Origin of the sequence: Cellulomonas sp. 73-92 (assembly GCF_001898175.1) — a bacterium.
Taxonomy (GTDB): domain Bacteria; phylum Actinomycetota; class Actinomycetes; order Actinomycetales; family Cellulomonadaceae; genus Cellulomonas.
The window spans coordinates 57,524-114,599 of the sequence record NZ_MKTH01000012.1 but is presented as its reverse complement, the minus strand read 5'-3'; the positions used below and the strand labels follow the sequence as shown (position 1 = coordinate 114,599).

The following is a 57,076-nucleotide window of genomic DNA, read 5'->3' as shown; positions in this document are numbered from 1 at the left end:
GCGTCCCGCGCCGAGGAGCGGCGGTAGCACGGCCAGCACGAGCCAGAAGTACTTCGCGCCGTCCGTGCTCCAGAACGCCAGGGGGATCGAGAGCAGGAACACCGCGGCGACCGCGAGGCTGCCGAGACCGAGCCGTCCCGTCGTCGTGTCGCTCGCCGTCACCAGCCCGTGCCGGTCGCACACCCGCACCAGGAGGGCGAACGTCGCCCCGACGAGCGCGACCACCACCGCGTACAGGATCGTGCCGAACGCGTAGCGGCCGTCCGCACCGAGCACCCGGGTGGCGAACGGTAGGACCACGATCCAGAGCAGGTAGACCAGGTCGAGCTGGACCACCCGGCGGTCGACGGCGGACACCCGGCGGAAGAAGCGGTGATGGAGCATCCAGAACCGCGAGATCACGAGGAAGCTGATGAGGAACGTCAGGTACTCGTCGTTGAGGTGGCCGGCGAAGGACCGCCAGAGCGCCGCGTTCGAGTCGCCCGACGGCACCGGCAGGTCCAACGCCAGCAGCGTGAGGGCGATGGCGAAGACGGCGTCGGAGAAGTAGACGAGGCGTTCCAGCGACAGGTCGGACTCACGCTCCGCGGTCGGCATGGACCCATCGTCGCTCACGGCCCGGCGGGCCACGGGCCGGCGCGGACGGGCAGCCTCCCAGCCGTCCGGGGTACCATCTGGCACTCGGGAATGCCGAGTGCCAGTCAGGCGCTGTACGGCGTGAATCCGTTTGCGACCCGGGAGGCCATCCAGTGCCCACCTACGCCTACACGTGCACGGTCTGCGACCACTCCTTCGACGTGCACCAGTCCTTCGCCGACGCCCCCCTGACGGTGTGCCCGGAATGCTCGGGCAGGCTCCGCAAGGTGTTCTCGCCCGTCGGCGTGGTCTTCAAGGGCTCCGGGTTCTACCGCACCGACGCCCGCTCGTCGACGAAGTCGACCGTCTCGGCGGGGACGTCCTCCTCGTCGGGCTCGTCGGGCTCGTCGGGCTCGTCCTCCTCGTCGTCCTCGGGCACGACGAGCCCGGCCGCCTCGTCGTCGAGCCCGACCGCGAGCTCTGGCAGCGCCGCCAAGGCCGCCAGCGCCTGAGGCCTCGCCGGCTCGCCGTACGCCGATCAGGCGTCCTTGCCGAGGTCGGACCCGCTCGGTTCGCCGGGCACCGGTCGATCTCGACCGCCGATGCCCGCCCGCCCGGAGCAAACCCGGACCCGCCTCCGCTCACCCCGGGGCGTGAGCCGCCCACAGCCCCGACCGCGCGGGTCCCGCGCGTCGGCGGCGCGTCACCGAGATCGCACTCGCGGTCGTCACTTCTAGCGTGCGGGCGGTGAGTCGCCGCGCCGCACCCGCCCTGCCACCGCCGCTCCCCTGCGCGCGGCCCGCCCTCCGGCGACGACTGCGCGTGCTGGCCTGGCGGTGGCGGTTCCTCGTCGCGGCCCTGTGCCTCGGTGCGGCGACCGGTGCAGCGGTGGACGCGCTGCGCCCCACGCCGCCCGCCGGTGTGGACGTGCTGGTCGCGGCGCGCGACCTGCCCGCCGGGCTCGAGCTGACCGCCGCCGACGTGAAGGTCGCCACCGTGCCGGAGAGGACGGTCGTCGGCGCGGCGCGCGCCTCGGACGAGGCCCGTGCCGGGCTCGTCGGGCACACCACGGCGGTCGCCGTCCCCGCGGGGATGCCACTGGTGCCGCAGCTGCTCGCCGGCACCCAGCTGGTCGGGCCGCCGGGGACGGTGGTGGCCGCCGTCCGGCTGGCCGACGACGCGCTCGCGACGCTCCTGGCCCCGGGCGACCACGTCGACCTCCTGGCCGCACCCGCCGAGGGCGGTGCCGGCGTCACGCTCGCCCGGCGCGCCCTGGTCCTCCCGTCGCCACCGCTCTCCGAGGGCGGCGGGCTGCTGGGGCCGTCGACGGCGAACCGGGTGCCGCTGCTCGTCGCGGTCCAGCCGGGCGAGGCGACCGCGCTGGCGGGCGCGGGGACGGCGGACGCCCTGTTCGCGGTGGTCGTGTCATGATCGGGACCGCCCCCCACACCCACCGCCGAGAGGATCGCTCATGGCTGCCCAGAACCCGGAACCACGTCCGTCGGATCGGTTCGTCGGGCAGGCGCGGGCCGGCCTGACCGGGACGGCCAAGGTGCTGGCGGGCTTCAAGGAGTTCATCTCCCGCGGCAACGCGGTCGAGCTGGCGGTCGGCGTCGTCATCGGCGCCGCGTTCGGGGCGATCGTGACGTCGATCCAGAACAACCTGATCAGCCCGCTCGTCGGCTGGATCTTCGGCCAGCCCAACCTCACCGACCTGTGGGCCATCGGTCCGTACAGCTGGCAGCGCAGCACGCCCGAGCACCCGATCTCGCCGATCAAGGTCGGCGCGATGCTCAACGCGGTCCTGCAGTTCCTCATCACCGCCGCGGCGGTGTACTTCCTCATCGTGCTGCCGCTCAACGCCCTCGCGCGGCGGCGGGCACGCGGGCAGGAGCCCGAGCCGGCCGCACCCGCCGAGGACGTCGCGGTGCTGCGCGAGATCCGTGACCTGCTCGCGGCGCGTGCCCCCGGCGGCCCCGCCGACGGCACGACGACAACGCCCGGACCGCGCGAGTAGGTCCTCCCGACGCGGGGGTGACGACACCAACCACCGGAGCAGGGCGCCCCGGCGCGGGCACGACGAGACCACCGGACGGCCGCGCGAGCAGGGCGGCGCTGTGCCACGCGGGGGTCACCAGTGCGGGGGGCGGTCCCGGGTGAGGCGGTCGTCGTTCGAGTCGGAGACCGGGGCGCCCCAGCCGACGTCCTCGTCGTCCGGCGCGCGGCGGGCGCGGCCGGGCGTCCCGGGCGCCTCCCCGCCGCCGACGGGTCGGCCCCACGTCACGGCGTCGTCCGACGACGGGGCGGGGAACGACGAGCGCAGGTTCGCCTCGTCGCCGCCGACCGTGCCGGCCGGCCGCACCACGCGGCGCCGTCGCGGTCGCTGCTCGTCGGTCACGTCTTGATCATCGCACCGGCCGTTCGGCGGTCCGCGCGCCGCCGTTGGCGGACAACTCGGCCGTGAGGCTCACCGATCCGGCGTCGCCCGCACCGGCAAGCCCGGCCGTCGCGTCGCGGGATCCCCGTGCGTCGGTGAGGCGCTCGGGGCCGTTCAGGACATCGCGCGGCTGACGGCGGCGCGGACGGCGCTGTCGACGCGGTGCGTCCGCCGCGTCAGGCCCAGCTCGGCGCGCAGGGCGTCGGCCAGCTCGTCGCGGGTGCGCTCCTGCCCGTCGGACATCAGCCACTCCGCCATCTCGTCGAGCTGGTCGTCGCTGTAGGCGCCGATCGGCAGGCCCTTGCGGATGTCCGGGCGGGGGCGCGCCGGCACGGCGAGCGAGAGCTGGACCTCGCCCGTGCGGGGCGGCTTCGGCGCCTTGCGGACCATGCCCGTCGGGACCCGCACGGGCGCGCTCATCGGCGCGCGCGGCCCGCCGTCGGGCCCGTCCTGCTGACGCGGCAGCAGGAGGTCGCCGGTCGGGACGATCGCCGAGACGTCGAGCACGCCCGAGCCCAGCGTGACGCCATCGGCGTCGCGGCGGCCGGCGTCGGCGCCGGCCTCACCAGCGCGGTCACCGTCGGCCTCGCTGGCGCGTCGGTCGGCGTCCCCGTTCACGGTGCGGGCGTCGTCTCGGTCGGCGTCGGCCTTGCGCGCGCGGCCACCGTCGGCACCGGTTCCGCGCGCGCGGCCACCGTGGGCGGCGGTCCCGCGGGCGTGCTGGCGGTCGCCGTCGGCCCTCGCGCCGACCCCGTCGGGCGCGTGCGACGAGTCGGCCACCGGCTTCGCCTCGGCGTCGGTCGACGGGACCTCGGCCAGTGGCGCCGGCTCGACGTCGTACTCGACCTCGTCGAGCATGCCGGTCATCGGGACGCGCGCGGACGCCTCGGTCACCACGCCGGTCGACGAGGCCGCCACGACGGGGACCGCGCCGGTCGACGCGGCCGCCACCACCGGGACGGCACCGGACGCGGCCCACCCGTCGGAGTCGTCGTCCACCACCGGGACGGTGCGCGGTGAGACCGGCAGCACCACCCGCTCCGGGACGGCCGCGTGCACTGCCCGCCGGATCCGGTCGACCTCCGCCTGCGGGTCGAGGAACGCGGCGGCCGACCACACGCGCAGCACCACCCAGCCGAGCCGCTCCAGGCGTTCGGGCACGAGCCGGTCGCGCACGCGGACGCTCGGCTCGTCGACGTACGCCTGGTCGTCGGTCAGCACGGCGACGAGGTACCGGTCCGGCACGTCCGGGTGCCCGACCGCGAGCGGGATGCGCGCCCCGCCCGGGATGCCGTGGTCGACCTCGACGGTCAGGCCGTGACGCCAGAGACGCTCCGCCAGGTCGAGCACGAGCCGGTCGGGCTCCGGCGCCGGGGGCGTGGCATCGGTCGTCGGCCCGGGCTCGTCGGTGTCGGCACCGAGCGACCGGGTCGCCTCGTCCGACGAGGCCCGCTCGGCCGCCCGGGTTCCGCCGGCGTCGGGCGGGACCACGGCCGTGGCGTCTCCCGACGTCTCGTCGGCACGGACCGGCGTGGCGGCCACCGGGAACGTCTCGCCCGAGGTGCCGGCGGTGCCGTCCGCCTCGTCGGCCGTCGCGCCGACGGTGCTGTCGGTGGCTGGCGCCCCCGCCTCGTCGCTCGGTCCCGCGGCCTGCCTCTCCGCTTCGTCGGCCGCTGACGGTCCCGCGCCAGGCTCGCCCGCCTCGTCGGCCGCGGACAGCCCAGCGGTCTGCTTCTCCGCCTCGTCGGCCGCCGACGGTCCGGTGACAGGGGCCGCGCTCGCGACGGTCGCGCCTACGGCCTCGTCGTCCAGCCGGACCACCGGCGCCAGCGGGTCCGCGTCGCCGCGGCCGCGTCGCTCGGCGAACGCCAGCAGGTCGACGAGGAGGCGCGGGCCCGGTCCACGCAGCCGGGCCTGGTCGACGTCGGCGGCGCCGAAGCACGCGACGACGGTGAGCCGGTGCTGCGCGCTGCCGAGGGCGTCGAGCAGGAGCGCGTCGCCGGAGGGCGCGCTGATCGGCCCGAACGAGTGGAGCACGCGCCGGTGCGGCGTGCGGCCCAGGCCGAGCGACAGGATCAGCGCGTCGCGCCGCAGGCCCGCCACCGAGGCGAGGTCGACGACGACGAACGGGTCGGCCCGCCCCTCGTCGAACAGCGTCTCGAGCGCCGGGTTGCCGCGCGCCTCGCCGAGCACCTGGTCGCGCACGGCATCGGCGTGCCGCGGGGTCGCGGTCACCACGGCGAGCGACTCGTCGGGGTGCGTCATCGCGTGGTCGAGGACGAGCTCGACGACCCGGTCGACCTCCTCGCGCGTCGAGTCGACGACGCCGGACTCGACGCCCGGCAGGCCGGTGCCGTCGACGAGCTCGAGCCGGACCAGCGGCGAGCTCGACGGCAGAGGCGTCGGGCGCAGGGCGCCGTCGTAGCCGTGCGCGACGAGGAAGGCGGTCAGCCACGGGTCCCGCCGGCTGGCGTCGGCGTGCAGCTCGAGGTTCGGCAGCACGTCGGCGAGCTCGCGCACGGCGCTGCCGGACGCGCAGCGCGCGTCGCCGACGACGACGATCTGGCGCCCGCGCGCGATGGCGGGCACGACGACCTCGACCGGCGTCCGGGTCGCCGCGTCGAGCACGACGAGGTCCACGGTCCGCGACGGCGGCAGCACCTGCGGCACGAGCATCGGGCTGGCGGTGATGACCGGGCGCAGCCGGCGCGCGACGTCGGGGTAGCGCGCCATGACGTCGCGCAGCGAGGTGACGCGCTCCTCGATCAGCTCGCTGAACAGGCCCTCGGCCTGTTCCCGCTGCTGCCGCATCGCCGAGCCCATCGCCTTGATCGCGGCCCCGCGCACCGGGCCGACGAGGCCCGCGACGTGCGCGCGGTCGAGCTGCGCGTACCGGGTCGAGAGGGCGTCGAGCGTGGTGCCGTCGTAGCCCGCGAGCGCCGGGTCGAGCGCGAGGATCTGCTCGAACACGGTGCTCCACCACGCGAGGTCGAGCTCGGCGGCGGCCGTCGTGGCGGCCACCCGCCGTTCCGCCAGGTCGTCGACCAGCGCGCCCAGGCCGGCACCGCGCAGGTGGCGCACCAGCGCCGTCCGCCTCGGCAGGGTGTCGAGCGCACCGGCGCCGGCCTTGAGGCGGGCCAGGCGGTCGAGGAGGTCGGGCATCGGCAGCGCCGCCAGGCCCCGTCCCTCCGGGGTGGTCGTCAGCACCTCGTCGAGCGCGTCGAGGTCGGCGCGCACCGCCTCGAAGTCCGCCTCCATCGCCTCGAGCCCGTCGGGCAGCCGCGGCCAGCCGCCGCCCGGGCAGTGCTGCTGCCACAGCTCGCGGCGCCGCTGGACGTCGAGGAGCGCGGTGTGAAGGTCCGCGACCGGCCGGCCGGGGCGCACCATGTCGCGCGCCTGCCGGCGCAGGCGCCGGCGGACGAAGCGGCCCATCTCGACGCCGTGCTGCGCGCGCCACGCCTTGCTCGCCGTCGCGGCGACGAGGTCAGCCGCGGTGCGTTCGAAGACGAGCGGCTGGAACAGGTCGAGCGACGCCCGCACCTCGTCGATGAGGCGCATCTGCTCGGCCCAGCCGGTGATCGTCGCGGGCGCGGTCAGGCCGATGTCGGCGGCCGCGGCCTCGGCGCGCGCCATGACGTCGGGCAGCAGGCCGAGCAGCCGGTCGATGCGTCCCAGCGCGGTCGTCGCGTCGGCGGCCGTGCGCAGGTCGGCGCCGTACCAGGGCGTGTCGCTCGGGCGCAGCGAGTACGCACCAAGCTCACCCGCCCGCAGGAGGTCCGCCGCGGCCTTCTCGCGGCCCGGTCCGTCCAGCACCCGTGCCACGTCCGGGTCGAGCCGCACCATGGTGCGGGGCGTCGGCCGGGTCGACGTCAGCCGGGCCAGCTCCTGGAGCGCGTCGTAGGCGGACACGTTCCACGGCTGACGCGGGGTGTGCAGCCCGCGCACGTAGCCGCGCAGGGCCTCGCGGTGCGCGACGAGCGCGCGCTGCAGCTCCCCGACCGAGCGGTCGTCGACCACCGGCGGCTCGAGGGTCATCGCCGCGAGCAGACGGCGCGTGGCGGCCGAACGCCACCCGGCCTCGGGGGCGACGTCGAGCAGCAGGTCGCCGGCGCCGAGGCGCTCGAGGCGGTCGGCGAGCGCGACCGCGGCGCGCCGGTGACCCGGGACGTAGAGGACCGTGCGGCCGGCGGCGGCGGCATCCGCCACCAGGGCGGCGAGCGTCCCGGTGACGTCCGCGCCGGCGGGTGCGTCGACGAAGACGTGGGCGCCCGTCGCCACCACGTCGAGCAGGTGCTGCTGCGCGGGGTCGAGGTCGCCCAGGCCCCGGTCGAGCTGCGGGTCGCGGTCGCCGCCGCGCACCGTCGGCAGCGGCCGGCTCAGGCGGTCACGCGCCGCGTCGACCCCGGCGAGCGCGGCCAGCACCTCGTGGCGCCCGACGGCTCCCGCGAGGGCGTCGAGGTCGTCGACGATCACCTGCCCGGGGTGGACGAACGTGCCGACGACGACCTTCTCGGTCAGCTGGAAGTCCTCCAGCACGGCCCACCCGAGGGAGGCGAGCCGCGCGAGGGCGCCGTGCGGGTCGAACCCGGTGTCCGTGAACGTGGCGCGCGCCACCGCGCCCGGGTCGAGCAGCGCGCCGCGCGCGCGCAGCGCGCGTGCCAGCACGGGGTTGATCTCGATCGTCGGCTCGAGGGCGAGCTCGTAGTCCGCCTCGGCCGCCCCCCGCGCGCGGAGCGTCACCGGGCGCAGCAGCACGGGCGCGTGGACGCGGCGCGGCTCGGGCAGCTCGCTCGTCGGGCTCGTGGCCTTCGGGCCCTTCGCGGCGCCACCCTTCGTCGCGCTCGCCAGGGCGGCGACGTCGTCGGTCGCGACGTCCGGGACGGTGCGCTCCACCCACGTCGCGACGCCGATCGCCAGCGAGGTCGGCGCGATGCCGTACTGCTGCGTGTAGACGGTGGCCCGCGCGGCGACCTGGCGGGCGCGGCGCCGTGCGGTGCCGAGGGCGGCGACCTCGCGGACGAGGCTCGACAGCCTCGTCGGACGCCCGGCGAAGAGCTGCGCGAGGCCGGACGGGTGCGCCGCGGACAGGTCGAGGACGGCGTCCCCGAGCTCGTCGACGTCGACGAGGGTCGAGGTGCCGGCGGCCTCGACGAGCGAGGCCCGCCAGGTGGCGACCATCCCCTCGACGAGCTCGGCCGGGCTGGGCGGGTCGACGAGCGCGACCTGGGCGGTCAGGTTCTCGGGAGGAGTGGCGGGGACCGGCGTCTCGGCCCCCGCACCCGCGGCGGAGGCAGGAGCGGTCACGCCTGGCACGGTAGCCCGGGGTCCGCGCCGCCCCGTGGTGGCACGCCGACGCCCCGCGAACCGATGGCGCAGCACGACGAGCGGCGCCGGGTGAGGCACCGACGGGAACCCGGTGCCCACGCGCGGAGGCCGGCCGACGCCCGGGACAGGGCGCGTGCCCGGGGACGCAGAAGGGGCGGGCACCGGGCCCGCCCCTTCCGGACGTAGAAACGGTGCGCACCGCGCAGGGGGCAGGCGATGCGCACCGTCGGGTGAGAGTTTGCGCCTCACGACCCCTGTTGGTCAAACGTCCAGCAATACGGCCTGCCGGCGCTCGCGGAGGGGGATCGCGGGGCTCGGCACCGGCCGTGAGCGCAGGTGAGCACGCCCGCGTGCGGCGCCCCGCCGGCGGCCCCGCGCCGCTGCAAGGCCGCCGTGGACGGATGCCCGGCCGGAGTTCACCCGACCGGGTCACACCCGCCGGGACGGGTAACCGTCGGCCCGACACCGGCTTGCGCGGGCCTCCCCGCTACGCCGCGCGGACCCAGCGGGCCAGGCGGCCGGCCGGCACCACGCGCCGACGCGCCACGGCGGCGGTGGTCAGCGCGAGACCGACGACGGTCCACACGACGAGGAGCGCCACCGGCCCGCCGACCCCGGAACCGGTCACGACCGCCTGCAGCGCGGCACGCGCCGGTGCGATCGGCAGCATGCCGGCCACGTCGTCGAGCAGGCGCGGCACGGTCGAGACCACGGCGGTCGCCAGCCCGACCACCGCCACGATGACCGACACGAACCGTCCGGTGCCCCGGAACGCCGCGACGAGCCCCTGGTTGACGGCCGCGAACGCCACCCCGACGAGCGCGGCGAGGGCGGTGAACGCCACCCACCCGCCCGGCGACAGGTTCAGCGCGCCGGCCATGGCGGCGGTCAGTGCGGCCCCCTGCACCGCACCGATCACGGCCCCCGGCACGAACGAGGTCACCGCCAGCCGCAGCGACGACCGCGTGGAGCCGACGACCCGCGGCGCCGTCGCGCCGAGGACCACGAACGTCGCGAGGCCGCCCAGCCAGAGCGCCACGACCAGGAAGAACGGCACGCTCGCCCCGCCGAACAGGGTGGCCGTGGACCCGGCCGTGACGACCGGGTCGGCCACCACCTGCGCGAGCTTGTCCGCCTGGCCCTTGGAGTACGACGGCACCTTGTCCACCGCGCCGCCCAGCCCGCCGGCGAGCGACGTGGCGCCGCCGCCGAGGTCGCTCGCACCGGAGGCCAGCTTGGTCGCGCCGTCCGCGAGCGAGGTCGCGCCGTCCGACGACTGCCGCGCGCCCGAGGCGAGCGACGAGACGCCCGACGCCAGCGACGACGCCCCGGCGGCGGACTGCTGCGCGCCGGAGGCGATCTGGTGCGCGCCGGCGGCCGACTGCTGGGCCGCCGCGGCGAGCTGCCCCAGGCCCGTGGCCGAGGCGGACGCCCCGGCCGCGAGCTGCTGCCCGGCCGCGGCGAGCGACGTCGCCCCGGAGGCCAGCGACGGCTGGCCGTTCACACCCTGGTTCACCGCCTGGTCCAGGCCGGCCGCGCCCGCGGTCACCTGGCCCGCGGCCTGCGTGAGGTAGGCGAGGTTCGGCGGGTCGGAGACGCCGGGGGTGTTCGGGGTGCCGGCGGCATCGAGGTACGCCTCGAGGCTCGCGCACGCGCCCGAGACGGCCGCCGCGCACTGCTGCGCGAGCACCGAGGCCTTCTGGGAGAAGCCGGCCAGGCCCTGCTGCAGGCCCGTCGCGCCCGTCGCCAGCTGCGCCGTGCCCTGCGCGAGGCCGCCGGTGTGCGTCGCGCCGCCGGTGATCCCGTCGGCGAACGTGCCGAGGGACGTGGCGAACTGCTGGGCGCCCGGCACACCGGCCTGGGCCTGCTGCGCCGACGACGACGCCCCGGCCGCCAGCTGGTCCAGCCCCCCGGCGAGCGACGTGGCGCCCGTGGCCAGGCGCCCGACGCCCGAGGAGAGCGACGAGGCGCCGGACGAGGCGGACGACGCGCCCGTGGCGAGCTGCCCGAGCCCGGACGCCAGCTGCGACGCCCCGCCGGACAGCGAGGTCGCGCCGCTGGAGACCCCGGAGGCGCCGCTGGCCAGCTGCGCCGCGCCGTCGGAGGCCTGCTGGAGGCTGCTGTGGAGCGTGTCGAAGCCCACGAAGACGTTCTGCAGGTAGGTCGTCGTCAGCTGCGACGACAGCACGCGCACCGCGGTCGAGGTCACGGCCTGCGCCACGGCGCCGTCGACGGGGCGCGAGCGGTCGGACGTCGCGATGTCGATGGTCGCCTGCTGCGCCTTCGCCGGGTCCGTGCCCACCGAGGTGGCGGCGGCGGAGAACCCGGCCGGGATCGTCACCACGGTCGCGTACCGGCCGTCGGCCAGGCCCGCGGCGGCGTCGGAGGCGCTCGTCACCACCCACGTGAAGTTGGTCGTCGAGTCGTGGCCGGAGACGCTCGCCGCGGTGCCCCCGGACGCCGGGCTCGCGGTGGCGGACGGGCTCGCCGACGAGCCGGCGGCGGTCGCGGAGCCGGACGACTCGGCCGAGCCGGAGGACGCGGCTGACCCGGACGGCGTGGCGCCGGTGGCCGAGGCGCCCGACGTGCCCAGCGTGCCCGGCGACGTGACGAGCCCCGCGGCGAGCTGCCGCCCGAGCGGGACGGTCTGCCCGTTCACCGTCACCGGTTGGTCGAGGTTGACGACGGCCGCCTGGATCCGCGAGAGCCGCTGGTCCGGCTGCCACAGCGCCCACACGAGCAGGCCGCCGACGAGCAGCGGGACGAGGACGAGGCCGACGACGGTCACCCAGCCGGGGCGCCCGGAGGACCGCGCCCGCTCGGGATGCAGGGCGGCGGAGAGGAAGCCGGACATCACACCACCTCCAGGGGGGCGAGGTCGAGGGTCGTCACGGGCGAGCCGGGCGGCAGCAGCGCGTCGAGCGCCGCGGGATCCAGGCAGGAGGCGACGAGGGTCAGGTCGCGTCCCTCGTCGTGCGCGCGCCGCCGCGCCCACCGCAGCTCGTCGCGGACCTCCTCGCGCAGCACCGGGTCGCTCACCGCGTCGAGGTCGTCGACGACGACGATCGGCGCCCGGGCGGCGAACGCCTCCCGCAGCTCGCCGGCCGGGTCGGTCTTGTGCGTGAGGGTGGCCACCGCCGTGCGGCGGCGGATGTCGGGGTCGCGCACCGGCGCGACGAGCCCGGCGACCTTGAGCACCCCCGCGTCGGCGTGCGCGCGCCCGGACAGCGTCAGCAGGAGCGCGGTGCGCCCGCTGCGGTGCGGGCCGGCGACGACGAGCACGCCGCCCGCCGGCACCCGCACGTCGACGTCGCGGAACAGCGGCGTGCCGTCCGGGGCGTCGAGCCGCAGTCCCGCGCCGACGATGGCGTCCGTGCAGCCCGGCTCGGGCCAGTCGGCGAGCCGCAGCTCGGCGGCCAGCCCCTCCCCCTCGACGTCGAACCGCGGCAGCACCCGCTCGAGGAACCGCGGGAAGTGCCACGCGCGGTCGCCCAGCAGCTGCAGCACGGCGGGCACCAGCGTCATGCGCACGACGAAGGCGTCGATGAACACGCCCGACGCCAGCCCGAGCGCGATCGGCTTGATGTAGATCGACCCCTCGGGGATGAACGAGGCGAAGACCGCGACCATGATGACGGCGGCCGCGGTGACGACCTTCCCCGAGGCGAGGAAGCCGGTGCGCACCGCCTGCCGCGCGTCGCCGCGGTGCACGTAGTCCTCGCGCATCCGCGAGACGAGGAACACCTCGTAGTCCATCGCCAGGCCGAACACGACGCCCATGAGGATGATCGGCAGGAAGCTGATCACCGGCCCGGTGCGGTCCACGCCCAGAGCGCTCGCGCCCCAGCCCCGCTCGAAGACGAGCGCGACGATGCCGAAGGCAGCCAGCACCGAGAAGACGTAGCCGAGCGTCGCCTTGAGCGGCACCCACAGCGAGCGGAACACCATGGTCAGCAGGAGGAACGAGAGGCCGACGACGAGCAGCCCGAACGGGATCAGCGCTCCGCCGAGCCGGCTGGACACGTCGATCTGCGCCGCCGTCACGCCCGTGACCGCGAGGTCGACGCCGTAGGCGGCCTTGAAGTGCGGCTCCATCGACCGCAGCTCGCGGACGAGGTCGGCGGTCTGCTGCGAGTCCGGGCCGCCCTGCGGGATCACCTGGATGATGCCGACGGTCGCGTCCTGGTTCGGGGTGGCGAGCGGCACCGAGGCCACGCCGGGCAGCTTGGCGATCTCGGCCTTGAGGTCGGCCATGAGGCCGAGCGGGTCGGTCGAGCCGACGATCGTCCCGGTGACCAGGAGCGGGCCGTTGTGGCCGGGCCCGAAGTGCTCGGCGACCAGGTCGTACGTCACGCGGGCGCGGGAGCCTTCGGGCTGGCTGCCGGCATCCGGCAGGGCGAGCCGCAGCCCGGTCGCCGGCCAGGCGAGGAGCGCGACGAGCCCGACGACGGCCACGATCGTCACCGCCGGGACCTTCGTGACCGCGGTGATCCACGCGCGGAAGAACCGGTTGCCGGTGACGACACCGCCGTCCAGCCCGATCTCCGGCTCAGCCTGCGCGGCGCGCCCGTGCGCGCCGGCCGCGGCGTCGCCGCCGTCGCCCGCACGGACCGCAACCCCGCGACCGGGGCCCGCCGCGCCGGCGACGTCGCCACCGGTGGCCCCCCGGCCGCGCGAGCCGTCGGCGTCTCCCACCCCGCCGCGCCTGGCGCGAGCGCCACGGCGACCCGGCCGCAGCCGCTCCCCCGCGAAGCCGAGCAGGGCCGGCGTCAGGGTCAGGGCGATGAGCACGGCGAGGCCCACCGCGAAGGCGGCCGCGATACCCATGGTCGTGAGGAACGGGATGTTCGCGACGAAGAGGCCGGCCAGCGCGATCATCACGGTCAGCCCGGCGAAGACCACCGCCGAGCCGGCCGTCGCCAGGGCGCGCGCCGCCGACTCCTCGGCGGCCATGCCGGTCGACATCTGCGCGCGGTGCCGGTTGACGACGAAGAGCGTGTAGTCGAGCCCGACCGCCAGGCCGAGCATGATCGCCAGCATCGGGGTCGTCGAGTTGACCGAGACGACCGCGGTCGAGGCGTAGATGAGGGCCGTCGAGACCCCGACGCCGAGCAGGGCCGTCACCAGGGGCATGCCGGCGGCCACGAACGAGCCGAACGTCACGAGGAGCACGACGATGGCGACGACCAGGCCGACCGCCTCGGTGGCGCCCATGCCCGGCACCTGGATCGTGTAGAGATCGCCGCCGAGCGCGGCCGTCGCACCGGTGGGGAGGGCGCCCTTGAGGGTGGTCTCGACGCCGATCAGGGCGCTCTTCAGCTCGGGGGACGCGTCGGTCGCCTGGCTGTTGACCTGGATCGTCACGAGGGCGGCCGTGCCGTCGTCGGACACCGCACCGGAGACCTGGCCGCCGAACGGGTCCGTGACCGCCGAGACGCCCGGCACCGCGGCCGCCGCCTTGACCGCCGCCTCGAGGGGGCCCTCGATCGCGGGGTCGCTGACCTTGGCACCCGCCGGCGCGACGACGACGAGCTGCGCACTCGCGCCGCTGACCTGCGGGAACGTCTGGTACAGCCGCTCCAGGGCGGCGCCCGACTCGGTGCCGGGGAGCTTGAAGCTGTCGTCGGTCCCCTGGTAGAAGAGGGCGGCCGCGCCGCCCGCGAGCGCGAGGACGACGATCCAGGCGGCGAGCACCAGGCGCCGGGCCCGGAACGCCCAGCGCCCGAGCCGGTAGAGGGACGAGGACACGAGGGCTCCAGACGGCAGACGATCGGGCGGGCCGATACACCGATGTATCCGATACACCAACGTATTCGATAGGCTGGGGCATCGCCAACTCAGGCGGCTCCCAGGGAAGGAGCACCACGTGCCCGAGGCCCTCGCACCGGCGACCGCGCGCCGTCAGGCCACGCGCGAGCGGCTCCTCGACGCGGCGTTCGAGGTCTTCGCCGAGCAGGGTGTCCACTCCTCGACCGTCGAGCAGATCGCCGAGCGCGCCGGCTTCACGCGGGGCGCCTTCTACTCGAACTTCACGACGAAGGAGGAGCTCTTCGTCGCGCTCATGGAGCGGGAGGACGCGGCGCGCCTGGCGGCCCTCGAGGACAAGTTCGCCACGCTGCGGCCCCGGCTCGAGGGCCTCGAGCTGGACGCGGACGCCATCGCCGACATCGTCCTCGACTTCCTCGTCGGGCCGTTCGACGACCACCCGTGGAGCGTCATCTACACGGAGTTCCAGCTCCTGGCCCTGCGTGACCCGGGGTTCGCGACGATGTACCTCGAGCACCGGGACGAGTACGACGCCGCGCTCGTGCCGATCCTCGCGGGCACCCTCCAGCACGCGGGCCGCGAATGGGCGGCGGACCCGGCGATCGCGATCCGCCTCCTCGGCGCGGTGTACGACGAGGCGGTGCGGGCCGCCATCCTCCACGGGACGCGCACCTACGACCGGCTGGTGGTCCGCGACACCATCGTGCGGGTGGTCCTGGCCCTCACGCGGCGGATCCCCCGCCGGTAGGTCGCCGCCGCACCCCGCGGTGGACGAGCCCGGGGCCGGGGCTGCCGGCATGGACGCGGCCGGGGTCGGCGGAGGCGGTCTCGTAAGATCCCGGGGGCCGGCCGCACGGGCGGGCCGCGCGACCGGAGGCGGACGTGGGTGAGGCGGGTGCGCTGACGCGCCGGTCGGCCACACCCTGGATCGTCTGGGGCGCGGGCCTCGTGGCCTACATCGCGGCCGTGGTGCACCGCTCGTCGTTCGGCGTCGCGGGCCTGGTGGCGGCCGACCGGTTCCGGGTCGACGCGACGGTCCTCTCCCTGTTCGTCGTCATCCAGCTCGCCACGTACGCGCTGATGCAGCTGCCCGTCGGCGTCGGCGTCGACCGCTGGGGCCCGCGCCGCATGCTGACGATCGGCTCGGTGACGATGGCGGCCGGGCAGCTCGTCATGACCTTCGCGCCGACGGTCGGGATCGCGCTGGCCGCGCGCGTGCTCATCGGCAGCGGCGACGCCGCGATCTTCGTCTCGGCGCTGCGCCTGGTCGCGGCGTGGTTCGACCGGCGGCGCGTGCCGCTGCTGAGCCAGCTCACGGGCATCGCGGGCCAGCTCGGCCAGATCATCACCGCCGTGCCGTTCACGTTCGTGCTGCACCGCTACGGCTGGACGCCAGCGTTCGGGTCGCTCGTCGTGCTCGGGGCGGTCGCGGCGCTCGTCGTGCGCCTCGGGGTCAGGGACACCCCGCCCGGCGCCGCTCCCGCCGCCGGGCCGAGCCGGTTCGCGGGCCTGGCCGACACGGTGCGGCACCCCGGCACCTGGCTCGGCTTCTGGACCCACATGATCGGCGGGGTCAGCGGCAACGTCGTCGTGCTCATGTGGGGCGTCCCGTTCCTCGTCCAGGGCCAGGGGCTCACGCCGGGCCAGGCCGGCGGGATGCTGACCATCAACGTGGTCGTCGGCATCGTCATGGGGCCGGTCATCGGGGAGTACACGGCGCGGCACCCCGTCCGGCGCTCCTGGGCGGTGCTGGCGGTCGCCGCCGGGACCACCCTCGGATGGCTGCTGGTGCTGCTGCCGACCACGCCGCGCGCCGTGTGGCAGCTCGCGCTGTTCCTCGCCCTGGTGTCCATCGGCGGGCCGGCGTCGCTCATCGGCCTCGACTTCGCCGCGACCTCCAACCCGCCGCACCGCACCGGCTCGGCGCAGGGCATCGCCAACATGGGCGGGTTCGTCTCCGGCGTGCTCGTCATGCTCGCGGTCGGCGTGGTGCTCGACCACCGCTCACCCGGCACGACGCCCACCCTCGCCGACTATCGCGCGGCACTCGCGCTCGTGTTCGTCCCGCTCGTGGTGGCCCTGGTCGGCGTGCTCGTGACGCGCTCGCGGACCCGCGCGGCGACCGGGATGGTCGTGCCGCCGCTCGCGGAGGCCTGGGCGCGCTACCGCGCCGAACGGGCGTCGCGGCGGCGCTGACCCCGGTCGACCTCGGTGTCCGATCGGCCGCCAGCGCCGGCCGTCACATGGCGCCTCCTCCGTCGGTGCCGCGCGTCGAACCCTTGCCCGCCGCCGGGCCCGGCCCGGCCGCGCGGGTCCGTTCCCGCGGTCAGCCGACGACGGCGCCCGCCACCGCGCTCGGGCGGCGGACCCAGCCGTGCTGCCGGCGCCGGCGGCCCAGCCACCGGCACACGAGGTAGATGACGAACGAGATCGTGGTGATATACGGGCTGATCGGCACGCTCGCGCCCAGCGCGAGCAGGATCCCGCCGATCGCCGACACCTCGGCGAAGATCACCGCCAGCACCGGCACCCACACGGGCGAGGCCGAGATGCGGGTCGCCGCCGCGGCGGGCGTGATGAGCAGCGACAGCACCAGCAGCGCGCCGACCACCTGCACCGCCATCGCGACCGCGAGGCCCAGCAGCAGCATGAAGGCGAACGACAGCGCACGCGTCGGCACGCCGCGTGCCGCCGCGACCTCGGGATCGACCGAGGCGAAGGTCAGCGGTCGCCAGACGAAGAGCAGGCCGCCGACGACCACCACGGTGATCGCCGCCATGGCGCCGACCCGCGCGTCGTCGACGGCGACGATCTGCCCGGTGAGCAGGCCGAACTTGTTCGCGGCGCGGCCGGGGTAGAGCGCGAGGGCCAGCACGCCGAGCCCGAGGCCGAACGGCATCAGCACGCCGATGATCGAGTTGCGGTCGCGTGCCCGGGAGCCGAGGAAGCCGATCGCCATCGCCGCCACGAGCGACCCGATGATCGCGCCGAGGGTGACGTCGATCGAGAGGAGCAGCGCGGCGGACGCCCCGGCGAAGGAGAGCTCGCTCACGCCGTGCACGGCGAAGGCCAGGTCCCGCTGCATGACGAAGACGCCGACGAGACCGCCCACCAGCGCGAGCAGCACGCCCGCGATCAGCGAGTTGCGCACCAGCGGCAGCAGCTCTCCGTAGCTGCTGAAGTCGACGATCCGCTGCCACCAGGGCACGTCCGTCGCCAGGGCGAGCATCACTCGTCCTCCTCCTCGACGTGGTGGACGTGCCCGTCGTCGCCGACGATGAGGAGGCGTCCCTGGGTCCTGACGACCTCGACGGCCGTCCCGTACAGCTTGCTCAGCCGCTCGGACGTGAGCACCACGTCCGGGGCGCCGACCGCATGGCCCGCCGGCCCGAGGTACAGCACGCAGTCGGTGTACGGCAGCACCGGGTTGACCTCGTGGGTGACGAACAGCACGGCCGTCCCGGTCGCGTGGCGGGTGGTGTCGATGAGCGCCGTCACCTCCTGCTGGCGCCGGATGTCGAGCGACAGCAGCGGCTCGTCGCACAGCAGCACGGCCGGGTCCGAGGCGAGCGCCTGGGCGATGCGGACCCGCTGCTGCTCGCCGCCGGAGAGCATGCCCACGGGCACGTCCGCGTACTCGGTCGCCCCGACCGCCGCGAGGAGCTCGTCGACCCGCGCCCGCCGGTCGTGGTGCCCTGGCCCCCAGCGGTCGCCGTCGACGCCGAGGCGGACGATGTCCCGTGCGCGCACCGGCGTCGCCGGGTCGACGATCCGCTGCTGCGGCACGTAGCCGACGCTGCGGCTGCCACGGTGCGGCGGCCGGCCCATGACCGCGATCCGACCGCTCGTCAGGTGGAGCTGTCCGAGCACCGCCCGCAGGAGGCTCGTCTTGCCCGAGCCGTTGGGCCCGAGCACCGTAACGAACTCGCCCGCCTGGACGGCGAGGTCGACCCCGGACCAGACGACGCGCTCGCCGAAGGCGAGCGAGGCGCCCGCCAGCTCGAGGACCGGGCTCATCGGGTGACGGCCTCGTGCAGCGCCGTGATGGTGCGCTGCATCCACTCGACGTAGCCGATGCCGGCCGGCAGCGTCTCGGAGACGGTCACCACAGGAATGCCGGCGGCCTTCGCGGCGGCCTGGACCGCCTGCGTCTGCGGCCCGGTCGTCTGCTCGTTGTAGACGAGGGCCCGCACCGAGTGGGACGAGAAGAGCGCCAGCGTCGAGGCGAGCACCGCGGGCGGGACGTCCGTCTCGTTCTCGATCGCCGCGGAGAACTCCGGCGGCGTGAGGTTCTTCAGGCCGGCCAGGTCGAGCAGGTACTGCGGCACGGACTCGGTGACCGCGACGGCGCTGCCGCCGGCCAGCTGCTTGATGTCGGCCACCTGCCGCTCGAGGTCGGTGACCTGCCCGTCGAACGTCTTGGCGTTGGCGGTGAACGTCGCGGCGTTGCCCGGGTCGATAGTGCCCAGCTTGATGGCGATCTGGTCGGCCACGGCCCGCACGGCCGGCAGGTCGTACCAGACGTGCTCGTTGTCCTTGCCCGTGTTGGCGATCGCGAAGGCGTGCAGCACCGGGGGCGGCGAGCCGAGGCCGGCCAGCATGGTGTCGACGAAGTCGTCGTACCCGCCCCCGTTCGCCACCACCAGCACCGCCTTCTTCAGCGCGAGCTGGTTGCGGGCGTTGGCCTCGTAGGAGTGCGGGTCGGCCGAGGGGCTGTCGATGAACGACGTCACCGAGACCAGGCTGCCGCCGACCTGGTTGACGATGTTCCCCCAGACGTTCGTGGAGGCGACGACGGCGAGGCCGCCGGTCTCGCCCGGGGTCGGAGCCGGCGAGCAGGCCGCGGCGAGGGGCACGACGAGCCCGACGAGCGCCGCGACCACGCCCACCCGACCCCGGCGGCGTCCGATCCGGAAGCGGGTCGGACGCGGGGCGTGAGCGGTGCTGACAGGGCGCGGCGGCACGGATCTTCCCTCTGACGAGCGGTGTTGTCGCTATAGAGAGTAGTTCTCATTTGCAACAGCGGCAAACTGCACTACGGTTCTCATCAAGGGGTTCGCAACTGAGAACCGGCCACGCGCCGCGGGGAGGTGTCGAAGATGATCGGTCAGCGGGTGACGCGTCAGCGCACGGCGATCGGCGCCCTCCTCGACGGCCTCGGCGACTTCCGCAGCGCCCAGCAGATCCACACGCTGCTGGCCGAGCGCGGCGAGGACATCGGGCTCGCCACCGTCTACCGCACGCTGGGCGCGATGGCGACCGCCGGCGAGGTCGACAGCCTGCGCACCGGCACGGGCGAGTCCCTCTTCCGCCGCTGCGCCCGCCCGTCGACCCACCACCACCACCTCGTCTGCCGCAGCTGCGGCCGCACGGTCGAGGTCCAGGGCCCGAACCTCGAGTCCCTCGTCCGCTCGATCGCCGCCGAGCACGGCTTCACCGACGTCGAGCACACGCTCGAGTTCTTCGGCACCTGCCAGTCCTGCGCCTCCGCGCGCTGACCCCCACCGCCGCGGCGCAGCTCACGATCCGATGACGGCGCGCCGGAGCCCACACCGACAGCAGGGCGAGCCGGTCCGAGGGTAGGTCGCGGCCCGTCGCCGCTGCGGCGCCGAGCGATCACGGCGCCCTCAAGCTCACGCCGACAGCAGGGCGAACGCTCACGCCGACAGCAGGGCGAGCAGGTCCGGCGGCGGGTCGCCCCGAGCGCCCCCGCCAGGGTCATCGCCGCCCGCCGATGGCAGCGCGTCGCCGCCGCTGCGCCTTGCCGGGCCGTCGAGCCCGCCGCTACGAACGGCCATGACCAGCGACGCCTCTCGCCCCGGCTCTCCACCGGTCGGGAGTCCGTATCGACGGCCGTCCGGGCGACGGTGCTCGAGGGTGCCGTCCGACAGGCGCGTGATACGGATGTCGAGGCGGTGGATCTCGTGATGGTGGTAGCTGCAGTAGGGGGCGCAGTTGGCGATGTCGGTGCGTCCGTCGTGCTCGAACCACCACCGCAGGTGGTGCAGCTCCGTGTAGCGCAGCGGCACGCCGCAGCCGGGGAAGGCGCAGGTGCGGACCCCGGCCCCGTACAGCGCGAGCCAGTGCTGACGCTGGAACAGTCGTTCGCCGCGGCCGAGGTCCAAGGGCTCGCCGAGGGCGCCCACAACGGCGCGGGTCAGCGCGCAGTCGCACAACGCCCGGCCGATCTCCGACGCGGGCCACGGCCGGTCGGTCTCGTCGACGACGGGCGGCACGCCACGCAACCGCGCGATGAGGTCCGCCGCCGAGCCGACGGAGCCGGTCGAACCCGGTCCTTCCCCGTCCATGACACTGTGCTCCGCGTCGAACGCGGGCCGACGCGGAGCGCGCAGCGCCGCCCACGTCTCCTGCGTCAGGGTGACGACGGCCTGCACCGGGGCGATGGCGCCGGGGGTGGTGGCCCGGTCGACGGCGACGCGGTCGACCATGCTCACCAGGGCGTCCGCTTGCCGCTGTTCCCGGGTCCGTTCGTCGTCGAGCGCGGGGCGCGGGCACAACGCATCGATCACCTTGGCCAGCTTGTGCCCCGCCACCGAGTCCAGCCGACCCTTGAGCAGGGTGCCGCCCGACGTGTGGGTCCACGCGAACGACCGCTCCGCCCGCTGCTCGTCGTGCGAGCGCTGACGCGCGGCCGGGTCGAGGGATGCCGACATCGCGGCGAGCTGCCGCCCGAACTCCGACCCGTCCCACCGCCGCACCATCTCGACGACCTGCGCCTGCCCGTCTGAGGTGGCCAGCTCGGCAGCGAGCCGCGGTGAGGCGGCCGTCGCCCGGGCGATCGCCTGCAGGTGCCAGGGCGTCACCGACCCACCGACGAGAGCGTCGGCCACCGCCGGCATGGCCGAGAGCGTCTCGGCCTGGCCGACCGCCGCGGACCCCGCCCCGCGTCCCTGCCGCGACTCGCGCCCGATGAACCCGGCGAGGTCACGGTCGCCGTGCAGCGACCACGTACCGGCCGCACGCTCCGCCGTCACCACCCGCGCGCGCAGCGCCGTCGCCAGTCGCTCCACCTGGTCGATGTCCGCCAGCACGGCCCGGCGGGTGCCGGCGTCCCACTCCTCGGCGTGCACCCCGACGCCCAGCGCCGCTCGACCGGCGACGACCCAGGCGGCCACCTCGGTCGGCACGGCAGGGCACGACGAGCCGCCGATCATCGCCAGCACCCCCGATAGGTCTCGAACTGATGTTCGAAGACTATCGCACAGAGCGCCGACATGCCACCGGAAGGCGCCGTTGACCTGCGGAATCACCCGTTCGAGGACGACCTCAGGACGCGTTGACCGCCGACCCCTGCACCGCGAGCGCGGCCTGCCTGATCACCAGGTCCCGGTACACCCCGTAGAGCCACTCGACGCGATCGGGCGACGACCCGTCGACGCACGCCTCGAGCCACTCGCGCTTCGCGTCGGCGATCGCGGCGGAGGGCGCCTGTCCCCAGACCGGGGCGACGTAGCTGACGGGACGACGGGCGGGCGAGCGCCGTGCCGACCGCACGACACCCTGCACCACCACCGACGAACGCCCCGACGTCATGTGACGAGTCTCCCCTGCCGCCCCACCCCTTGTGCCCGTTTGTCCTAGTTTTCGCCCCTCGTGACAGCCGTGACGACCCCCTCCACCGCGAGGAGCACCCGGGGCCCGCCCGACGAACGACGACCCGCCTGCGGCGCCGCGCGGCCCCGCGGCCGTACGGTGCTGCCCTGTGAGCGCCCTCGCCGTCAACCTCTGGATCGCCGCCGCCGTCACCGCCGCCTGCTGGTTCGCGTCGCTCGCGACCCGCGAGTACTCCTGGGTGGACCGCGTCTGGTCGATCGTGCCCGTGGTCTACCTCTGGGTGTTCGCGGCGAACGCCCATGACGCCCGCGTCACCCTCATGGCGGTGCTCGTGACGGCGTGGGGCGCCCGCCTGACCTTCAACTTCGCCCGACGCGGCGGCTACGCCCCCGGCGGCGAGGACTACCGCTGGCAGGTGCTGCGCGCCCGCATGCCGGGTTGGCAGTTCCAGCTGCTCAACCTCGTCTTCATCGCCACGATCCAGAACGCGATCCTCCTGGCGATCACGCTCCCCGCCTGGACCGCGAGCCGGCACCCCCGCCCGCTGGGTGCGGGCGACGTGATCGCGGCCGCCGTCTTCGTCGTGCTCCTGGTCGGGGAGACGGTCGCCGACCAGCAGCGCTGGGCCTTCCATCGCGACGGCCGCGCGGCCGAGGGGACGATGCTGCGCACCGGGCTGTTCCGGATCAGCCGGCACCCCAACTACGTGTGCGAGATCGGCCAGTGGTGGGTCGTGTTCGCCTTCGGCGCGATCGCCGCGGGCACCGTGGTCCTGCCGACCGTCGCCGGCGCCGTGCTCCTGACGCTGCTGTTCGTCCCCTCGACGATGTTCACCGAGCAGATCTCGGCGTCGCGCCGCCCGGACTTCGAGGACTACCGCCGCAGCACCCCGATGTTCCTCGGCCTGCCGAGGCATGCCCGGGCAGGTAACGTGACGAGGGCGTGACCTGGAGGGTCCCGGGAGGGAGGCGACGGTGACCTCCCCCGCACCGACCCCGCGCCGGTCCCACCTCTTCCGCCGCTCCGGCGGCGCACCGGCCCGGCTCGCGCACGACGAATCCGGCGCCGCGGGCCTGGCGCACGACGAACCCCGCGCCGCCCGCCTGGCGCACGACGAACCCCGCGCCGCCCGCCTGGCACGCACCGGCCCCGCCCACGCCCCGCGATCCGACGACGACGCCCGCACGCTCACCTTCGGGACCGTCGCATGGCTCGTGGTGCTCGCCGCGGTCACCGGGGTCCAGCTCAGCCGCCGCGCGTGGCCCGACGCGCTGACGCTGCTGGCCGTCCTCGGGGTGCTCGTCGTCGACCTCACCGGCAGCCTCCGGCACGGGACGGTCACCGTCTCGCACACCGGCCCCGCGATCATCGGCGCGGCCGTGCTCGTGGGGCTCGTGCTGTTCGTCGCCCCGCGGCACGGCACCGTCGCGGGCCTCGCGGTCGTCGCGTCCGGCGCCGCCGCGCTCGCCTACGCGTGGCCGGACCGGGCCGACGACGACCACGTGGCCGCCGACCGCCCGGTCTGGGACCGCCCGACGAGCCGCACCGCCCTCGCCTGGTCCGCCGCGTGGATCGCGGCGTGCCTGTGGGAGCTGGCGATGTTCGTGCTCGGCAGCCACGAGACCGACGGACGCAACCTCTACCCGGCGGCGTCCGACCTTCTCGACCCGGTGCTGGACAACCCGCTGGCCAAGGCCCTGTTCGTCGTCGTCTGGCTCGCGGCCGGCGTCGGCCTCCTCGCGCGGACGGACCGGCGATGATCCGCTCGACCGTCGTCTTCCTCATGTGCGGCGTCGCGCTCTTCGTCGTGCTGCGCTCGGGGGTGCGCCGCGGCGCCATGGTGACGTCGGCACGGATGTTCGAGCGGGCGATGGCCAACCGGACCATCCGCATCGCGATGGTGCTGGTGTGGTGGTGGCTCGGCTGGCACTTCCTCGTCGGGCAGACCGTCGACCCGGGCGGCGGGCTCTGAGCCTCGGAGCGCGGTGAGCCTCACACGGTGGTGAGGCTCATCGCCCCCTCGTCCTCCTGCGCGTTGTGCAGGCGCAGGATCGCGTACAGCCCGTAGAGCAGCCGGCGCAGCTCGACGACGTCCTCGGGCGCCACCGGGTCGCCGCCGCGCGCCTCGTCGTCGATCCCGGACAGCAGCCGGTGCAGCCGCGCGACCTGGTGCTCGATCTCCGCATGGGTGCGCGACAGCGCCGCGACGGCGTCCGTGCTGCCGAGCGCGCGGGCGACGAGCGGCAGCAGCACCCGCTCGTCCTCGCGCTCGTGGGGCAGCAGGTCGTCGTCGAGCGACCTCATGAGGTCGTGCACCTCGGCGAGGTCCGGCTCGTGGGTCGTCAGCGCGTCCGCCACCTGACCCACCCGCTCGACGAGCGGACCGAGGGCGTCGTGCTCCTCCCGCAGGCCGGCGAGCGTCTCGCGGTCCTGCGCCGCGAGCGTCACCGAGTGCAGCTGGCCGGGCAGCACCGCGCGCAGCGCGACGCCGATCGCCAGCACGTCGATGACCTCCTGCAGCGCCGCGCCGACCGCGGGCGCGAGCAGCCCGGCCGCGGCCGCGACCATCGCGACCAGCGACAGCCCCATCCCGACCGCGACCGACTGGCGGGCGATCCCGCGCGACCGGCGCGCGACGAGGATCGCGTCCGCGAGGGCGTCGACCCGGTCCACCGTGAGCACCACGTCCGCCGCCTCCGACGAGGCGGTGGCCCCCCGGGCGGCCAGCGCCACCCCGACGCTCGCCGCGGCGAGTGCCGGCGCGTCGTTGATGCCGTCGCCCACCATGATCGTCGGGGCGGTCTTCGCCTCGGCCGTCAGCGCCCGCAGCTTGTCGGCCGGGTCGCAGTCGGCCAGCACCGTGTCCACGCCGACCACCCGGCCGACCATGTCCGCGACGTCTGCCCGGTCGCCGGTGGCCAGCACCACGCGCCTGATGCCGGCGCCGCGCAGCGCGCGCACCATGCGGGGGGCGTCCGGCCGGATCGGGTCGTGCAGCAGCAGCGCGGCGGCGATGGCGCCGTCGACCTCGACCAGCACCGCCAGCGAGCCGTCGAGGTCCGCGCGGCGGCGCACCTGGCGCGCCCACTGGTCGGGGTGCGGGCCGATGATCCAGTCGAGCCGGCCGACGCGGACGGCGTGCCCGTCCACCGTGCCGGAGACCCCCTGACCGTGCGTCTCGGCGACGTCGGTCGGCATCGTCAGCGCGAGGCCGCGCGCGGTGGCCGCCTGGACGATCGGCCCGGCGAGCACGTGCGCCGACGCCTGGTCGAGCGAGGCCCCCAGCCGCAGCGCCTCGTCGGCGTCCGCACCGGCCGCCGCCACCACGTCGGTGAGCGTCGGGCGCCCGCGGGTGAGCGTGCCCGTCTTGTCGAAGACGATCACCTTGCCGTCGGCGAGGCGCTCGAGGGCGCCGCCGCCCTTGATGACGACGCCGAGCCGCGCGGCGCGCGACAGGCCCGAGACCAGGGCGATCGGCGCGGCGAGGAGCAGCGGGCACGGCGTGGCGACGACGAGCACGGCCACCGCACGCACCGGGTCGCCGGACACGATCCAGCCGATCGCGGCGAGCACCAGCGTCAGGGGGACGAAGAGGATGGCCATCCGGTCCGCGGCCCGGACGAACGGCGCCGAGGCCGCCTGCGCCTGCTCGACGAGCCGGACGAGGCCCGCGTAGGTGGAGGTCTCGGCGGTCGTCGTGGTGACGATCTCCACCGGGCCACCGGCGCTGACGACGCCGGAGCGCACGTCGTCGCCGGCCGGCCGGTCCACCGGCGCGGACTCCCCCGTCAGGGCAGACTCGTCGAACGTCCCCGGCACCAGCAGCCGGCCGTCGACCGGCACGACCTCTCCGGTGCGGACCATGAGGTGGTCACCCAGGGCGACCTCGTCGATGGAGATCTCGACGAGCCCGTCCGCGACGACCTTGCGGGCGCGGCGCGGGGCGCGCGCCACCAGCAGGCTGAGCTCGCGGCGGGCACGGGCCTCGGCCCGCTCGTCGAGCACCTGGCCGGTGGCCAGCATGAGCGTGATGATCGCGCCGGCGAGCGGCTCGCCCACCCACAGGGCGCCACCCAGCGCCAGCACGGCGATGATGTCGACCGTCGGCCGCTTGTGGCGCGCCGCCTCGATCGTCGCGGTCAGCGCGAACGCCAGCCCCAGCAGGGTGCCGGCGATCCACATCCAGTCGGCCGTGGGGTGCGCGCCGGCCCACCAGGCGGCACCGCCGCCGCCGAGCAGCAGCACGGACAGGACGAGGACAAGGGCCTCGTGATGGCGGCGCACCCACGTGATCATGGATCCATTGTGCGGAACGCATTCCGCACATCGGCCGGTCGATGGGCCCAGGAATTCGTTTCTGTCGGCGCCCGCAATCCGGTTTTCGGTCGTCCGAAAAGCCGCGCTCAGCCGCGGCCGGGGCGCGGCCGCACCGGACGGCCGTCGAGCCCGACGAGCTCGTCACCGGAGACGCGCAGCGGGTACAGCGGAGACCGGGAGCCGGCCGCCGGCCCCCACACGAGCTCGCCCTCCCCGGGCGGCACCGTCGGTTCCGCCCGCTCCACGGCGGCCCACGTCATGACGTCGTCCGCCGCGGGGTCCACGGCCGCGAGCCACCCGGGCCGCCCGGGCGGCCCGAGCAGCACGAGCACGTACTCCTGCGGCCGGTCGAGCCGGCGCACCACGTCGGCGCGGGCGGGCACGTCCTCGCCCGCGCCGACGGCGGTGCGCGTCAGCCGGACCGCGTGCGCGACGAGCGTCCCGTCCACGCGCGGCAACCTACCCCCGCTCAGATGCCGCGGCCCCCGGTCAGCTGCGCGAACAGCCGGCCGTCGCTGCGCAGGTAGAACCGGTGGGCGCCGTAGCTGACGAGCTTGAACGGGTAGTAGGGCGACAGCGACTCCCGGCAGGGGCGCCACACCCAGTGGCGGCTAATGCAGGCGATGTCCGGGCGGATCCGGACCTCGCCCAGCCGGCCCGGCAGGCGGTGCGTGGTGCCGTAGACGCGCTCCTCGACCTCCTTCTCGTCCAGCGTCAGCAGCGCCGTCTCGTGCGCCTGCGGCAGCGCGCGCGCCTGCAGGTACGTGCCGAACCGGGCGTCGATGTCCACCACCGCCGTCACCTGCTCGCCGCGCCCGCAGGGCACGATCCAGTAGAAGTCGTCCACCCGGTCGAGGCGCTGCACCAGCTGCGGCCGCCCGACGAGCGCGACGCCGTCCAGCGCGGCCCGCCACCCCTCCCGCCCGGTGAGGCCCACCTCGTCGACGGCGTGCAGCGCGAGGTCCGCGGCGCGCCGCCAGCTGACGAGCTCCTCGCCCTCGCGCCGCCGGTCGTCGCCCTCCTGCCGCTCGGGGTGGCGCGTGGGCGGCGGCTCCGGGTCGCAGACAGCCACGAACTTGCCGTTCCAGTAGCCGCCGGGGATGCCGGTCATGTAGGTGTCGCGCCACTGGGTGATCGAGATGTGCTCGTCGGCCACGCCCCGCGTCCCGCCGGAGCCGCAGCCGTCGCTCGTCGAGTGCGGGGGCGGCGGCCCGGGGGTCGGGACGGGTGGCCACGGGTTGTTGACGTCGAAGCCGGAGATCGAGTAGCCGACGTCGCCCGAGCTGGTGGGCGCGTCGCTCGCGGTGTAGCCGCGCACGACGATCCAGTGGTCCGACCCGTAGACCATCGCCACCGGCGACACCCGGTAGTGATGGACCGTCCACGCGATCATGCGCGAGATCGCGTCCTCCGTGTCGAGGGCGTCGAGGACGAAGTACCGCCCGGACTGCCGGTTGTTCAACGTCCACCGCAGGCCGTCCGGCGCGGTGTACCAGCCGCTCTCGGTGGTCGAGTGGGAGTGGTTGTCGCTGTAGAGCCCGGCCTGCCCGAGCAGGCCCTGGCCGCACTGGTCGAGCACCATCTGGGCGCAGGCCGCGCCGCAGTAGTAGTCGGTGTCCTGCTGGTGGTAGACGGTCGGCAGGTCCTCGTGAACGGTCATCGTGCCCTCCTTCGTCGGGCGCCCCGAAAGGGTGCACGACGAAGGAGCCCGGCCCACGCCGGCCGATACCCGGCTCAGGGCTCGAAGCGGTACCCGATGCCCGGCTCGGTGACCAGGTGCCGCGGGCGCGCCGGCGTCGGCTCGAGCTTGCGCCGCAGCTGCGCGACGTAGACGCGCAGGTAGTTCGTCTGCCCGTCGTACGCCGGCCCCCACACCTCGCGGAGCAGCTGCTGCTGCGTCACGAGCTTGCCGGGGTTGCGCACGAGGATCTCCAGCAGGTGCCACTCCGTGGGGGTCAGCCGGACCACCGAGCCGTTCCGCGTGACGCGGTGCGCCGCGAGGTCCACCGTGAACGCGGGCGTCGTCACCACGGGCTCCACCGGCGAGGGGGTGGCACGGCGCAGGGCCGCGCGGATCCGCGCCAGCAGCTCGTCCATGCCGAACGGCTTGGTCACGTAGTCGTCCGCCCCGGCGTCGAGCGCGTCGACCTTCGCCCACTGGGTGTCGCGCGCGGAGAGCACGACGATCGGCACCGAGGTCCAGCCGCGCAGGCCGGCGACGACCTCGACGCCGTCCATGTCGGGCAGGCCGAGGTCCAGCACCACGAGGTCGGGCGGCTGGGTGGCGGCGTGCCGCAGCGCCGTGGCGCCGTCGGCCGCCGTCTCGACGTCGAAGTGCCGCGCGCGCAGGTTGATCGCCAGGGCGCGGAGCAGCGCGGGGTCGTCGTCGACGACGAGGATGCGGCTCATCGCTCGGCGACCACGGGCAGCCGCAGCGTCATCGTCAGCCCGCCGCCGGCGGTCTGCGACGGCGTGACCGTGACGTCCATCGCACGCGTGAAGCCGCGGACGATGGCCAGCCCGAGGCCGGCGCCGGCGCCGGCCGCGTGGTCGTCGAGCCGCTGGAACGGCTCGAACATCGCGTCCCACAGCTCGCTGGGCACGCCCGTGCCGTGGTCCACCACCGCCAGCTCGACGCCCCCGGAGCCCGGCCGCGCGGTCATGTCGACCGCCCGGCCGGCGGGGCTGTGCTTCACCGCGTTGTCGACGAGGTTCGCCACCACGCGGCCGAGCAGCCCGGGGTCCACCCGCACCAGCGGCAGGTCGTCGGGGATGTCCATCTTCACGGCGCCGCTCGGCGCGTCCAGCAGCGCGAGGGCCACCACCTCGTCGACCGCCACCGGCTCGGGCCGCGCGGTGACCGCCCCCACCTGGATCCGGGTGGCGTCGAGGACGTCCGCGATGAGCGCGGTCAGCCGGTCCGTCGACTCCTCGATGGTCGCCAGCAGGTCGGCCTGCTCCTGCGGCGACCAGTCGACGTCGTCCTGCCGCAGGCTCGACACGGCCGCCTTGAGGCCCGCGAGCGGCGTGCGCAGGTCGTGCCCCACCGAGGCGAGCAGCGCCGAGCGCACCCGGTCGGCCTCGGTCAGCCGGTCCGTCAGCCGCACCAGGTGCTGGGTCTCGTAGGCGCGGGCGGCCGCCGCGGCGAGCCGCTCGAGCACCGACCGGTCCTCCGCGAAGAGCGCGGGCCCGTGCAGCACCAGCTCCAGCTCGGCGCTCGCCGGCACCCGCACCTCCTCGTCGTCGGGCGCCGCGTGCCCGACGGACGCCAGCACCGAGGGGGCGCCGCCGTTGACGCGCCGCACCAGCTCGGCCGAGCCCATGCCGAACGTGGCCCGCACCTGCTCGAGCACGGCGCTCAGCGAGAGCTGCTCGGCCGGGCTGCCGGACACCGCGGAGAGCAGCTCGGCCTCGCGGCTGCTGCGCTCCGCCCGGCCCCGGTCCCGTGCGGCGATCTCGACGGTGACCGCGACGACCACGGCGACCAGGGCGAACACGAGGAGCTGGACCACCGAGTCGCGGTGCTCGACGTTGAGCGTGTGGTACGGCGGGGTGAGGAACCAGTTGGCCGCGAGGACGCTGGCCACCGCGGCGATCACCGCCGGCCAGATGCCGCCGACCGCGGCCACGACGACGACGGCCAGCAGGTAGAGCAGCAGCACCGAACCGAGGGTGAGCGAGCCGCGCGAGTCGTCGAGCACCGCGGTGAGGAGCGGCAGCGCGACGAGTGCGACGACGAACCCCGCCACCCGGCGCCGCGCCGGGAGCCCGGAGACCGGCGCCGGCAGCTCCCGCGCCGGCGCCGGCTCATCGCGCACGCTCATGGGCCCAGCGTGGCACGACGAGCCTGCGCCGCGGCGCGCCGCCACTCAGGACGCGGTCCCCCGCCGGGGGCGCGGCGGGGGACCGCGGGTCGTGGGGTGGCGCCTACTCCCGCCCGGCCGCCGCCATCGCGGGCGGCCGCGGCGCCGCGACCTCGCGCCCGAGCCGGTACGGCACGCTCGTCACCATGACGCCGGGCTGGAACAGCAGCCGGCTCTTGAGGCGCAGCGCGCTCTGGTTGTGCAGCAGCTGCTCCCACCAGTGCTCGACGACGTACTCCGGCACGTACACGGCCACGACGTCGCGCGGGCTGCGCCGCCGGATCTCGGCGATGTACTCCACCGCCGGGCGGGTCATGTCGCGGTAGGGCGAGTCGAGGACGGTGAGCGGAACCGGCACGTCGCGGGTGTTCCAGTCGGCGAGCAGGCGCTCGGTCTCGCGGGGGTTGGTGCGGATCGTCAGGGCCTCGAGCGACGACGGCCGGGTGGCGCGGGCGAAGGCCAGGGCGCGCAGCGCCGGGGTCGTCAGCCGCGACACCAGGACGATGGCGTGCACCCGGCTCGGCAGCGGCACGCCCTCGACCCCCGGCGCCAGCGCCTGGTCCACGCGCCGGTAGTGCCGGTGCACGGCCTGCATCACGAAGAAGAGCACCGGCATGGCGATGCAGACGAGGTAGGCGCCGTGCGTGAACTTGGTCACCAGGACGATCAGCAGCACGACGAACGTCAGAGCGGCACCGAACCCGTTGATGACGCGGGCGCGCAGCACGTGCCCGCGCTGCGTGGACAGGCCGTTGCGCAGCTCGGCGGACCAGTGCCGCACCATGCCCAGCTGGCTCAGCGTGAAGCTGACGAAGACGCCGATGATGTACAGCTGGATCAGCCGGGTGGTGCTGGCGTGGAACGCGAACAGCAGCCCCACCGCGGCCGCCGAGAGCACCAGGACGCCGTTGCTGTAGACGAGCCGGTCACCGCGCCGCGCCAGCTGGCGCGGCATGAAGCCGTCCTGGCCGAGGATCGACGCGAGGATCGGGAACCCGTTGAACGCCGTGTTCGCGGCCAGCACCAGGATCAGCGTGGTGAAGCCCTGCACCAGGTAGAACCCGACGCTGTTCAGGCCGAACACGGCACCCGCGAGCTGCGCGATGACCGTGCGCTGCACGTAGCCGTCCGGGGCACCGATGAGCCGGGCCGGGTCGTCGGACATGTGCACCTTCGAGACCAGGGCCAGCACGGTGATCCCGGCGAACATCGTCACGGTGAGCACGCCCATGATCGCCAGGGTCCCCGCCGCGTTGCGGCTCTTCGGCCGCCGGAAGTTGGGCACCCCGTTGCTGACGGCCTCGACGCCGGTCAGGGCGGTGCAGCCGGAGGCGAACGACCGCAGCAGCACCGCGACGAGCGCCAGCGAGCCGAGGCTCTGCGTGCTGGCCGCCACCCCGATGCTGGCCGACTCGGCCACCGGCGCGTGGCCCGCCGCGGCCCGGACCAGCCCGATCGCGATCATGGCGAACACGGCGACGACGAATCCGTAGGTCGGGATCGCGAAGGCCTTGCCGGACTCCTTCACACCGCGCAGGTTGGCGACGGTGAGGACGACGACGACGGCCACCGAGAGCCACGTGGCGTAGGGCGCGAACGACGGGAGCGCGGAGACCAGGTTGGCGACGCCGGCGGCGACCGAGACGGCCACGGTGAGCACGTAGTCGACGAGCAGGGCCGAGGCGGCGACGAGCGCGGCACCCTGCCCGAGGTTGGCCCGGCTCACCGCGTACGCGCCACCGCCGCCGGGGTACGCGTAGCAGGTCTGCCGGTAGGAGGCGACGACCGTGAGCAGCAGCAGCACCACCGCCCCGGCGACCCACGGGGACAGGTGCAGCAGCGCCAGCCCGCCGACGGACAGGACGAGCAGGATCTCCTCGGTCGCGTACGCGTTGGACGACAGCGGGTCCGAGCAGAACACCGGCAGCGCCAGCCACTTGGGCAGGAGCTGCTCGCCCATGCGGTCGGTGGCGAGCGGTTTGCCCAGGAGCATGCGCTTGGGCAGCGAGACGTAGGCCGACACGCCTCCAGGACAGCGCCGTCCGCTCGGGACCGCGGGGGATCTTGACGCGTTCTTAGCGGGCCTACCCGGACTCCTGACGCGGCGCCGCTCGGAATGCGCACGACGAGGCCGGGCTTGATCGTGGTGGCAGCGCACACCCCGGACGAGCGGAGCACGGATGACCGAGGTGACGATCGGCCGGCCGCCCACGCCACCGACCCGGCTGGCCCGCCTGCGCGCCCGCCTGGAGACGATGGGGCAGGACCGCGCGTCCGCCGCGCTTCTGGGGGCCGGAGCGCTCGTCGCCCTCGTGTGGGTCAACACCCCGGCCCGCGCCGCCTACGACACGTTCTGGTCCACGCCGATCGGCGTCCGCGTCGGCTCGTTCGAGCTGATGCTGACTCTGCACGGCCTGGTCAACGACGCGCTGATGGCGTTCTTCTTCTTCGTCGTGGGCCTCGAGGTGAAGCGTGAGGTCACCATCGGGGAGCTCTCGGAGCGCGAGCGGGCGATCGTGCCGGCGAGCGCGGCCGTCGGCGGCCTCGTGGTGCCCGCGCTGATCTTCCTCGCGATCGCCGGCCGGTCGCCCGACGCGCACGCATGGGGCGCCGTCATCTCCACCGACACCGCGTTCCTCATCGGCGCCCTGGCGCTCGTCGGGCCCCGGCACTCCGCGCGGCTGCGCCTGTTCCTGCTCACGATGGCGGTGGTCGACGACATCGGCGCCCTGGCCGTCATCGCGGTGTTCTACACGTCCGACCTCCGCCTGGCGCCGCTCGCCCTGACGGCGGTGGCGCTGGCGCTCGTGGCGGTCGTGAGGTTCCTGCCGACGGGGCGCGGGCCGGTGTACGCGGTGCTGGCGGTGCTCGTCTGGCTCGGGCTGCACGAGGCCGGCGTGCACCCGACCCTCGCCGGCGTGGCCGTGGCGCTGCTCATCCCGGTCTTCGCGCCGCGCCGCCGCGAGGTCGAGGCCGCCTACGCGCAGACGCGCGCCTTCCGGCAGTCCCCCACGCCGCGGTACGCCGTGGCGGCCCAGCGGCGGCTGCGCGACTCGATCTCCGTCAACGAGCGGCTCCAGCTCTCGTTCGCACCGGCGGTCTCGTACGCCGTGCTGCCGCTGTTCGCCCTCGCGAACGCCGGCGTCCGCCTCGACGCCTCGTCGCTGGCGGCGGCGTGGCGCTCGTCGCTGTTCTGGGGCGTGGTCGCCGGGCTCGTCGTCGGCAAGCTCGTCGGGATCACCGGCGCGACCGCCCTCGTCGCGCGCAGCCGCTTCGGCCGGCTGGCCCCGGGACTGACCCTCGACCGCGTCAGCGGCGGGGCGGCGCTGTCCGGCATCGGCTTCACCATCTCGCTGCTCATCATCGACATCGCGGTGCCCGACGAGCGAGCGGCGACCCAGGCGCGGCTCGGCGTGCTGGTCGCGACGGCGGTGTCCGTGCTGCTCGGCTGGGCGATGTTCGCGGCGATGGTCCGGTTCGCGCCCCGCAAGCCGGTGGGCAAGGTGCTGCTGCGTGCCTTCGACCCCGCCCGCGACCACTACCGGGGACGGCCGGACGCGCCGCTCGTCATCGTCGAGTACGGGGACTTCGAGTGCCCCTTCTGCTCCCGCGCCACGGGGTCCGTCGACGAGGTCCTCGAGCGCCTGGGGGACGAGGTCGTCTGGGTGTGGCGCCACCTGCCGCAGACGCGCGTGCACCCGCACGCGGTGGAGTCGGCGCGGGCGGCGGAGGCGGCGGCCCGCCAGGACAGGTTCCTCGACTACGGGAGCACGCTGTTCACGCAGCAGGACCGCCTCGAGCGCGAGGACCTGCTCGACGTGGCGGAGCGCCTCGGCCTGGACCTCGACCGCTTCATCGAGGACTTCGACGGCGCCGACGTCGCCCGGCGCGTCCAGGAGGACGCCGACGACGCCGACCTCATGGACCTGCTGTCCACCCCGGCGTTCTTCGTCAACGGCTGGCGGCTCGTCGGTCCCTACGACGCGGAGAGCCTCATCGAGGCGCTGCGCCTCTGGGCCGGATCGATCCCGCCGGCGTTCCGCCCCTGAGCGCCGCGCTCTCGGTCGCGCACCTCGAGGCCGGGTCCCGCGCGACCACCGGGGCTCCGTCGGCACCCGGTCGACTCCCTCGCCCGCACCGCGACGCCGCTCCGTCGGCACGCCGCCGATCCGGCTCGTCGGCGCCTCACCGCCCGGTTCACCCGCGCCGCCACCGCGGCGAGACGGTCCGGTCGCCGCCGACCGCAACTCAGAGTCAACGTTGTTGACAAGCAGTTGCCCCCGGAGCGCGGTGGCCGATCTCGGTCAGACGTCAGCCGCAGCCCTCTCGCGGGCGCCCGGCCCCGAACAGGTTCACCGCACGCAGAGGTCACTGGGTGAGCGCATGATGCTCACCCAGTGACCTGGCGCGGCGACGAGCGCGGTCAGCCGACGTGCTGGCCCGACGGGGTCAGCGCCCACCACAGGTTCTGGAAGTTCTGGCCGTTGGTGTCGCCGGGCGCCGTGTCGTGCGCGAACGTGTAGAGCGGCCACCCGTTGAGGGTCACCTGCTTCTGCCCGTCGACGCCGGTGATGGTGCCGATGGTGCCCGTCACGCCGCTGACCTGCGGCGTCCCCGTACCGGCGTGGACCTCCGGCCAGATCGCGGCGCACGAGCCCGTGCAGGCCGACGTGGTAGCGCCCTGCGTGTCCTTGCCGAACTCGTAGACCGTCATCCCGTTGGCGTCGACGATGATCGTGCCGAGCGAGCTGGACCGGGTGGACAGCACGTCGCCCGACATCGCGGCCGAGGCGCTCCCGGCTCCCGGCGGGGCCTTGTACCCGCCGGCCGCGGCGCCCGTCGCCGCGCCCTGGGTGGCGGCAGGTGGCGTGGTGGTGGCTGCGCCGTACCCGCCCCCGCCGGAGCCCGTCGATCCCCCTGATCCGCACGCGGCCAGCGTCAGCAGGCCGCCCACTGCCAGGGCGATGACCGCTCCGCGTCGCCCGCCGATGACCGATCTCATGGCCACTCCTCCCGCGATCCCGCCGAGGCCGACGGTCTGCCGTGCCGACATGCTGACGTGCGGTACACGACGCCGGGGGGCTGGCGGTTCACACCATCGACCGGCACGCGACCACAGGCGGTCGGCACCACGCGGTCTGGGAGGTCAGCCCGCGACGAGTGGCGCCGCGAGCACCGTCGTGCCCGAGGCCGACCTGATCGCCACGGACGCGATGCGGTCGAGGGGGACGGCCGTCGCCGCGTCGAGGTGCACGTCGAGACCCGGCTGGGCGGACCAGGTCGACACCTGGGTGCTCGTGCCGTCGACGTCCGTCACGACCAGCGAGTAGACGCCGGCCGTGCCGTCCTGCCCGTACGCCGGCGAGCCCGAGGTCGGCGGGTAGTCGCACTCCATCGACAGCCGGGTGCCCCACGTCACGGGCGTCAACGCCACCGTCGCGGTCAGCGGCGTCTCGATCTGCCGTGTCAGCGCGAGGGTCTGGGCGGGGGCGGTGGCGTGGCTGGTGAGGCGCTGCACGACGAGCGGGGACGCGACAGCGAGGCCGAGGACGAGCACCGCGGCGAGTCCCGCCAGCAGCCGGCGCCGCATCCGGTGACGCCGCTCGCGCCGCACGACGAGGTCGACGAGGTCCGCCCGCGGGCCGCCGCCCTCGCCGGGCTGGTCGTCCACCGTCCAGTCACGGGCCGCGACCCACTCGTCAGTCGCCGACCGCCCGCTCGTCGCCGCCCGGCCATCCGTCGCGGGCCGCATGTCGTCATGCTCAAGGCCGCCGCCGGTGCCGGGGACGACCCGCGCCGGGTCGTCGGCCACCGGGCGGGCCCGCGCCAGCAGGCCGGGCAGCGGGGCGAGCTCGGCCACGGCGGCACGGCAGCGGGCGCAGCCGGCGAGGTGGTCCTCGTAGGCGCGCCGCTCGTCGGGCGCGAGCGCGCCCAGCACGTAGGCGCCGTCCCAGTCGGCGAAGGCCGCGTGCTCGCGGTCCAGACCCTCGTCGTGCTCGAGCGTCATCGCACGACCCCCCTCTCCTGCAGCGCGAGCCGCAACGCGCGCAGCCCGTAGTGCAGCCTCGACTTCACGGTCCCCGGCGGGATCCCCAGCTCGTCGGAGAGCTCGGCGGTGCTCAGCCCGCCGTAGTACGCCCGCGCGATCACCGTCCGGTGCTCCTCGCTGAGGTCGGCCAGGGCCTCGGAGACGAGGATCGCGTCGAACAGCTCGTCGGTGCGGTCGCCGACCGCGCGGTCCGGCGGCTCGTCGACGCCCATCTCGTGCCGGTGGTGGGCGCTGCGCGCCTCGTCGATCACGAGGTTGCGCGCGACGGTGAACATCCACGACCGGGCGGTCGCCGGGTCCTGGGCCATGACCTTGGGGCTGCGCCAGGCGCGGAAGAGCGTCTCCTGCACCACGTCGTCGGCGCCCGCGCTCGTCCCCGTCAGGTGCACGACGAACCGCCACACGGCGGCGGCGTGCCGGTCGTGCAGCTCACGCAGGACCGCGCGGTCGTCGGTGGGCATCCTCGTTCTTTCCGGGACTGGTCAGGTCTCTCCCCGATGTAACGACGCCGGGCCGCCGATCAGTTCATCCGGCGGATCTGCGGCTCAGTACCAGCCCGCCGCCTGGGAGTGCGCCCACGCCGCGCACGGGGTGCCGTACGCGCTCCTGATGTACGAGATGCCCCACCGCACCTGCGTCAGGGGGTTCGTCTGCCAGTCGGCGCCCGCGGTGGCCATCTTCGAGCCCGGCAGCGACTGCGGGATGCCGAACGCGCCCGACGACACGTTCCGCGCGGCCGGGTCCCAGTGCGACTCTCGGCTCCACAGCCGGTCGAGGCAGCCGAACTGGCCGGAGCCGACGAGCGAGGCCGCGTACTGCTTGATGGCCGCGGTCGTCAGGGGCGGGGCCGGGGGCATGACGACCTGAAGGACGTCGGTGTCCGGCAGCGTCCACACGGCGTCGGCGGGAGCGGTCACCGGCCCGGCGGTCCGATCGGTCGGGGCGGACGGCGCGGACGTCCCCGCCAGGCTGCCCGTGACCGCCATCGCGGCGGGGGCGCCGACGAGGCCGATGGACAGCGAGACCGCCACCACGCCGGCGCCCAACGCGCCCACGTCGGCGCCCTTCGCGGAGTGGCTGTGCCGACCCGAGGGCTTCCGCAGGAGCACCTGGCGCACCGCCGACAGGCCGCCCGGACCGCCCGCGTGGTGCCTCGCGTGGTGACCCGCGTGGTGACGCGGCTGCGCGTGGGCGTGTCGGTGATGGTTCGAGACGGGCATCCGGGGCGGACTCCTCACGCCACGGGTGCGGCGAACGGGCTGGGACGCCCTCCATGATCGGTGAGCCGTCCGGGCGCCCGGGACGCGCCGGCCCCTCGGAGGGCGGTCACGGCTCCCGCGCCGGCCGAGCACCCCCGCCCGACCTGGGCCGTCACCGACACGCGCCCGACTTTGTGATCCTCAGCACACCCCACCCCGGGAAGCGGCCGCGCCGAGCGCGGAACCGGCGGGGGCGGCCGCTCACGGCCGGCCCCCGCCGGTGACGTTCCCGCTGGTCAGACCGCTGCGGGCGAGCTCTGCGCCGTCAGCGCGGGGTCGCGCACGACGACGTCGCCGAGCACCTCGTCGATCCGCGTCATCAGCTCCGCCGGGATGACGACCCCGGAGGCCTTGACGTTCTCGGCCACCTGCTCGGGGCGGGAGGCGCCGATGAGCGCCGCCGCCACGTTCGGGTTCTGCAGCACCCAGGCCACCGCGAGCTGCGCCAGCGTGAGCCCGAGCTCGTCGGCCACCGGGCGCAGGGCCTGCACGCGCGCGAGCACGTCCTGGTTCTCCGTGAAGCGGCGGACCATCTGGGCGCCGCCCTTCTCGTCGGTGGCCCGCGAGCCGGCGGGCGCGGGGGCACCCGGCAGGTACTTGCCGGTCAGCACGCCCTGCGCCACCGGCGACCACACGACCTGGGACAGGCCCAGCTCCTCGCTCGCCGGCACCACCTGCTCCTCGATGACCCGCCACAGCATCGAGTACTGCGGCTGGTTGGAGACGAGCGGCACGTGCAGCTCGCGCGCGAGCTCCACCCCCGCGCGGATCTGCTCGGCGGTCCACTCGGAGACGCCGATGTAGAGCGCCTTGCCGGAGCGGACCACGTCCGCGAACGCCTGCATCGTCTCCTCGAGCGGCGTCACGTGGTCGTAGCGGTGGGCCTGGTACAGGTCGACGTAGTCGGTCTGCAGCCGCTCGAGGGACCCCTCGATGGACCGCAGGATGTGCTTGCGGCTCAGCCCGCGGTCGTTGGCGCCGCGCGGGCCGGTGGGCCAGAACACCTTGGTGAAGACCTCGAGGCCGTCGCGGCGCTCGCCCTTCAGCGCCTCGCCGAGCACGGTCTCCGCGGCGGTGTTCGCGTAGACGTCGGCGGTGTCGAAGCTCGTGATGCCCGCGTCGAGGGCGGCGCGGACGCAGGCCTTGGCGGTGTCGTTCTCGACCTGGGACCCGTGGGTGAGCCAGTTGCCGTAGGTGATCTCGGTGACCTTGAGGCCGGAGCGGCCGAGGTTTCGGTAAGCGACCATGCCGCCAGCCTAGGCCGCGAACGGAGGCGCCTCCGCTCTTCGTCGTGCCCCGTGGCCCGATACCCGAGCTACGCGAACCGCTCCGCCCGCTCGGCGACCCGACCGGTGCGGGCCGCGGCGTCCCACGTGTAGACCTCGGTCCCCGTGACGAACACGTGCTCCGCGCGCGAGGTGACGTCCAGCGGGTCGCCGCTCCACACGACCACGTCGCCGTCCAGGCCCGGCGCCAGGGCGCCGATGCGGGAGCCGAGCCCGAGGAAAGCTGCCGGGTTCACCGTCAGCGCCTGCAGGGCGACCTCGCGGTCCAGGCCCTCCTTCACCGCGAACGACGCCTGGTGCACCAGGAAGTTGATCGGCACCACGGGGTGGTCGGTGGTGATCGCCACGCGCACGCCGGCCGCCGCCAGGCGGCCGAGGTTGGCGATGGCCCGGTGCCGCAGCTCCACCTTCGACCTGGAGGTGAACAGCGGCCCGAAGATGACGGGGACGTCCTTCTCGGCCAGCACGTCGGCGATGAGGGCGCCCTCCGTGCCGTGGTTGACGACGAGCCGGTACCCGAACTCCTCGGAGAGCCGGATGGCGGTGGCGATGTCGTCGGCCCGGTGCGTGTGCTGGTCCCACACGAGCTCGCCGGCCAGCACCCGCGCCAGCGTCTCCTTGGCCAGGTCGCGGTCGAACGGCTCGCCCTTCGCCTCCGCGGCGGCCCGACGAGCCACGTAGTTCTGCGCGTCGACGAAGGCCTTCCTGATGACGTGGGCCACGCCGAGCCGCGTCGAGGGCAGCGCCTTCTTGTCGCCGTAGACGCGCTTCGGGTTCTCGCCGAGCGCCGACTTCACCGACACCGCGTCGCTGATCACCTGCTCGTCGACGGTGCGCCCGCCCCACGTCTTGATCGCGACGGTCTGCCCGCCGATCGGGTTGCCACTGCCGGGCTTGACGACGACGGACGTGACGCCGCCCGCGAGCGCGTCCCGGAACCCCTCCTCGTCGATGTTGACGCCGTCGATCGCGCGCAGGCCGGCGCCGTTCGGGTCGGTCATCTCATTGACGTCGTCGCCCGCCCAGCCCTCGCCCTCCTCGTGGACGCCCAGGTGGCCGTGGGCCTCGACGAAGCCCGGCAGCACCCAGCGGCCGCCGGCGTCCAGGATGCGGACCTCGCCGGGCACGACGACGTCCGGTCCCACGGCGGTGATGACGCCGTCCTCGACGAGCACGGTGCCGCGCTCGATCGGGGCGCCGGCGACCGGCACGACGTAGGCGTTGACGATCGCGACGGAGGCGCGCGCGGTCCTGATGGGCTGGAGGGAGGTCATGCGTCCATCCTGGCCCGCGCCCCGCGGTGGGCCGTCACGCCCCGGGCCGGCGCCCGACGAAGTGGTCCATCGTGTGGTTGATGCCGAGGACGTCCATGAGCGTGTCGAAGCCGCGGGTGCCCAGCAGGCGCAGGCCCGGGACCAGCCACACCGCGGGCGGCAGCACGATCTGGGCCCGGCCGCGCTCGACGCCGTCGACGACGGCGTGCGCCACGTCGTCCTCCCGCAGGATCGGCAGCAGCCACGGCACCCGCGTCCGGACGCCCTCGAACATGCCGGTGTCGATGTAGTACGGGCAGACCAGGAGGCTGCGCACGTGCGAGCGCTCGGCGCGCAGCTCCGCCCGCAGCGACTCGGTGAAGCCGACCGCCGCGAACTTGCTCGCGGAGTAGTCCGTCTGCCGCGCCACGCCGACCATGCCGGCCGCCGAGGCGATGGTCACGACGGTGCCGCGGTCCCGCCGCAGCATGCCCGGCAGGAACGCCCGGGTCACCCAGTACAGGGCCAGCGTGTTGACCTCGAACGTGCGCCGGATGGCCGCCTCGTCGGCGTCGAGCAGCCGGCGTCCGGTGACGACGCCGGCGCAGTTGACGACGACGTCGACGTCCCCGGCGCCGACCGCGGCCGACGCCACCGCGCCGGCGTCCCGGATGTCGACAGTCGCCGCGCTCGCGCGACGGTGGTGCGCGGTGATCTCGGCGGTCACCTCCTCGGCGCGCTCGCCGTCGACGTCCCAGACGACGACCTCGGCCGCGCCCCGCGCCGCCGCCCGCAGCGCGATGCGCCGTCCCAGCCCGCGGCCGCCCCCGGTGACGAGCACCCGCGAGCCCGCGATCGGCGTGCCGGACCGCTGCATGGGGACCCCCTCGCCGACGCCGGGCCCCGTCGCCCGGACGGGACCGAGCATCGTCCACCAGCGGCGACGCCGCACGTCCGCGCCGATCGAGCCGGCTCAGCGCTGCAGGCGCTCCGTGATGTCCCAGAGCCGGTCCGCGGCCTCGGGGTCGAGCGCGTGGCGCGCCACGCCTGCTGCGTCGATGCCGGCGGCGGTCGGGTCGTCGGGGTCCGCCTCCTGGCAGTTCTCGAAGTACCGTCCCCCCACGCCGGCCACCAGGGGAGACGTCGCGAGGAACACGCTCGTGGCGGCGCCCTGCTCGAGACTCTTGAAGACATACCTCCCGGACGAGCGCAGGCCGTCGAGGACGGCGGGGGCGTAGTAGCGAGACAGTCCCGAGTCCGCGATCGCGCCGGGGTGCAGCGCATTGACGGTGATGCCGTCGTCCGCCCACCGGCGCGCGGCGCCGACGGCGAACAAGGCGTTGGCGGTCTTCGACTGCGCGTAGGCAAGGGCGGGGTCGTACGGGCGACGCTCGAAGTCGATGTCGTCGAACACGACCGGCGAGTTCAGGTGCGCCCGCGAGCTGACGACGACGACCCGCGCCCCGGCGGCGGCACGCAACGCCGGCAGCAGCCCGACCGCGAGCCGAGCGTGCCCCAGGTGGTTCGTCGCGAACTGCATCTCGTGCCCTTCGGGACTCAGCCGCCGCTCGGGGACAGCCATGACACCGGCGTTCGCCACGAGGATGTGCAGCGGCCCGACGAACGAGTCCACGAGCGCATCGACGGAGGCGCGGTCCAGGAGGTCGAGGTGGGCCACGGACACGGCTCCGCCGGTCGTGGTCCGCACGTCCTGGGCCACCGACTCCGCCGCAGCGAGGTTCCGGGCAGCGACGACCACCTCGGCACCCGCCCCGGCCAGTGCCCGGACGGTCTCGACGCCGATGCCTCCGGCGCCGCCCGTGACGAGCGCGCACCGGCCGTGCAGGTCGATTCCCTCGACCACCTCCCGTGCCGTGCTCGCCCATCCGAAGGGTGATGTGATGCGACCGTTCACGATTCCGCCTCTCGCGGGTTGATCTGTCGGATGACCGCGCCGAGCTCCGCGGCAACCTCGTCGGCCGCCTGCTCGTCGCCGGCGTCACGCGCGGTCCAGTACCGGACCTTGAGCTCCAGGTACTGCAGCCGGAGCCGGAGCGCGGCCACCTCCCCGGCCAGGCGCCGCGCGTGCGCCTCGAACAGCGCCCGCCGCTGGCCCGGTGCGTCGGCGGCGCCGGCGAGGTACGCGCGCATGTCGTCGATGCTCAGGCCGACAGCACGCAGGTTGGCCAGCGTCTCGAGCAGCTCGACGTCCGCGGTCCGGTAGCGGCGATGGCCGCTCGACGGATCTCGGGGCACCGGCGCGACGAGGCCGATGTCCTCCCAGTAGCGCAGCGTGGTCTCCGGCAGTCCGCACCGGGCGGCCGCGGCGGCGATGGTGTATCCCTCGGGCACGTCCGCCAGTATCGGAAACTTCGAGCGCTCGAAGTCAAGCCACCGCCACCTCCGCCGCGACCGCGGCGGGATGCTGCGGCCGAGCACCACGACGGAGGCGACCGGCACCCGCCCGCCGACGGCGTGGCCGACCTCGTGGGCAACCGGCGTGGCCCAACGACGAGCCCCGCGGCGCCGGTCGCCCTAGCGTTGTGGCAGCCGACGATCGGAGAGACGGGACATGACCACCGCGCCTGCAGAGCACCCGGCGGAACCGCACGGCGCCGGGCTGGGGGCCCGGCTGAACTGGCTGCGGGCGGGCGTGCTCGGCGCCAACGACGGGATCGTCTCCGTCGCGGGCATCGTCATCGGCGTCGCGGGCGCCACCTCGAACGTCACGGCCATCGCTACCGCCGGCGTCGCCGGCCTCGTGGCGGGCGCCATGTCGATGGCCGGCGGCGAGTACGTCTCCGTCAGCACGCAGCGCGACACCGAGCGCGCGGTGCTGGAGAAGGAGCGCTGGGAGCTCGCGACGATGCCCGACGACGAGCTCGCCGAGCTGGCCGGCCTCTACCAGGAGAAGGGGCTCACGCCGGAGCTCGCCACCCAGGTCGCGGCGCAGCTGACCGAGCACGACGCGCTGCGCGCGCACGCCGAGGCCGAGCTCGGCATCGATCCCGACGACCTGACCAGCCCGTGGGCGGCGGCCGGCGCGTCCTTCGTCTCGTTCACCGTCGGCGCGCTCATCCCGCTGCTGGTGATCCTCGTGCCGGTGGACGGCTGGCGGATCTGGCTGACGGTGGCCGCGGTCCTCGTGGGGCTGACCGTCACCGGGTTCGTCTCCGCCCGGCTGGGCGGCGCACCCGCCGGGCGTGCCGTGCTGCGCAACGTCGGCATGGGCGCGGCGACGATGGCCTTCACGTGGGGTGTCGGCAAGGTCTTCGGGACCGTGGTCGGGTGACGCCCGCGCGGGTGCCGCGGCCCTGACGGATGCTGGGGCCATGCCCGACTACGGCCACCCGATCCGCTTCGGCACGTTCGTCACGCCGGTCAACGCGCCGCCGCAGCGGCCGGTCGAGCTCGCGGTGCTCAGCGAGGAGCTCGGCTTCGACCTCGTGACGTTCCAGGACCATCCGTACCAGCCGCGCTTCCACGACACGTGGACCCTGCTGACGTGGGTCGCCGCCCGCACGTCCCGGATCGGGCTGGCGGGCAACGTGCACAACCTGCCGCTGCGCCCGCCGGCGGTGCTGGCGCGGGCCGCCGCGAGCCTGGACCTGCTGTCCGGCGGCCGCGTCAACCTCGGGCTCGGCACCGGGGGCTTCTGGGACGCGATCGGGGCGATGGGCGGCGAGCGGCTGACGCCGGGCCGGGCGGTGGACGCCCTCGACCAGGCGCTCGACGTCATCCGCGGCCTCTGGGACGTCACCGACCGGACGCCGCTGCGGGCCGGCGGCGACCTGCACCACGTCGACGGCGCCAAGCGCGGACCCGCACCCGCGCACCCGATCCCGATCTGGCTCGGCGCCTACCGCCCCCGCATGCTGTCGCTCGTCGGACGCAAGGCCGACGGCTGGCTGCCGTCGGCCGGCTACCTGCAGCCGGGTGACCTGGCGCGCGGCAACGCCGCGATCGACGAGGCCGCGCTGGCCGCCGGCCGCGATCCGGCCGCGATCACGCGGCTGCTCAACGTCGGCCCCGGCGCGGGGGCCAACGACCTGGCGCGCCTGGCGCTGCAGGACGGGATCAGCGTGTTCGTCGTCGGCGGCGACGACCCCGACGGGATGCGGCGCTTCGCCGGCGAGGTCGCGCCGGCGGTGCGCGAGCTCGTCGCTGCGGGCCGCGGCGCGGCGCCCGCCGCCGCGGGCGGCTGAGCCCGGCCAGCGCGGGGCGGTGCGCGCGGCGGAGCCCGGCCGGAGGGCGGCGCACGGCGGTGCGGGTGGGTGGATCGGCCGGAGGCGGCGGCGGGGCGCCCCGTAGGCTTCGGCGATGACGGCGCAGCAGAGCAGAGGTCGGCGCGGCGACGACGTGAGCGGCTCGCTGGCCTCGTCGCTGCGCGACTTCCTGCGCACCGAGTCGGGCAGCGCCGGCCTCCTGCTGATCGCCGCCGTCCTCGGGCTGGCCTGGGCGAACTCGCCGTGGAGCTCGTCGTACGAGGCCCTCTGGCACCGGACGCTGTCGATCGTCGTCGACGGCACCGGCCCGAGCATGGACCTGCACCACTGGGTCAACGACGGGCTGATGGCGGTGTTCTTCTTCGTCATCGGCCTGGAGGTGCGGCGCGAGTTCGCGGTCGGTGAGCTCACCGACCGGCGCCGGATCGTCGTCCCCCTGGTGGCCGGCATCGGCGGCATGGTGGTCCCCGCGGCGCTGTACCTGGCGGTCGCCCGCACCGGCGAGGTGGCGCACGGGTGGGGCATCGTCATCGGCACCGACACCGCCTTCCTGCTCGGCATCCTCGCCCTCGTCGGCCCGGCGGTCTCGACGCAGCTGCGCGTCTTCCTCCTGACGCTCACCGTCATCGACGACATCGCCGCCGTCAGCGTCATCGGCATCGCCTACACCGAGCACGTCTCGATCGGGCCGATGCTCGTCGCCGCCCTCGCCCTCGCCGGCATCGCCGTGCTGGCGCGGTCCAAGGTGCGGCTCGCGGGTCCCTACGCCACCCTGGCGGTCGTCGCGTGGCTCGCCACGCTCGACTCCGGGCTGCACGCCTCGATCGCCGGCATGCTCGCCGGTCTCCTGGTGCCGGCCACCGAGCCCACCCGGGCCCACCTCGACGCGGCCGCGGCCCAGCTGCGCGCGTTCGCCCAGTCGCCGCTGCCCACGCTGCAGCGCACGACGCGCCGCCAGCTCAGCCGGGTGATCAGCGTCAACGAGCGACTGCAGGCGGCGCTGCACGTGCCGACGAGCTTCCTCGTCGTGCCCGTGTTCGCGTTCGCCAACGCCGGCGTGGACCTGCGCGGCGGCGTGCTGCGCGACGCCCTGACCTCGGCCGTGACCTGGGGCGTCGTGGCCGGCCTGGTGCTCGGCAAGCTCGTCGGCGTCAGCGCCGGCGCCTGGCTCAGCGAGCGGCTCGGCTGGGGCCGGCTGCCGCAGGGCGTGGGGACCGGGCACGTCGTCGGGGGCGCGGCGCTGTCCGGCATCGGCTTCACGGTGTCGCTCCTCATCGCCGACCTGGCGTTCCACGACGAAGCGCTGCAGCGCGACGCGATCGTCGGCGTGCTGCTCTCGCTGGTGCTGGCGAGCGGCATCGGGTGGCTCGTGTTCGGGTTCGCGGCCCGCGTGCTGGGCCAGCGTGACGCCGCGCTGCCCACCGTGCTGGCCGAGCCGGTCGACCCGGTGCGCGACCACGTCCTCGGCGACCCCGCCGCCCCGCTGACCCTCGTCGAGTACCTCGACTTCGAGTGCCCGTTCAGCGCCCGTGCCCGGGTCACCGTGCGCGAGGTGCGGGAACGCTTCGGCCCCCGCCTGCGCTACGTCACCCGCCACCTGCCGCTCGCCCGCCACCCGCACGCCGAGCTGGCCGCCGTCGCCGCCGAGGCCGCCGGCCGGCAGGGCCGCAACTGGGAGATGCACGACGAGCTCTTCGCCCACCAGGACCACCTGGAGTTCGAGGACCTGTCCGCGTACGCCGCGGCGCTGGGCCTGGACATGGAGCAGTTCCTCGACGACCTGCAGGACCCCGCCCTCGCCGCGCACGTGCGCGCGGACATGACCTCGGCCGAGGACAGCGGCGCCCGCTCGACGCCGACGTTCTTCGTCGGAGGCGCCCGTGTGGAGGGGCGCTACGACGTCAAGACCCTCATCGCGGCGCTGGAGCGGTCCGACCGCCCGGCGGTCGCCTCGCGCTGACGCCGGGGTCACGCAGCTCTCCGGCCGGTGCCGTACCGTCCCGAGCGGGACCCCACCACCGCCACCGTCAGGAGGGCCCGTGCCCATCAGCTACGACGTCCCGTCCCAGGCCGGGCGGCGCCTCGTCGTCACCGGCTCCAACACGGGGATCGGCCAGGAGGTGGCGCGCCGCCTGGCGCTGGCCGGCGCCCAGGTGGTCATGGCCGTGCGCAGCGTCGAGAAGGGCGAGGCCGCACGCGCCGAGATCCTCCGGGAGGCGCCCGCCGCGGACGTCGAGGTGCGCCACCTGGACCTGGCCGACCTCGCCTCGGTCCGCGCCTTCGCCGACCCCCTCCTGGCCGACGGCCGGCCGCTGCACGCGCTCGTCAACAACGCCGGCGTGGTGCACGCGCCCCGGCGGCGCGAGGAGACGGTGGACGGCTTCGAGCTCCAGCTCGGCACCAACTTCCTCGGCCCGTTCGCGCTGACCACCCTGCTGCTGCCCCTGCTGCTGCGCTCCCCCGCGCCGCGCGTGGCCACCATGGGCAGCGCCGCCGCGACGTGGGGCCGGATCCGGTTCGACGACCTGCAGTGGCGTCGCTCCTACTCCCCCAACGGCGCGTATGCGCGCTCCAAGCTCGCGGACCTGCTCATGGCGCGCCACCTCGCGGCGGTGGCCGACGAGCGCGGCTGGCCCCTGCTCAGCACCGCGGCCCACCCCGGCTGGACGCTGTCGCACCCGCCCGCCGGCACGGCCGCCCGCCGGCCGGCACCGTGGCGCTCGCTGCTACCGGTGCAGGGCGTCGAGTCCGGCGCCGAGCCGATCCTCGTCGCGGCCACCTCGCCGGACGCGCGGCAGGGCACCTACTACGGCCCCGGCCGCCGCCTGGGCCTCATCGGCCCGACGACGGTGGCCCGGTTCCCGCGCCCGGCGCGCTCGCTCGCCACGGCCGCGCGGCTGTGGGCCGTCGCCGAGGAGCTCACCGGGACGCACCTGCCGCAGGCGTGAGGGCCGCGGCCTGCCCACCGCTCAGACGTCCCGGTGCGCCGTCCGCCAGGCGCCGAGGACCGACGGGACCAGCACCCACGCCACGATGACCAGCGCCGCGACCGCGGCCGGCATCGGCACCTTGTAGTTCACGAGCGCGTTCGACGAGCCAGGGTGGGCACGGGTGCCGATCTGCGCGGCCGGGAGGAACCGGCTCAGCGCGATCGAGAGCACCGCCCACCGGAGGTTCCCCAGGAAGCCCGCGATGTAGAGGATGCCGGTGACGATCGTCTGCCATCCGATGACCGCGACGAGCGTGATCGACGCCGAGCCGGTGAGCGACCCGACGCCGACGGCGAGGGTGGTCAGCACCGCCGTGGCCAACGCCACCCAGGCGCCGGACCGGAGCACCAGCGCTAGGTCGGGCCCCGGCCCGGCGCCGTGGAAGGCGTACGCGGCCGCCGTGCTCACGGCAAACCCGGCGAGCGTGAACAGCAGCGCCAGCAGCACCGCCGCCGGGACCCGGGTGAGGAACAGCAGCACGCGCGAGCGTCCCGTCGCCGCGAGGTCCCGGAACACGTGGTTGGCGAGGTCGGTGACCCCGGCCTGCGTCCCGACGAGGACCGCGGCCATCGGGCCGAAGTAGAGACCCATGAGCGTGGTCCCGTCGTCGAGGAGCTGGGTGGCGGGCAGGTGCCACCCGTGGCGCGCGAGGATGAAGAGCATGTAGAGCGCGCTGGTGCCCACCGACAGCGCCGCCGCGGCGGCCATGGTGGGCCGGTGGCGGCGCAGCTTGAGCAGGTCGGCGCCGATCATCTGCCGGACGAGGGTGCGGTTCATGCGTGCTGGTCTCCGACTCGGGACGTGAGGGACAGGAAGCGGTCTTCCAGGCTGTGGCGGACGGGTGTGAGGCTGACGACGTCGACACCCGAGCGCACCAGCCAGGTGACCAGGCCCGTGCCCGCGCGCGGGTCGCCGAGGGTCACGCGGATGGCGCCCCCGCTCGGTGCGGCCGAGGTCACCGCCGGGTGCGTCGACAGCACGGTGAGGGCGGCCTGCTGGTCGCGGCAGACCAGGTCGTACTCCGTCGCGCTCCCGCCGACGAGCTCGGCCACGGGGCCCTCGGCGACGAGCCGGCCCCGGTCGATGACGGCCACGTACTGGCACACCCGCTCGATCTCGTCGAGCACGTGCGACGAGACGAACACGGTGCGGCCCTCGGCGACGAACGCGGCGACGAGCTGGCGCAGCTGCAGGATCCCGCCCGGGTCCAGCCCGTTGGTCGGCTCGTCGAGCACGATGAGCTTGGGGTCCACCAGCAGGCAGCGGGCGATGCCGAGGCGCTGCCGCATCCCCTGCGAGTAGGCGGCGACCCGGTCCCGTGCCCGGTCGGCCAGGCCCACCCGTTCGAGCGCGGGCCCGATCCGGCGCAGGGCCTGCGGGCCGCGGACCGCGGCGACGACCCGCAGGTTCTCCCACCCCGTGAGGTGCGGGTGGAAGCGCGGTTCCTCGACGATGGCGCCCACACGACCGAGCGCGGCGAGGCGGTCCGAGTCGACGGGGTGGCCATCGAGGTGCACGGTGCCGGTGTCGGGCGAGGTGAGGCCGAGGAGCATCCGGATCACCGTCGTCTTGCCGGCACCGTTGTGGCCGAGGAAGCCGTAGGCGCAGCCGGCGGGCACGTCGAAGCTCAGGTCGCTGACCGCGGTCCGTGGCCCGTAGCTCTTGCTCACGCCGCGGAGGTGGATGAGGGGGGTAGCCGTCGTCATGGGCAGGAGCCTGGCTGCCGCCTGGGGACCGTCACATCGGCCGAACAGCCGGAGGTGCGCCGTTGCCGTCGTCCTTTCGGCCGGTGTCCGGGGCATCGGCCCCGCCTAGCCTGGTGAGACATGAACCGGACAGCCACGCATCGGAGGGCGATCACCACCGTGGTGGTCGCGGCCGTCCTCGCCGTGGCGCTCGGGATCCAGCTCCTCCTCGACGTCGCCGGCGTGGGCGCCGGCCTCCGCTCCGGCCGGTGGGTGCTCGGCCTGGTCACCGGGGTGGTCCTCGCCGGCCTCGCGCTGCTGGGTCCCCGCAGTCCCGTACGCAGCGCCGCGGCGGCGCTGGCGCTGGCGGGTGCGGCCGCGATCGCCGGTGACGCCTGGCGGCTGCCGTCGCAGCCCGGCCTCGCGGGCACGGTGGCGCTCCTGGTGCTGGGGGCGGCCGCCGTGCGGGTCGCCGGACCCCGTGCGGCAGGACTGCTCGGCCTCGCCGGAGCCGTCGTGCTGACCGTCGGCCGGTCCGCCGCCACGCGGTCCCAGGACGTCCTCCCCCTCGCCCTGGCGAGCCTGGTCGCCTGGGGCCTCGCGCTGGCGGTGGGCACGTGGCTGCGGCTCGACGACGCCCGGCGGCGGCAGGAGCTCGACGACGTGCGGCGCGAGGAGCGGCTCGAGCTCGCGCGGGAGCTCCACGACGTCGTCGCGCACCACGTGGCCGGGATCGTTGTCCAGGCACAGGCGGCCCTCGTCGTGGCCGAGACGCGGCCGGAGATGGTGCCCACGGCGCTGTCCGACATCGAGGCGGCGGGTACCGACGCCCTCGCCGCCATGCGTCGGGTGGTCGGCATCCTGCGCGAGAACGACGACGCCGCGCCCGTCACCGCCGGCCCGGAGCAGCTCGCGGAGCTGGTGTCCCGCTTCGCCGCCCACGGCCCGAGCGTGGTGGCGCACCTGCCGGACGCCCCGTCGCCGGCCTGGCCGCCCGAGGTGGCGACGACGGTGTACCGGGTGGTGCAGGAGGCGCTCACCAACGTGGCCCTGCACGCACCGCACGCCTCGACGGTGACGCTGACCGTGGAGGACGGGCCGTCACAGGTGCGCGCGATCATCACCGACGACGCGGGCGGCGCCGCGGCGCCGCGACCGACGACCTCCGGCGGCCACGGCCTCGTCGGCCTGCGCGAACGCGTCGAGGCACTCGGTGGCCGGTTCGAGGCGGGCTACGGGGAGGACAACCGGTGGACCGTCCGCGCCACCCTGCCGCACCCGGCGGTGGCCCGATGACGATCCGCGTGCTGGTCGCCGACGACCAGGCGATGATCCGGCACGGGCTGCGCCTCATCCTCGAGGATCGTTCCGACATCACCGTAGTCGGTGAGGCGGAGGACGGCTACGAGGCGATCCGACAGGCCCGGGCGCTGCGTCCGGACGTCTGCCTCGTCGACATCCGGATGCCCGGGCTCGACGGCATCGAGGTCACGCGGGCCCTCGCCGGGCCGGGCCGGCCGGACCCGCCCAAGGTCATCGTGGTGACGACGTTCGACCTGGACGAGTACCTCTACGGCGCCATCCACGCCGGGGCCGCCGGGTTCGTGCTCAAGGGCGCCAGCCCGGCGCTCCTCGTCGAGGCCGTGTACGCCGCCCAGAACGGCGACACCCTCATCTCGCCCCGGCTCACCACGCGCCTGCTGCGCCTGGTGCCGCCGGCCGCCGCCACGCGCACGGCACCGGCCACCCCCTTGTCGGACCGTGAGACCGACGTCATCCGAGCGGTCGCGGTCGGCCGGACCAACGCCGAGATCGGCGCCGAGCTCTTCATCTCCCTCAGCACGGTCAAGAGCCACCTCACGAGCATCCAGAACAAGCTCGGGCTGCGGAACCGGGTGGAGATCGCGGCGTGGGCCTGGGAGACGGGGCTGGCCCGCACGGCGACCGACGACCCCGGCGGGGCGCCGCCTCCCGCGACCCGCTGACGCTCTCAGACCACGCCCTGCGCCTCGAGCTCGTCGGTCAGCAGCCCGACGAGCGCCTCGAGCTGCACGTCGGCCGCGGAGCCGCCCTCCTCCGTCTCGAGCCCGTCCAGCGCCCGCGCGGCCAGCGCCGACTTGCTGTCGATGAGCTCGGCGATCTTGGCGTCGATGGTCTGCGCGGCGACGATGCGCCACGCGGTGACGGGGTCGCCCTGGCCGATCCGGTGGATCCGGTCGATGGCCTGGGTCTGCTCGGCGTCGGTCCAGGAGAGCTCGGCGAGCACGAGGTTCGAGGCGACCTGCAGGTTGAGCCCGACGCCGGCGGCCATGAGCGAGCACACAGCGATCGACACCTCGGGGTCGTTCATGAACGCGGCGACGCTCTTGTCGCGCGCCCTCGTCGTCTGCTCGCCGCGGATCGAGACGTACGTGAGGCCGCGCTCGGCGAAGCTCTGCTCGGCCGCGTCCATGACGTCGACGTGCCGGGCGAAGAACACCACCTTGCCGACGTTGCGCACCAGCTGGGCGGCGTAGTCGGCGGCCAGCCCGGCCTTGGCCTGGCCGATGCGGCGGACCATCGTGAAGACGTTCTCGCCCTTGGCCTTCGAGGTCGAGTCCTTGAGCTCGCCGGCCGCGACCCGGCGGGCCAGCTCGAGGTCGATCCCGGCCAGGGAGGCGTCGCCGCGCGCCTCGAGCGCGGCCCGGTAGCGGCTGACGAGCCGACGAGCGAGCGCGGCCTCGGCCGCCCGGATCGAGCGGCCGACCGCCCCGTCGAGCTCGACCGGCAGGTCAGCCACCCGGCGGGCCGGGATGTCGGCGATGACGTCGACCTTGCGGCGCCGCACGATGCCCATGTCGATGACCGCGGACCGCGCCGCGGCGTAGAACCCCGGGTCGGCCGGGGTGAGGCCGGTCTCCTCGAGCGCGGTCATCAGCCGGCCGACCGGCTTGGTGTCGTCGATCCAGCCGAGGAACTGCCAGATCGCCCGGAAGTCCTCGATGTCGTTGATGAGCGGGGTGCCCGTCAGGGCCATGAGCAGCGGCCTGGCGACGCGGTCGCGGATCTGCTGGGAGATCGCCAGCACGTGCTGCGAGCGCTGGGAGCTCTTGTTCTTGATGAAGTGCGCCTCGTCGACCACCATGCCGCGGAAGCCCAGGTGGCCCAGCCACCCGACGTGCCGGTCCAGCAGCTCGTAGTTGACGATGACGACGTCCGCGAAGGCGTCGACCGTGTCGCCGTCGCCGTGGACCACGGTGGCGCGGCGCAGCGGCGTCCACAGCCCCACCTCGTGCGCCCAGTTCGTCTTGACCACGTTGGGCACGACGACGAGCAGCGGGTACGCGTTGGCCGCCTGCGCCGCGAGCAGCGCCTGCGCGGTCTTGCCGAGCCCGGGCTCGTCGGCCAGCAGGAACGTGCGGTGGCCGCCGGTCGCGGCCGCGACGACCTGGGCCTGGAACGGCATGAGCTGCCGCCCGAAAGGCAGGCTCACCGGGCGCGGCTCGGGCAGCGCCATGCAGGCCGGCTGGCCGGTGGCGGCCCGCTCGAAGGAGTTGAACAGCGGGTCGAGCAGCTCCCAGCCGGCGAGCCGGCGGGCCCGCGCCGCGACGCGCTGGGCGGCGGCCTCGTAGTCGGGGGCGAGGAACGGGTTGGCCAGCTGGTGCGCGATCACCGACTGCGGCACCACCTGGGCCGCGGCGGCCGGCATCGGTGTCACGATCACGGGCGCGGGCTCCGGCTCGGGCGCCACCTCGAGCCCGGCGGCGCGCATGAGGTCCGCCTTGTACTGCCGCGCCGCCTCCGGGACCCGGGCGTCCTCGGCCAGCAGCTGCAGCAGGGACGTGTCCCGGGCGGCCGTCCGTGCGAGCTGCGTCGCCAGGCCGTCGAGCCGCTTGAGCCGCTCCGCCCGCCGCGCGGCGGTGAGGGTGGCGTCGGCTCGCAGCCGCGCCTGCTCCTCCCGCACCAGCAGCGCCGCGACCTGGAACTTCATCCGCATCACGGGCCGCGTCGGGGGCCGACGAACGATCCGCTCCACCTCGTCGACGACCTCGGCGAGCACGGGGATGAGCCCCTGCTCGCCGCGCCGCGCCGCGGGGCGTCGCTGGGTGCCGGTGTCGCGGGGCATCGAGGCCCGGCGGGGTCCGCCGGTGCCGCGGGCCGACGAAGGGCGCGGCTGCCCGCCCCCGTCGCGGCCCGACGAGGCGCCACGCTCGCCCCCGCCATCACCGCGCGCGGGGTTGCTGCGGCGCCGGCCTGGTTGTGCCACCTGTCCTCCTTCCACCGCCCCACACCACGCCCGACGACGCGCCCGGACCCGGGCGCCGGACCGCACCGCGGCCACCACGCGCCGACCTGCCGCGGGCGCCACTCCACGCCGAACGTGGGCGGGCTGCGCCACCCGGCCGTGCGTGGGACCGTCCGCCGATGTCCCCAACCTGTCGCCCGATCGGGCGGGTCGTCGCCTCCTGGGCCGTGTGGCGGTACCCACGTCCTCGTCCGGCGAGACGAGCCGATGCTAGACCGCCGGAGCGGTCGGCGGGTGCGCCGCTCCGGAGCTTCGCCCGGCCGGCGCCCCTGGCGTCAGTCGACGCGCCGGCCGTCCAGCCACCGGTTGAGCCGAACCGAGCCCGCCAGTAGCGCCCACGCAACCGGCCACGCAGGCCATCGCCTCGGGCCCTTGCGAACCATCGGTGGCCGGCCGACCGGGGGGCGAGCAGCGCTAGGGCGTGCGCAGCGCGTCCGCGGGGGCCAGCCGCGCGGCGCGGATCGCCGGGTAGAGCCCCGCGAGCGCGCCGACCGCCATCGCGGCGGCGAACCCGCCGACCGGCACCTCGACCGGCATGGTGGCGGGTGTCCCGGTGACCCGTGCGACGATCGCGGTCGCGAGCACACCGAGGCCAACCCCCAGGAGCCCGCCGGCCGTCGACAACAGCGCCGACTCGATGAAGAACTGCACGGCGATGTGCCGGGCCCTGGCCCCCAGCGCGCGGCGCAACCCGATCTCGCCGCGGCGCTCGAGCACGGAGATGACCATGATGTTCGCGATGCCCACGCCGCCGACCAGCAGGCCGATGGCACCGAGCGCGAGGAACAGCCCGACGAATGCGGTCTTGGCCGCGATTCGCGCGACGAGGATGTCGGACGGACGGCGGACCTCGACGGCCTCCGGCTGCGCCGGTGACGCAGTGAACGGCAGGACCGCGGCGACCGCGGCGACGTTGTCGGGGTCGACCCGCACGTAGATGCGCGTCGCGCGACCGTCGAGATGCAGCAGCGTGTCGGCGACGGGGAAGCTGACGAGCGCGGCCGTGTCGAGCTCGGGGGCCACGGCCGCGGGCGCCATGATCCCGACGACCGCGACGTACATGCCATCGAGGTAGACCTGCGTGCTGGGCGTGAGCACGTCGATGCCGAGGTTCCGCGCGGCGGCGAACCCCAGGACGGTCTCGGGGTAGCGGTCGCCGATCGCGTCGAGGAAGTGCCCGTGCAGCATCGTGATGCCGAGCCCGGACGGGAGCGACGGCTCGGCCGCGAGCACGCTGATCCCGCCGGTGTCGAGCGCAGGGACCGCGGCGGAGCGCCGGACGGTCGCGCCGGGCACCGTGCCGACGGCGGTCGCCATGAGGACCGGGGGGATCTGCCGGATCATGGACTCGGCGGTCGCGGGCAGCGGCGTGGGGCTGCCGTCGAAGGTCTGACCGGCGGCGACGGTCAGCAGGTTGCCCTCGGCGCCGAGCTGCGCGAGCAGGTCGGCCTTCGACGAGTCGGCGATCCCCAGGACGGCGACCAGGGCCGAGATCGAGATGGCGATGCCGAAGGCCGAGAGCGTCGAGCGCATGCGTCGTGCGCGCAGCCCGGCGGCGCCGACCCCCAGCGCGTCGGCCAGGCGGACCCGTGAGCGTCGACCGGCCGGGGTGGTCGGGTTCCTGGTCATCACGCCGCCTTCAGGTCGTCGCCGACGATGCGACCGTCGCGCAGGTGGATGTGCCGGTCCATCGCGGCGGCGACGCCGGCGTCGTGCGTGATGACGACGATCGTCGTCCGGTCATCGCCGAGGCCGGCGAGCAGGGCGACGATGTCGGCACCGGTCGTCGAATCGAGGTTGCCGGTCGGCTCGTCGGCGAGCAGGAGCGTGGGGTGCCCGACGAGGGCCCGGGCAATCGCGACCCGCTGACGCTCACCGCCGGACAGCTCCTGGGGTCGGTGCGTCAGCCGCTGCGCGAGCCCGACCCGGGTCAGCGCCGCTGCGGCGGCGGATCGGCGATCGCGCGCGCCTAGCCCCCGGTAGAGCAGACCGTGGGCGACGTTGTCGAGCACCGACAGGTGGTCGAGCAGGAAGAACTGCTGGAACACGAACCCGATGTGCCAGGCTCGCAGGCCCGACAGCTCGCCGTCCGACAGGCTCGACGCCCGGACGCCGGCGAGCCGCACCTCCCCGCTCGTGGGCCGTTCGAGCGTGCCGAGCAGGTTGAGCATGGTCGACTTGCCCGAGCCCGACGGTCCGGTGATCGCGACGGTCTCGCCCGTCCTGAGCGCGAGGGTCGCCCGCTCGAGGGCGGTGACGGCGTTCGGCGCCGGGTAGGTCTTGGTGACGTCGTGCAGCTCGACGGCGATGCTCATGCGGCTGGCACCTCGACCTTGTCTCCGACGTGCAGGTCCGCGCTGGTCACCTGCACCAGGGTCGTCGCGAACAACCCCGGCACCACCGACACCAGCCGCCGTCCGCCTCCGTCGTCCAGGTACACGCCGTACCCGCCACCCGCGAGCGCGACCAGGGCCGTGATCGGCACCGCGAGCACGCCCTTGACCGCCTGACTCGTGATGTTGACGGTCACGGGCGTCTGGTCCAGGCCGGCCACCGCGTGCGGATCAGCGAGGGTGACCGTGGCCGGGACGGTGGCCTGCGCCGGGTCGGGCGAGCCGCGGGAGCCACCCCCACCGGAACCACCGGAGCCGTCCGAGAGGCTCGCGGCGGTCGAGATCGTGTCGACCCGACCGGGCGTGACCACGCCCGAGGGGAGCGTCACGGTCACGGCGTCGCCGACGTGCACCAGGTAGGACTGGATTGTCGGGACGGGCACCGTGACCTGGGATGTCGTCGACGTCGCGGTGAGGATCGGACCGCCGGAATGGACTGCCTGGCCCGGGACCGCCCCCACCGCGGCGACCCGGATCGGACCCGGTGCGTAGACCACCGTGCCGAGGGCGAACCGGCCGTTGGCGACCCACCCGCTGGCACGTTGCCAGCGGGCGACCGCCGCTGCCGTCGCCGCGGTGAAGTGCTGGTCGATGGTCAGGTTCTCGGAGCTCGCGTAGCCGAGCGCGGTGAGGTTCTGCTCGAGCTGCTGGACGTCGGGTCCGTCGGTCACGCCGACCGCGAGGTCGCGCCAGGACGGCCGCGTGCCGTAGAAGAGCGGGACGGCGCGCCCGTCGAGCTCGTAGACGCTCTGACCGCGCGCGATGACGTCCCCGGGGGCCGGGATGCTCGTGACCGTCCCGCCGACCCCTTGTCCGACCACCGTGTAGCTCCCGGCAAAGCCGAGCACGCCGCTGACCTGCGTGGTCGTCGCCAAGTCGGTTCTGGTCACGGCGGCGGTCGCGGTGGGAACCGTCGCCTGGACGACCGTCGCCGGGCGGGCCCCTCGGCCGAGGTACCAGCTCCCCGTGCCGACCATGACGGCGAGGACGAGTCCGACCACGACCCACGTCGTGCGCCTAGTCATGTGCGAGGGCCGTGAGGCTGGACTGGGCAATCGCCGCGTCGAGCTGCGTGCGGCACGCCGCGAACGCCCGCTGCACGGTCGGGTCGGACTTGCCCGCGCCCGTGTTCGGCAGCGCGTCGCCCGGGATGCTGAAGCCGTGTCCCGGGACGAATGGCGTCGACGCCGTGGGGTCGGTGTAGTTCGGCAGTCCGTTCGCACGCAGGCACTCCGCGGCCTTGACGCCCGCCTCGATGAGCGCGGGCGGCGCGGGCGGCTCGTCCGCGGGCTGGAGCCCGGCGGCGGTGATGAGCGTCCCGCACGCCGCCATGAGCCCGGTCTGGATGTCGGACTTGTCGCCCGCGGCCTGACCGGCGTCCATGATGCTGCGGCTGTCGGTGTAGACGTGGCCGTTGGCGTCGAGCACCGGGTCCTGGTACGTCGGCACCCCGTGCTGGCGGATGCACTCGGCGGCCGCGTGCAGGGCTGCCGTCCGGTCGCCGCCCGAGCCGACAGCGCTCGCCGGGCCGGTCGAGGAGCCGTTCGCGGCCAGGCTTGGCACGCTCGGGCCGGGGGGTGCCGCCGTGCACGCGGCGAGCAGGCCGATGCTCGCCAGCACGAGGACCGACGTTCGGATCTTCACCGGGACACCTCCGTGGATCGTGTGGACTTCCGCACCCACCCACCCAGCGGGCGGTGCGCCCAGGTCTACGCAGGGGCCGGTGACACCGTCGCTACCTGCCGTGTCGCAGGAATGTCATCTGTCCCGGCGCACCATGGGTCGCATGCG

At 75.0% G+C, this 57,076-nt stretch carries 49 protein-coding genes and 1 pseudogene (2 of these 50 cut by a window edge); 17 read left to right on the top strand and 33 right to left on the bottom strand.

Annotated elements, in window-relative coordinates:
- A protein-coding gene (locus tag BGO37_RS06325; protein ID WP_291753178.1) for a TMEM175 family protein crosses the window boundary here: on the bottom strand, positions 1-597 show its 5' portion. 27 nt of this gene lie to the left of the window's left edge; only the first 597 of its 624 coding nucleotides appear in the window; its start codon is at positions 595-597; its stop codon lies beyond the left edge, outside the window.
- Between the two features lie 152 nt (positions 598-749).
- Between BGO37_RS06325 and BGO37_RS17830 the strand changes: the two are divergent.
- Positions 750-890, top strand: a pseudogene (locus BGO37_RS17830) (FmdB family zinc ribbon protein); the annotation flags it as partial.
- Between the two features lie 14 nt (positions 891-904).
- Here the strand turns inward: BGO37_RS17830 and BGO37_RS17825 are convergent.
- Entirely contained in the window at positions 905-1,072 is a 168-nt protein-coding gene (locus tag BGO37_RS17825; RefSeq protein WP_367188090.1) for a hypothetical protein, read from the bottom strand.
- A gap of 251 nt (positions 1,073-1,323) precedes the next feature.
- On the opposite strand from BGO37_RS17825, the gene BGO37_RS06315 reads away from it, so the two are divergent.
- Together BGO37_RS06315 and mscL are read left to right on the top strand one after the other, a co-directional pair.
- On the top strand, positions 1,324-2,007 hold the full coding sequence (locus BGO37_RS06315) for an SAF domain-containing protein (RefSeq protein WP_291753174.1): 684 nt from the start codon (positions 1,324-1,326) through the stop codon (positions 2,005-2,007).
- Between the two features lie 40 nt (positions 2,008-2,047).
- Complete coding sequence (gene mscL / locus BGO37_RS06310; protein ID WP_291753172.1) at positions 2,048-2,593, top strand: large conductance mechanosensitive channel protein MscL; 546 nt, start codon at positions 2,048-2,050, stop codon at positions 2,591-2,593.
- 114 nt (positions 2,594-2,707) lie between these two features.
- Here the strand turns inward: mscL and BGO37_RS06305 are convergent, their stop codons facing one another.
- The 4 genes from BGO37_RS06305 to BGO37_RS06290 all read right to left on the bottom strand — a co-directional run bounded on the left by BGO37_RS06305 (position 2,708) and on the right by BGO37_RS06290 (position 14,086).
- Complete coding sequence (locus tag BGO37_RS06305; protein WP_291753170.1) at positions 2,708-2,974, bottom strand: hypothetical protein; 267 nt, start codon at positions 2,972-2,974, stop codon at positions 2,708-2,710.
- 153 nt (positions 2,975-3,127) lie between these two features.
- On the bottom strand, positions 3,128-8,191 hold the full coding sequence (locus BGO37_RS06300; RefSeq protein WP_291753306.1) for a hypothetical protein: 5,064 nt from the start codon (positions 8,189-8,191) through the stop codon (positions 3,128-3,130).
- Between the two features lie 634 nt (positions 8,192-8,825).
- Positions 8,826-11,192 carry a YhgE/Pip domain-containing protein gene (locus BGO37_RS06295; RefSeq protein WP_291753168.1) on the bottom strand — a complete coding sequence of 789 codons (2,367 nt, stop codon included), beginning with the start codon at positions 11,190-11,192 and terminating at the stop codon, positions 8,826-8,828.
- The gene (locus BGO37_RS06290) at positions 11,192-14,086 is read right to left on the bottom strand and encodes an MMPL family transporter (RefSeq protein WP_291753165.1); all 2,895 of its coding nucleotides are present in this window, start codon (positions 14,084-14,086) and stop codon (positions 11,192-11,194) included. The genes BGO37_RS06295 and BGO37_RS06290 overlap by 1 nt, the downstream gene beginning before the upstream one ends.
- Positions 14,087-14,204: 118 nt before the next feature.
- On the opposite strand from BGO37_RS06290, the gene BGO37_RS06285 reads away from it, so the two are divergent.
- Positions 14,205-14,852 carry a TetR/AcrR family transcriptional regulator gene (locus BGO37_RS06285; protein WP_291753163.1) on the top strand — a complete coding sequence of 216 codons (648 nt, stop codon included), beginning with the start codon at positions 14,205-14,207 and terminating at the stop codon, positions 14,850-14,852.
- 134 nt (positions 14,853-14,986) lie between these two features.
- A complete protein-coding gene (locus BGO37_RS06280; RefSeq protein WP_291753161.1) occupies positions 14,987-16,300 on the top strand; it encodes a nitrate/nitrite transporter in 1,314 nt (437 codons plus the stop codon).
- Between the two features lie 130 nt (positions 16,301-16,430).
- Here the strand turns inward: BGO37_RS06280 and BGO37_RS06275 are convergent, their stop codons facing one another.
- Genes BGO37_RS06275 through BGO37_RS06265 form a run of 3 tightly spaced genes read right to left on the bottom strand, consistent with a single transcriptional unit; the run spans position 16,431 to position 18,993 of the window.
- Positions 16,431-17,333 carry a metal ABC transporter permease gene (locus BGO37_RS06275; protein WP_291753305.1) on the bottom strand — a complete coding sequence of 301 codons (903 nt, stop codon included), beginning with the start codon at positions 17,331-17,333 and terminating at the stop codon, positions 16,431-16,433.
- Positions 17,333-18,121 carry a metal ABC transporter ATP-binding protein gene (locus BGO37_RS06270; RefSeq protein WP_291753160.1) on the bottom strand — a complete coding sequence of 263 codons (789 nt, stop codon included), beginning with the start codon at positions 18,119-18,121 and terminating at the stop codon, positions 17,333-17,335. The genes BGO37_RS06275 and BGO37_RS06270 overlap by 1 nt, the downstream gene beginning before the upstream one ends.
- A complete protein-coding gene (locus tag BGO37_RS06265) occupies positions 18,118-18,993 on the bottom strand; it encodes a zinc ABC transporter substrate-binding protein (protein WP_291753159.1) in 876 nt (291 codons plus the stop codon). Before BGO37_RS06265 ends, BGO37_RS06270 begins: the two co-directional genes overlap by 4 nt.
- Positions 18,994-19,203: 210 nt before the next feature.
- Here BGO37_RS06265 and BGO37_RS06260 point away from each other — a divergent pair, with 210 nt between their 5' ends.
- The gene (locus tag BGO37_RS06260) at positions 19,204-19,602 is read left to right on the top strand and encodes a Fur family transcriptional regulator (RefSeq protein WP_291753157.1); all 399 of its coding nucleotides are present in this window, start codon (positions 19,204-19,206) and stop codon (positions 19,600-19,602) included.
- Positions 19,603-19,761: 159 nt separating this feature from the next.
- Here BGO37_RS06260 and BGO37_RS06255 read toward each other — a convergent pair whose 3' ends face one another.
- Both BGO37_RS06255 and BGO37_RS06250 read right to left on the bottom strand, forming a co-directional pair.
- Positions 19,762-21,279 carry an HNH endonuclease signature motif containing protein gene (locus tag BGO37_RS06255; RefSeq protein WP_291753156.1) on the bottom strand — a complete coding sequence of 506 codons (1,518 nt, stop codon included), beginning with the start codon at positions 21,277-21,279 and terminating at the stop codon, positions 19,762-19,764.
- Positions 21,280-21,391: 112 nt separating this feature from the next.
- Positions 21,392-21,658, bottom strand: a complete 267-nt coding sequence (locus BGO37_RS06250) for a hypothetical protein (RefSeq protein WP_291753150.1) — start codon at positions 21,656-21,658, stop codon at positions 21,392-21,394.
- A gap of 169 nt (positions 21,659-21,827) precedes the next feature.
- Between BGO37_RS06250 and BGO37_RS06245 the strand changes: the two genes are divergently transcribed.
- From BGO37_RS06245 to BGO37_RS06235, 3 genes are read left to right on the top strand one after another with little or no spacing between them, the layout of a single operon-like run.
- Entirely contained in the window at positions 21,828-22,625 is a 798-nt protein-coding gene (locus BGO37_RS06245; protein ID WP_291753149.1) for a DUF1295 domain-containing protein, read from the top strand.
- A 28-nt stretch (positions 22,626-22,653) separates the two neighbouring features.
- Positions 22,654-23,439, top strand: a complete 786-nt coding sequence (locus tag BGO37_RS06240) for a hypothetical protein (RefSeq protein WP_291753148.1) — start codon at positions 22,654-22,656, stop codon at positions 23,437-23,439.
- Positions 23,436-23,651, top strand: a complete 216-nt coding sequence (locus BGO37_RS06235; protein ID WP_291753147.1) for a DUF6186 family protein — start codon at positions 23,436-23,438, stop codon at positions 23,649-23,651. Before BGO37_RS06240 ends, BGO37_RS06235 begins: the two co-directional genes overlap by 4 nt.
- Before the next feature lie 20 nt (positions 23,652-23,671).
- Here the strand turns inward: BGO37_RS06235 and BGO37_RS06230 are convergent, their stop codons facing one another.
- The 6 genes from BGO37_RS06230 to BGO37_RS06205 all read right to left on the bottom strand — a co-directional run bounded on the left by BGO37_RS06230 (position 23,672) and on the right by BGO37_RS06205 (position 31,882).
- Positions 23,672-25,975, bottom strand: coding sequence for a heavy metal translocating P-type ATPase (locus BGO37_RS06230; RefSeq protein WP_291753146.1), 2,304 nt, complete (start codon positions 25,973-25,975; stop codon positions 23,672-23,674).
- A gap of 107 nt (positions 25,976-26,082) precedes the next feature.
- Complete coding sequence (locus BGO37_RS06225; protein WP_291753145.1) at positions 26,083-26,445, bottom strand: hypothetical protein; 363 nt, start codon at positions 26,443-26,445, stop codon at positions 26,083-26,085.
- A gap of 20 nt (positions 26,446-26,465) precedes the next feature.
- On the bottom strand, positions 26,466-27,656 hold the full coding sequence (locus BGO37_RS06220; RefSeq protein ID WP_291753144.1) for a hypothetical protein: 1,191 nt from the start codon (positions 27,654-27,656) through the stop codon (positions 26,466-26,468).
- Positions 27,657-27,730: 74 nt separating this feature from the next.
- Positions 27,731-28,405: a response regulator gene (locus BGO37_RS06215; RefSeq protein ID WP_291753143.1), complete on the bottom strand. Its 675-nt coding sequence runs from the start codon at positions 28,403-28,405 to the stop codon at positions 27,731-27,733.
- The gene (locus BGO37_RS06210) at positions 28,402-29,820 is read right to left on the bottom strand and encodes a DUF4118 domain-containing protein (protein ID WP_291753142.1); all 1,419 of its coding nucleotides are present in this window, start codon (positions 29,818-29,820) and stop codon (positions 28,402-28,404) included. Before BGO37_RS06210 ends, BGO37_RS06215 begins: the two co-directional genes overlap by 4 nt.
- 103 nt (positions 29,821-29,923) lie before the next feature.
- Entirely contained in the window at positions 29,924-31,882 is a 1,959-nt protein-coding gene (locus BGO37_RS06205) for an APC family permease (RefSeq protein WP_291753141.1), read from the bottom strand.
- A gap of 157 nt (positions 31,883-32,039) precedes the next feature.
- Here BGO37_RS06205 and nhaA (BGO37_RS06200) point away from each other — a divergent pair, with 157 nt between their 5' ends.
- Positions 32,040-33,908 carry a Na+/H+ antiporter NhaA gene (gene nhaA / locus BGO37_RS06200; RefSeq protein WP_291753140.1) on the top strand — a complete coding sequence of 623 codons (1,869 nt, stop codon included), beginning with the start codon at positions 32,040-32,042 and terminating at the stop codon, positions 33,906-33,908.
- A gap of 374 nt (positions 33,909-34,282) precedes the next feature.
- Here the strand turns inward: nhaA (BGO37_RS06200) and BGO37_RS06195 are convergent, their stop codons facing one another.
- From BGO37_RS06195 to BGO37_RS06155, 9 genes are all read right to left on the bottom strand, one after another.
- Complete coding sequence (locus tag BGO37_RS06195; RefSeq protein ID WP_291753139.1) at positions 34,283-34,861, bottom strand: hypothetical protein; 579 nt, start codon at positions 34,859-34,861, stop codon at positions 34,283-34,285.
- 144 nt (positions 34,862-35,005) lie between these two features.
- Complete coding sequence (locus BGO37_RS06190; RefSeq protein ID WP_291753138.1) at positions 35,006-35,866, bottom strand: anti-sigma factor; 861 nt, start codon at positions 35,864-35,866, stop codon at positions 35,006-35,008.
- A complete protein-coding gene (locus tag BGO37_RS06185) occupies positions 35,863-36,369 on the bottom strand; it encodes a sigma-70 family RNA polymerase sigma factor (protein WP_291753137.1) in 507 nt (168 codons plus the stop codon). The genes BGO37_RS06190 and BGO37_RS06185 overlap by 4 nt, the downstream gene beginning before the upstream one ends.
- Positions 36,370-36,453: 84 nt before the next feature.
- Positions 36,454-37,017: a lytic transglycosylase domain-containing protein gene (locus BGO37_RS06180; RefSeq protein ID WP_291753136.1), complete on the bottom strand. Its 564-nt coding sequence runs from the start codon at positions 37,015-37,017 to the stop codon at positions 36,454-36,456.
- Positions 37,018-37,403: 386 nt separating this feature from the next.
- On the bottom strand, positions 37,404-38,414 hold the full coding sequence (locus tag BGO37_RS06175) for an aldo/keto reductase family protein (RefSeq protein ID WP_291753135.1): 1,011 nt from the start codon (positions 38,412-38,414) through the stop codon (positions 37,404-37,406).
- Between the two features lie 68 nt (positions 38,415-38,482).
- Positions 38,483-39,727 (bottom strand): amidohydrolase, encoded by a 1,245-nt coding sequence (locus BGO37_RS06170; RefSeq protein ID WP_291753134.1) that lies wholly within the window; start codon positions 39,725-39,727, stop codon positions 38,483-38,485.
- Between the two features lie 34 nt (positions 39,728-39,761).
- A complete protein-coding gene (locus BGO37_RS06165) occupies positions 39,762-40,583 on the bottom strand; it encodes an SDR family NAD(P)-dependent oxidoreductase (protein WP_291753133.1) in 822 nt (273 codons plus the stop codon).
- A gap of 96 nt (positions 40,584-40,679) precedes the next feature.
- A complete protein-coding gene (locus BGO37_RS06160) occupies positions 40,680-41,621 on the bottom strand; it encodes an SDR family NAD(P)-dependent oxidoreductase (RefSeq protein WP_291753132.1) in 942 nt (313 codons plus the stop codon).
- Positions 41,618-42,058 carry a MerR family transcriptional regulator gene (locus tag BGO37_RS06155; RefSeq protein ID WP_291753131.1) on the bottom strand — a complete coding sequence of 147 codons (441 nt, stop codon included), beginning with the start codon at positions 42,056-42,058 and terminating at the stop codon, positions 41,618-41,620. Before BGO37_RS06155 ends, BGO37_RS06160 begins: the two co-directional genes overlap by 4 nt.
- 220 nt (positions 42,059-42,278) lie before the next feature.
- Between BGO37_RS06155 and BGO37_RS06150 the strand changes: the two genes are divergently transcribed.
- The 4 genes from BGO37_RS06150 to BGO37_RS06135 all read left to right on the top strand — a co-directional run bounded on the left by BGO37_RS06150 (position 42,279) and on the right by BGO37_RS06135 (position 46,880).
- Entirely contained in the window at positions 42,279-42,998 is a 720-nt protein-coding gene (locus tag BGO37_RS06150; protein ID WP_291753130.1) for a VIT family protein, read from the top strand.
- 40 nt (positions 42,999-43,038) lie between these two features.
- Positions 43,039-43,911, top strand: coding sequence for an LLM class flavin-dependent oxidoreductase (locus BGO37_RS06145; protein WP_367188089.1), 873 nt, complete (start codon positions 43,039-43,041; stop codon positions 43,909-43,911).
- A 115-nt stretch (positions 43,912-44,026) separates the two neighbouring features.
- Positions 44,027-45,892 (top strand): Na+/H+ antiporter NhaA, encoded by a 1,866-nt coding sequence (nhaA, locus tag BGO37_RS06140; RefSeq protein ID WP_291753129.1) that lies wholly within the window; start codon positions 44,027-44,029, stop codon positions 45,890-45,892.
- 79 nt (positions 45,893-45,971) lie between these two features.
- Positions 45,972-46,880 carry an SDR family oxidoreductase gene (locus BGO37_RS06135; RefSeq protein WP_367188088.1) on the top strand — a complete coding sequence of 303 codons (909 nt, stop codon included), beginning with the start codon at positions 45,972-45,974 and terminating at the stop codon, positions 46,878-46,880.
- 21 nt (positions 46,881-46,901) lie between these two features.
- On the opposite strand, the gene BGO37_RS06130 is transcribed toward BGO37_RS06135, so the two are convergent.
- Together BGO37_RS06130 and BGO37_RS06125 are read right to left on the bottom strand one after the other, a co-directional pair.
- Positions 46,902-47,699 carry a hypothetical protein gene (locus BGO37_RS06130; protein ID WP_291753128.1) on the bottom strand — a complete coding sequence of 266 codons (798 nt, stop codon included), beginning with the start codon at positions 47,697-47,699 and terminating at the stop codon, positions 46,902-46,904.
- A complete protein-coding gene (locus BGO37_RS06125; RefSeq protein WP_291753127.1) occupies positions 47,696-48,628 on the bottom strand; it encodes an ABC transporter ATP-binding protein in 933 nt (310 codons plus the stop codon). Before BGO37_RS06125 ends, BGO37_RS06130 begins: the two co-directional genes overlap by 4 nt.
- 120 nt (positions 48,629-48,748) lie before the next feature.
- On the opposite strand from BGO37_RS06125, the gene BGO37_RS06120 reads away from it, so the two are divergent.
- Positions 48,749-49,903, top strand: coding sequence for a histidine kinase (locus tag BGO37_RS06120; protein WP_291753126.1), 1,155 nt, complete (start codon positions 48,749-48,751; stop codon positions 49,901-49,903).
- Positions 49,900-50,592, top strand: a complete 693-nt coding sequence (locus BGO37_RS06115; protein WP_291753124.1) for a response regulator transcription factor — start codon at positions 49,900-49,902, stop codon at positions 50,590-50,592. The genes BGO37_RS06120 and BGO37_RS06115 overlap by 4 nt, the downstream gene beginning before the upstream one ends.
- A gap of 5 nt (positions 50,593-50,597) precedes the next feature.
- Here BGO37_RS06115 and BGO37_RS06110 read toward each other — a convergent pair whose 3' ends face one another.
- The 5 genes from BGO37_RS06110 to BGO37_RS06090 form a co-directional block, all read right to left on the bottom strand.
- Positions 50,598-52,712, bottom strand: coding sequence for a DEAD/DEAH box helicase (locus BGO37_RS06110; RefSeq protein WP_291753123.1), 2,115 nt, complete (start codon positions 52,710-52,712; stop codon positions 50,598-50,600).
- Between the two features lie 594 nt (positions 52,713-53,306).
- Positions 53,307-54,521 (bottom strand): ABC transporter permease, encoded by a 1,215-nt coding sequence (locus BGO37_RS06105; RefSeq protein ID WP_291753122.1) that lies wholly within the window; start codon positions 54,519-54,521, stop codon positions 53,307-53,309.
- On the bottom strand, positions 54,521-55,207 hold the full coding sequence (locus BGO37_RS06100; RefSeq protein ID WP_291753121.1) for an ABC transporter ATP-binding protein: 687 nt from the start codon (positions 55,205-55,207) through the stop codon (positions 54,521-54,523). Before BGO37_RS06100 ends, BGO37_RS06105 begins: the two co-directional genes overlap by 1 nt.
- On the bottom strand, positions 55,204-56,310 hold the full coding sequence (locus BGO37_RS06095; RefSeq protein ID WP_291753120.1) for a peptidoglycan-binding protein: 1,107 nt from the start codon (positions 56,308-56,310) through the stop codon (positions 55,204-55,206). The genes BGO37_RS06100 and BGO37_RS06095 overlap by 4 nt, the downstream gene beginning before the upstream one ends.
- The gene (locus BGO37_RS06090; protein ID WP_291753119.1) at positions 56,303-56,929 is read right to left on the bottom strand and encodes a hypothetical protein; all 627 of its coding nucleotides are present in this window, start codon (positions 56,927-56,929) and stop codon (positions 56,303-56,305) included. The genes BGO37_RS06095 and BGO37_RS06090 overlap by 8 nt, the downstream gene beginning before the upstream one ends.
- A gap of 142 nt (positions 56,930-57,071) precedes the next feature.
- On the opposite strand from BGO37_RS06090, the gene BGO37_RS06085 reads away from it, so the two are divergent.
- Positions 57,072-57,076: the start of a response regulator transcription factor gene (locus tag BGO37_RS06085; protein ID WP_291753117.1), read on the top strand. Its footprint extends 646 nt past the window's final position; the window shows 5 of its 651 coding nt (coding positions 1-5); its start codon is at positions 57,072-57,074; its stop codon lies beyond the right edge, outside the window.

Excerpts from the sequence above, each read along its gene's own strand:
- mscL (WP_291753172.1), top strand. The coding sequence starts at position 2,048 with ATGGCTGCCCAGAACCCGGAACCACGTCCGTCGGATCGGTTCGTCGGG.
- BGO37_RS06300 (WP_291753306.1), bottom strand. The coding sequence starts at position 8,191 with ATGGTCGCCACCTGGCGGGCCTCGCTCGTCGAGGCCGCCGGCACCTCG.
- BGO37_RS06295 (WP_291753168.1), bottom strand. The coding sequence starts at position 11,192 with ATGTCCGGCTTCCTCTCCGCCGCCCTGCATCCCGAGCGGGCGCGGTCC.
- BGO37_RS06275 (WP_291753305.1), bottom strand. The coding sequence starts at position 17,333 with ATGCTCGCCCTGGCGACGGACGTGCCCTGGTGGCAGCGGATCGTCGAC.
- BGO37_RS06270 (WP_291753160.1), bottom strand. The coding sequence starts at position 18,121 with ATGAGCCCGGTCCTCGAGCTGGCGGGCGCCTCGCTCGCCTTCGGCGAG.
- BGO37_RS06260 (WP_291753157.1), top strand. The coding sequence starts at position 19,204 with ATGATCGGTCAGCGGGTGACGCGTCAGCGCACGGCGATCGGCGCCCTC.
- BGO37_RS06255 (WP_291753156.1), bottom strand. The coding sequence starts at position 21,279 with ATGATCGGCGGCTCGTCGTGCCCTGCCGTGCCGACCGAGGTGGCCGCC.
- BGO37_RS06250 (WP_291753150.1), bottom strand. The coding sequence starts at position 21,658 with ATGACGTCGGGGCGTTCGTCGGTGGTGGTGCAGGGTGTCGTGCGGTCG.
- BGO37_RS06235 (WP_291753147.1), top strand. The coding sequence starts at position 23,436 with ATGATCCGCTCGACCGTCGTCTTCCTCATGTGCGGCGTCGCGCTCTTC.
- BGO37_RS06230 (WP_291753146.1), bottom strand. The coding sequence starts at position 25,975 with ATGATCACGTGGGTGCGCCGCCATCACGAGGCCCTTGTCCTCGTCCTG.
- BGO37_RS06220 (WP_291753144.1), bottom strand. The coding sequence starts at position 27,656 with ATGACCGTTCACGAGGACCTGCCGACCGTCTACCACCAGCAGGACACC.
- BGO37_RS06215 (WP_291753143.1), bottom strand. The coding sequence starts at position 28,405 with ATGAGCCGCATCCTCGTCGTCGACGACGACCCCGCGCTGCTCCGCGCC.
- BGO37_RS06210 (WP_291753142.1), bottom strand. The coding sequence starts at position 29,820 with ATGAGCGTGCGCGATGAGCCGGCGCCGGCGCGGGAGCTGCCGGCGCCG.
- nhaA (WP_291753140.1), top strand. The coding sequence starts at position 32,040 with ATGACCGAGGTGACGATCGGCCGGCCGCCCACGCCACCGACCCGGCTG.
- BGO37_RS06195 (WP_291753139.1), bottom strand. The coding sequence starts at position 34,861 with ATGAGATCGGTCATCGGCGGGCGACGCGGAGCGGTCATCGCCCTGGCA.
- BGO37_RS06190 (WP_291753138.1), bottom strand. The coding sequence starts at position 35,866 with ATGACGCTCGAGCACGACGAGGGTCTGGACCGCGAGCACGCGGCCTTC.
- BGO37_RS06185 (WP_291753137.1), bottom strand. The coding sequence starts at position 36,369 with ATGCCCACCGACGACCGCGCGGTCCTGCGTGAGCTGCACGACCGGCAC.
- BGO37_RS06175 (WP_291753135.1), bottom strand. The coding sequence starts at position 38,414 with ATGGTCGCTTACCGAAACCTCGGCCGCTCCGGCCTCAAGGTCACCGAG.
- BGO37_RS06170 (WP_291753134.1), bottom strand. The coding sequence starts at position 39,727 with ATGACCTCCCTCCAGCCCATCAGGACCGCGCGCGCCTCCGTCGCGATC.
- BGO37_RS06165 (WP_291753133.1), bottom strand. The coding sequence starts at position 40,583 with ATGCAGCGGTCCGGCACGCCGATCGCGGGCTCGCGGGTGCTCGTCACC.
- BGO37_RS06150 (WP_291753130.1), top strand. The coding sequence starts at position 42,279 with ATGACCACCGCGCCTGCAGAGCACCCGGCGGAACCGCACGGCGCCGGG.
- BGO37_RS06145 (WP_367188089.1), top strand. The coding sequence starts at position 43,039 with ATGCCCGACTACGGCCACCCGATCCGCTTCGGCACGTTCGTCACGCCG.
- nhaA (WP_291753129.1), top strand. The coding sequence starts at position 44,027 with ATGACGGCGCAGCAGAGCAGAGGTCGGCGCGGCGACGACGTGAGCGGC.
- BGO37_RS06130 (WP_291753128.1), bottom strand. The coding sequence starts at position 47,699 with ATGAACCGCACCCTCGTCCGGCAGATGATCGGCGCCGACCTGCTCAAG.
- BGO37_RS06125 (WP_291753127.1), bottom strand. The coding sequence starts at position 48,628 with ATGACGACGGCTACCCCCCTCATCCACCTCCGCGGCGTGAGCAAGAGC.
- BGO37_RS06120 (WP_291753126.1), top strand. The coding sequence starts at position 48,749 with ATGAACCGGACAGCCACGCATCGGAGGGCGATCACCACCGTGGTGGTC.
- BGO37_RS06115 (WP_291753124.1), top strand. The coding sequence starts at position 49,900 with ATGACGATCCGCGTGCTGGTCGCCGACGACCAGGCGATGATCCGGCAC.
- BGO37_RS06110 (WP_291753123.1), bottom strand. The coding sequence starts at position 52,712 with ATGCCCCGCGACACCGGCACCCAGCGACGCCCCGCGGCGCGGCGCGGC.
- BGO37_RS06105 (WP_291753122.1), bottom strand. The coding sequence starts at position 54,521 with ATGACCAGGAACCCGACCACCCCGGCCGGTCGACGCTCACGGGTCCGC.
- BGO37_RS06100 (WP_291753121.1), bottom strand. The coding sequence starts at position 55,207 with ATGAGCATCGCCGTCGAGCTGCACGACGTCACCAAGACCTACCCGGCG.
- BGO37_RS06095 (WP_291753120.1), bottom strand. The coding sequence starts at position 56,310 with ATGACTAGGCGCACGACGTGGGTCGTGGTCGGACTCGTCCTCGCCGTC.